Origin of the sequence: Paenibacillus sp. GXUN7292 (genome assembly GCF_050864975.1) — a bacterium.
GTDB lineage: Bacteria > Bacillota > Bacilli > Paenibacillales > Paenibacillaceae > Pristimantibacillus.
Genome location: NZ_JBOZWO010000009.1, coordinates 57,672 through 115,342 on the forward strand (window position 1 = coordinate 57,672; position 57,671 = coordinate 115,342).

The following is a 57,671-nucleotide window of genomic DNA, read 5'->3' on the forward strand; positions in this document are numbered from 1 at the left end:
TTGTGCCTATATCATTAATCTTAAGAAAGCCCGTAGTTACATGTTTTCTACCTAATTTAACTAAACTATTATAAGTATCATATTTGAACTTATCGCTAAACAATGTAATATAGCCATTTACTTCTGTATAATACTGACCCTTCAAATCAGGCTCATATGGCGTACGTAAAGACGGATCGCGCAGTCTAAGAACCATTGTCAATGCTTCGGCTCTCGTTACATAACGATGCGGATAAAAATAACCATCGGGATAACCATTCATTAGTCCAGAAATTAGTAAACTTGCTCTATATGCGCCCACTTTATCTGTAAAATTATTAAAGTCTTTTAGACCACTATTATTCCTTACAAATTCGGTATAATTCGAATCAAAACTACCTTCAAAATGATGAAACCATTCAGCTAACAAATAGCCCGCTTCCTCCCGCTTAATCTGCTTCTCAAATCGCTTATAATCCTTCGGAAACACGCTATCAAATTCCAACAGATATGGCATTTCATAAAGCATATCTATGTATGGTTTCGCCCAATACCCTGTCTTAGCCATCTGAAAATCAAACTGATTTTTACGAACAGCAGCTCTAATTTCGCTTAAAAATCCCGGCTGATGTGTAGACAAAAACTCATACCATTCTTGATCAAAAATCGTTACTCCATCTACATTTTCAGAAAAAGCTCGCAGCATCATGACAATAAACTGATCTGCTTTCACGATATCATTCGGCCGGAATGTCCCATCTGGAAAGCCGTCTACCAAGCCTTTTTCATATGCCTGTAATATACTGTCCTTCGCCCAATGCTTCTCTATATCGTTAAAAGGCAGTTCCGCTTCCTTTGCTTGACTCGAAGCCGTGTAAGGAAAAGCCGTAATAAATAGTGTCAAAGTAAGTAATGCAATCATCATTTTTTTCAAAGCATAAACCTCCCAGTAATAGAATCGCAATCATTATCCTATTACTTCTATTCTACGTATAAATACCCATTCCTCTGTCATATGTGGGATTATCAGGCTGTTGAAAAAGCTCTGCAATTGCTTAATAGTCCAGTTAACAGGACCAAAAGCGGAGCGCTTGAGAAGGTATCCAATTTGTAACGAATCTTCAATGCGCTATTTCACTTAAAATGTACTTTTTTAAATTCCTACGAATCGTAGAGGCGCTATCTGTGAACAAATGCTCATTTGGCCAGCGTTTTACAGCCAATAAGCTTGCTACGATTCGTTACATTTTCAAAGCAAGCTTTTTCGGTGTAATAAGGTTACCCGGGAGACTGTCGATTCATTGTGGATAGTTGCAACAACCAAAAGAAGTGGTGGCCCTGCGATCAAGATTGGGATTCCGACCGCTGTTGTAGTCTAATTTTTATGAATAAATAACCCCTGTAAAGGAAAAAATTAGCCTACAAAGGCGGACGCTACCGCTTCTCCATTCCCATTCTTGTTCTCCGTTTCCCCTTTCTCATTACTTATCAATAGTTGCCCACAATGCATCGACAGTTTCCTCGGATTCGATAGAGGTTTCCAAAACGAGTTTCTCAACAGCGTATACCATACTTTCTCCACCACCACTTTTTCACTCATTAAAATACTGCTGCAATCGATCAAGTATAACGACCGCTTCAGCACGAGTAACAGATCGCTCAGGTTTGAAGCTACCGTCCGGATAGCCGCTAATAATACTAAAGCGCTGCACTCGCTCAATCGCTTTACTATAATCCCGAAGAGTGACCTGCTGCTCCAAAATAGTCTCGTCCATTTTACTCTTCTTGAATTCAACTTTAGGAATTCTCCCATCGCTGCTCTCATCAGTCAGTTCCAATACAGCAGCTATCATAGCAGCTGCTTCGTCTCTCCTTAGCACGGATTCTCTCATCCTTTGATCCAAATCCAGCTCAATGCCCAGCAGACTAGCTGCATCAATAAAAGGTGTTGCCCAAACTTTCTGTTTGTCCTTATTAATAAAACTAAATTGCTGTAGGCCTAGCTCTCGGCGTAATTCCTCATCAATTACTTTCCAGCGAAAGGAACGGATCCACTGCCGCTCTCCGTGCTGCTTTTCTTCCGATAAAGTTAAGACAAGCATTTTAACAAATGCTTCTTTTGTAACTGCACGATCTGGAGCAAAATTGCCATTGCCTACACCTGATACGATACCGCTTTTTACAAACTGTGAAATCTGTTTCTCAGCCCAATGGTTCGCAATATCTGAAAATAACGGAATATGGTAGGTTACCCCTACATAAGGAGCAGCTTCTGCTTCAATAAAAAAGCTATATTTACCTGCTGAGGCGTTATTAACAACATATATAGCTTGCCAACTAACCTCATTGGCTGTCTTTACCGAATCAACTGGCTTGTTGATTTTATTGCTTGTAACTCCTTCTACTTTATAGCCGCTTGGAAATACTAATGACGATTGAAACGGTCCGTAAGAGCTTTCCAATGTAAATTGTACGGTTGCCGCAGAGACGGACAACTCTATTTCTATTAGCCTTTGTTTTTCTGTCGTGTTTTGTTTTTCTGTCGTGTTTTGTTTTTCTGCCGTGCTTTGTTTTTCTGTCGTGCTTTGTTTCTTTTTCACACTTTGATTTTCTTTCAAGTTATTCGACTTTTCGTTGTCTTCAAGCTTTGTCGCTGCCTCAGCGGAACAGCTGTTGATCTCACTCCCTGCAATAGCCATTATGAACACCATCGCTATAAGTAATCGCCTCTTCTTGTAAATATGTTGTTTCACAATGAAACTCCCCTCCCAGTATGAATTTAAAACAAAAAAGCACACCTCCCCTTGATTAAAGGAGAAAGTGTGCTTCACTTTCACTATTTGCGTATAAGCAAACATTACGATATAGACCAAATTATGTCAAGCAAATATTGGTTTGATTACGATTCACTTTGTACTGCAAGCTTCGCAGGCTTATACTTAAACAACGGCACGAGCAGCATAGTACCCGCCAGCATGAGCAATCCAGCAGTTGAATAAATGCCGACAAGCGGAAAATGAACCTTCAGTTGACCTGCAACCAATGTCATAATGACCATCATCCCCATGAACATCGGAGTCAATACGCCGTTGACACGGCCAACAAATTTTTCTTCCGTCCACTGAAGAATGAGCGTGCTTATGCCAATTTGAATACAAGGGAAACCAAGACCGCTAATAAACTGCAGCACCAATGTCAGCGGCACGCTAGTTGACCACCCTACGCCAACCATAGTGAGCGAGCTAAGCAGCATGCCTATAGCAAGCAGCTTCTGCGGTGCGACTTTTTTGGAAATCGCCATTACTACGCCACCGCCGACTAGCATCGCAACCCCGTTGACCATTAATAAAAATTGCAAATATTCCTTGGGCTGTCCAAGTCTTTCCATGACGACGAAAATACCCAGTGTTTGCACAATTCCAACTGCAATACCCGCTAGCGCGAACGTTCCTCCCAATGATTTAAGAACGGGGCTGCGCCATACATATTTTAATCCATCAGTCAGATCAGACAAAAATTTGCGATCTTTAGCGAACTCGCTTTTATCAATCTCTTTATCCTTCGGAATACGATAGAGCACGACCGCCGACAATAAGAACGCCACGCCCATAACGCCTATTGAAATTTCGATGCCAAAATGCTGATAGCTTATTACACCTAATGATGGTCCAATAACCATAAAAATAGCGACTAACGACTGGAACATCGCCATAGCAGGCTGTAATTGCTCTGGACTAATATGCTGCTTGAACAGCTTCATAGCTGATGGCTGTGAAAATTGTGATAGTATGGCAGAAATAAATGTTGCCAGATAAACCATATGCCAAGAGCCATAAGTCAACGTAATAAGAACGACGAATACGGATATAGCAGACAAAAAGTCACACCAAATCATTGTAAGTCTAGGCTTCCATCTATCTGCAAATGTACCTCCAATAAAGGAGAACACAAATATTGGTAAAAACTCTACGAATCCCATCAAACCAACGGCGAATGGATCATTGTTCGTTTTGTCCGTGACAAACATCAAAATAGCAAAGTTTCTTACCCAAATACCAATCTGCAGCAATACGTTAGAAAGCAAAATTGTTTGAAAAAATTTGTTGCGAAATAAACTGCCTGTTGAACTTGCTGTTTCAGCCTGAGCAGACATTGTTGTAACACTCCTATCCTGTCTAAAAAAGTCTTATCATTCAAGAAAAGCTCAAGCTGCTGCTGCGGCTTAATGATAACCTTTAGATTGAAACGGTTGAAGCTTCTCCATCCATTTCTCCTTCAATTTATCTACTTCTCTTTTATAATTTCGTGCTGTTTGTGCGGACTCATGGACGTCAGCGGACAACACATCTTTATAATCATAAAGCAACGGCTGGTCAAAGTGAACCGTCTCGAGGATGAGAAATGAAAATTTTTGCTCGCCAAAATCTTTCCAATCCTGCTGCAGTTGTTTGTTGATATGTGATCCAAGCGATAAAGTAAGCTGTTCTTTATTCCATGCGCTTTGCAAATTGGTGGAGCTTCCGATATAGATGCGCCCGTTTTCTTCATTTTTTATTTGATAGACGCCCATCGAGCGCTTCTGCTCCTGATATTGGGCAACAAGCTCTGCCCGTCTGGCTTTATTATTCTGTTTGGTCATTAACTTTCACTCCTAACTTTTTATCCAATATTTACTGCCGTCATCCTCACGGTCCAAAAATCCGTATTCAATTAAATAACGCCTTAAAGTAACATAATCCTGCTCCGAAAATGGCTTTAGTTTTTCGTTGACATCAGCTTCACTATAAAAAGCACCACGTTCAAAAAAGCTGGAAATATGGCGCAGAATAGCTACCTTACGCTTCTCCTTGCGCGGGAAATTCGTTAACGGCCCGTTTAAGCCGCTTGGAAAATACTGCTTCAGTACATCACCGTATTCTTCTTCTGTGAGCGCATATCGCTCATCAACTTGTGTTGCCGTACGATGAATCGGCACAAACTTTGGCGCAGATACGGTGCTGGCCTCCATCAATTCAATAATAGCCAGCAGAAGCCGGGCTTGCTTCGCTTTTTCTTTAAGCACAAAACGATGATTGCGAATAGTCGAAGCGCTGCCCTTGCCATAGCTCTTAACGATTTGAGCATCGGTTTGACCAGCAGCAAACTGCTCAATCAGCTCTTTTTGCAGTTCAGTAAGACCCGTCGCTTTTTTATCCATACCTAGCAAAGTTTGCAAAACAGACCCATGGGCTTCCTTAATATGATGCGCAACATACTTTCGCGCTTCGTAAAATTTATTGAGCTGCGGAAGCAGAAACACTTCCCCATCCTCGAAGGTTTCGCCGCAAAGCAAGCAACGATAGCAATTAGTATCCTCTTCAAAAACATAGCCTTGCTTTAATTGCTCCAAGCTCGCTGACCAGAACATTTCATCAAGCTGCATACAACACACTCCATTCCAAACATTCGAAATAAATGTTTACTAAATCAACAAACAAATCATAACATCATCTACTATATTATACACAAAACAGTTTCGAATTCAACAAAAAAGCAAACATTCTCAATAAATGTTTGCTTTTTTTCACTGGTAAGCCCCAACTATTCTATATTGCCATGCCAGTCCATTATTCTCTTTGATCCTTAGGTAGCAAAAACGACAATACACCGATTAACGGCAGGAAGCTGCATGCTATCATGACGTAGGCCATTCCTTGCGAATCCGCAATATTGCCAAGCACGACTGAGCCAAGCGCCCCCATGCCGAAGGCAAGTCCAGTTATTAGACCAGAAGCGGTACCGACCTTACCGGGCATTAACTCCTGCGCATAAACGACACTTACTGCAAAACCAGATTGCAGAATAAACCCAAGCACTGCAATAGCCGGATATACCCAGCCAAGCGGCAGATACGGAATAATAAGCGCAAATGGAGCTGCGCCCACGATGGAGATTAACATCATCTTTTTGCGGCCAATCCGATCAGCCATTATACCACCAAAAAATGTGCCGATAACACCCGCTGCCATAAACAAAAATAGCGGAACCTGGGCAGCCGATATCGTAAGCTCGTAATTCTCTTTTGCATAAAATTGATAAAAGTTTGTAATAGCGGCAGAATACCAAGAACGGGCAAACACGACAATAAACAAGATCGTTAAAGCAAACATCACAACCTGCTTGCTGTGCAGCGGTTTGCGTTCGACTGCCTTTTTCTTCATTTTGACAGCACCCTCAGCTGCCAGCTGCGCTGAGTACCATGGCACAACCTTGAATAATATCGCTATTGCTGCTGCAGCCAGCAGCATGCCCCAAGCGGCACCGCGCTGACCTAGCGGAACAAAAATAAAAATAGTCATAAGCGGGGCCAAAGCCTGTCCGAAATTTCCGCCTACCTGATAAATCGATTGCGAAAATGCTCTGCGGTTGCCGGCTGCCAAATGAACAACCCGTGATCCTTCGGGATGAAATACAGCTGAGCCTAATCCTATAAACACGACAGATAATAACAGCAGTGCGAAATTAGGAGCAAAAGCAAGCCCTGCCATACCGCCCATGCTGCACAGCATACCTATTGGCAATAGCCATGGCATTGGCCTTTTATCAGATACTAAGCCGACGAAAGGCTGCATTACGGATGAGGTCATATTAAGTGTAAAAGCAATCCAGCCAACCTGGGCATACGTTAAATTAAGCGACTCCTCAAATATAGGAAATAACGCTGCAACGACTGACTGCATGGAATCATTAAGCAAATGCACCGAGCTGATAGCAAAAAGTATCATATAAACCGTTGCTGATTTCACTGCGCTTTGCTGTGGAGCTATTTTTTGATGGGATGACATATGTGACGAGCCGCCTTTCTAATTAAAAACCTACTTGCTGAAACGAATACTTACAGGGCTAACTGCGAACATAAACAAGCCAGTAAATTGAACATAGCATATGATAACTAATCATACAATGCATTTTTTATGCTGCTCGCAACGTACGTTTTGGATTTGCATTTCAAATAAGTAATCTGTTCGGCTTCTTTTTAATATTTTACACTTCACAATAGTAAGTCCATTATGTTATAATGAAAGCGCTAACAATCAGTATTCACATTTCTAAGGGGGAATTGAGATGATGAATGTGGCATTGCAAGAACGGAATGTGTATGAGAATTTTGAGTTAGAGTCGGATATTTTGTTTTTTAAAGTCGGCGTACAGAATTTGGTCAGCTTCCATGGGAGGAATTACAATATTAAAAAGAGAATGTCTTCCGAACAATTGAAGCAGCTAACCGACAACAAGAACTTTTTCGCTATTAGCTCCAGCTGTTTTATTAACATCGGCAAGATCAAATCCATTGCGAGCGGCACAATCTACTTCGGAGCAGATATCTCAGATGCGAAGCGGATATCCGTTAACCGCAGGAAGCAATCCATGATCCAGCAGCTATTTTCCAAAAGCATGGGAATTTCTCAATAATCATTTATAGCATTCAACCGCCTTGCTTCCTGCAACGAAGCAAGGCGGTTGTTTGTTTTGGCAAGCCCTGCTATTCTAGGAAGGAAGCAATTTTACTCAACCGATTCCAGGAGGTCAACTTAATGACAGATAAAGCTATTGGACGAGCATTTGAACAGCCTTTTCATGACGAGGCTGCGGTATGGCTGCAGTGGGGCAATTTTGAAGCAGCTGTGCTGCCTAATATTGGCGCCAATTTAATTGCGTTTCGTGATACATTGAATTCCATTTCATTTTTGCGGGAGCCTGCAGCTGATCAGATGGACGATTTCCGGGCACGTCCGATTGTACATGGCATTCCACTGCTTTTTCCTCCAAACCGTTATGAAGATGGAAAATTCCCTTGGAATGGAACAACTTATAATTTCCCGATAACAGAAGAGGCAAGAAACAATCATCTGCATGGATTTTTCCATAATGCCAAGTTCGATGTGCTTGATTACGGCACAACTAAGACCGAAAGCTTTGTCGTGCTTTCCATATCCGTTCATAAAGACCATCCGATTTATACTTACCTGCCGCATACTTTTACAATCCAGCTTCGCTATTCGGTAAGTGAGCAAGGCTTGTTCCAGCATGTGCAGGTGCGTAATGAAGGCAATGACGCGCTGCCATGTCTAATCGCCTTTCATACTACGCTCAACGCGCCATTTGACTCTGCAAGCAGCAGCGATGATTACCGCTTCCAGATGACGATCGGCAATCGCTGGGAGATGAGCGAACGAATGCTGCCTTCAGGTAAATTCCAGCCGCTGCTAAAAGAAGAAGAGCTGATGAAATCCGAAGGCATCTCACCATTCTGGGCGCCGATGGATAACCACTACACCGCTGTTCCGCAAAACGGCCGCAATCAAATGGTGCTGACAGATACTCGTACAGGAATTTCTCTTGTCTATGATGTAGGCACAGCATATAAACAGTGGATGATTTACAATAACAACGCCACTCCAGGCTTCTTCTGCCCGGAGCCGCAGACAAACCTGGTCAACGCGCCTAATGTCGATATTGATGCTGATACTGCTGGTGTTGTAAGCCTGGAGCAAGGCGGCATATGGGAAGAAACTGGGCGTTTGTATGTGAAGTATGGCAAGTAAAATACGCACAAGTTGATTATGTTAACATAACAATTGGTCATTCACTTCTATGTAAAACGGTCAAGTGGGTAGTGTGCAGGTTTTTTAAGCGACCTGCATGCCACCCTGGCATTTTTATAGGTGAATATCAGCATGAACTACCCTTTTACATGCCATTTTAATGTTAATAGCACTGGCGGAATAATAGTAGAATTATTCCAATTATAATTACAATCCACACTAAGCCTTGCGATTTGTATAACCTCGTTCTCATCGACCTTCATTTTCCAAGGTCCGCTAATTACAACTTTACCTCGATTTATTAACTCAACTGCCTCTTCCCAATTGTATTCAATACCTTTATTTTTCTCTATTTCCTCTAAATACACTTCATAACGTCGTTGATCTTCTATTTCCATTTCATCGTTCCGTTCAGAATCCCATACCTCAACAAATTCAAGTCCTCCTAACTTGGAAGCCAGCACCGCATCTCTAAAATTATCTGTAGCATATATTCTTATACCAGACTCCGGAGTCTTAAACAAATTGCGTGAATTTATTGCCTCTAGCTTAAAATTCAACTTTTTAAAACCCTTGACTCTTCCTGACAGTCTCCTTTCCGGAATTGAACGATCATAATCAATAGCATCCATAACATTAAAAACATTTATAAGCGAAAGCTTGCATTTATCTTGTACAATCTCAGCATCTATAAACTGGACTTCTTCTGCAATCATCTTGCCTAATACTTCAAAACTTTTCTCACTAAACACCAAACTCCCACCACCCATATAAGGGAAATCATAGAATTTCCCTTTTTCTTCTATAGCAAGTTTTATAACATCTGTAATATTCATTGGCTCCCCAACAAAATCGGTAAAAATATCAAAAACTCTATCCCCAACCCCGTAAACACCCATAGTGTTGTTATCAGATAATACTCTCCAAACTTTCATTATAAGCACCTCATTAAATTTACGAATTATTTCCATAATTACACTACTCATCTCTTTTTACAACACCTTGTTTTCTGAATCACTCTAAATTAAAACGCAAAAAAAATCGCCCATCCAAAGGATGAGCAATTTCAATGCACTTTTTTTATTTTCCGCCTAATTCACCACATTTGCAGTATGCTTCTCACTTTCCATCGCATGAGTATAAAGATCATAATAATGCCCTTTATTTTTCAGAAGCTGCTTATGATTGCCCTGCTCTACAATTTCTCCGTGGCTCATCACAATGATCCGGTCGGAATGAACAATCGTGGATAAGCGGTGTGCGATTACAATCGTCGTTCTGCCCTGGGATGCGATATCGAGCGCTTGGGAAATAAGCTGTTCCGTCTGCGAATCAAGATTGGCGCTCGCTTCGTCAAGAATAAGAATTTTCGGCTTGAATACAAGTATTCTGGCAAAGGATATGAGCTGACGCTCACCTGCCGAAAGACCGCTGCCTCTCTCGGAAAGTATCGTATCAAATCCATTCTCCATTCTCATTATGATCGGCATAGCCCCGACAAAACGGCAAGCCTCGATAACCTCCTCGCGGGAGATCGATTCATCAAACATTCGCACATTGTCAATTATCGTTCCAGAATACAAATACGGCTCCTGCTGCACAAGACCAACGATTCGATGCAGCTCTGCCTGCGGAATATGTCTCACATCCACCTTATCAATCTCCACATTGCCTTTCTGCACATCATAGAAGCGGCAAAGCATGCTGATCAGCGAGCTTTTGCCCGCTCCAGTCGTACCGACGACGCCGATCATCTCTCCTGCTGCAATATGCAAATCGAGCGACTTAATGACTGGAATGCCATTGGCGTAGGCAAAAGAAATACTGTTAAAATCTACAGCGCCCTTCACCTCCTGAAGGGTTAACGGCTGATTGCCTTCTTTTTCATACTTGGCTGCCAGCTCATCGGTTACTTCCGGCTTAATCGCAAAAACAGACCATATCCGTGACATCGCAACCGTTGCGGATTGCAAGGTATTCCACTGTTGAGTAATCGTATTAATAGGCTGGAAAAACTGGCGAATGTACGTAATAAACGCATAAAGCACGCCGAATTCAAGCTCATGGCTAAGCACAGCTCTTCCGCCAATCCACGTAACAAGCGCAATCGTTAGATTCGACAGCAGCTCGAATGTGCGGCCAAAAATAACGTTCGTTCTAATCTCGCGCAGATTAGCGCTGAAATACGACTGATTTTTTTCAACAAACTGCTTTTCCTGCTCCTTTTGCTGGTGGAATACTTGAATAAGATTCATGCCATTTAAATTTTCCGCAACGAAAGCGACCATGCGCGACAATCTCGAGCGAGTAAGCTGATACGTCTTTCTCATATAGGAACGGAATAATATAGCGATTGTAAAAATAATCGGCAGCAGAATCAAGCAATATACAGCCAACTGCTCATCAAGCTGAAACATCATTACCAAAATAAAAATAAGCATTAATCCGTCACGAAACAGACTTAATAACACCTGATTAAAAAATTGATTCAACGCTTCGGTATCACTTGATACATTCGTGATTAAGCTGCCGCTGGAAACCTTATCAAAATAGCTCATTGAAAGCTTCGAAATATGCGAGAAAAGCTGCTTGCGAATGCCGGCAACAATATTTTGCCCTACATACTGCAGCAGGTTACTTTGCAAATAAGTAAATAAAAAGCTCGTCAGCGACAGTCCAAAATAAATAGCGCAAATGATAATGAGCTGCTTATAATCCTGTTTGCCTGCCAATAAATTGTCATCGATTGCAACCTTCATTAAATAAGGCTGCAATAAATCAGATAGGATAGCTATAACGCTGCAGAAGAAAACACCCAGCACCGCTATACGAAACGGCTTCATATACACGAGTAATGTCCGGAATGCCGGAACATACTGTGCTTTTGCGCTTTCAGCCTGTCCCTTCGTTCTTAAGCCTTCCTGCCAGTTATGTTGCTGAGGCCGCATTATAATCGCCCTCCTTCTGTATCGCGTATAACTGTGCGTATAGGCCGTCTTCCTTCAATAGCTGCTTATGAGTGCCGCGGCCTACAATTTCCCCTTCATCCATTACAATTATTTCATCCGCATGTTTAATCGCGCTTATTCGATGAGCAATAATAATCGTCGTCTTGCCCCGTCTTTCTTTTTTAATAGAATCAATTATTTTGCTTTCCGTTACGGCATCAACAGCACTGACGCTATCATCAAGAATAAGAATTGGCGCCTTCGTAATAAGTCCTCTTGCCAAGCTCGTTCTTTGCCTTTGTCCGCCAGACAGCGTAAGCCCTCTTTCTCCAAGCTTCGTCTCAAATTGATCAGGTAGCGCCACAATATTATCGTAAATCTGTGCCTGCCGGGCAGCCTCCTGCACTTCTTTTAAATCAGAGCTGCGATCAAAAAAAGCGATATTGTCACGCAGCGATGTGCTGAATAAGAAGCCGTCCTGCGGAACATAGCCTATCCCTGTACGCAGGTCTTTGAGCGATAGCTGGCGGATGTCCTCGCCGCCGATAAAGATTGTGCCTGCAGGCGCATCATAAGTGCGCAGCAGCAGCTTCATTAAAGTAGTCTTGCCGCTACCCGTTCGCCCAATAATGCCTACCGTCATGCCAGGCGTAATGTTAAGATTAATATCCTTTAGAACAGGCGCCGCTGTGCTGCGATAAGAAAAATTCAAACTGCTAATAACAATCGGCGAGCGCTGAAACTCCACCTGCTTCGGCTGCTCCAGTTCTATAATTTCCGAGGTCGTAGACAACAGCTCATTAAGGCGTTCCAACGAGGCTCGCGAGCGCTGAATCGAATTAATGACATTGCCAATTTGCTGCAAAGGGTTCATAAGCATACGGATATAAAGCGTCAACGATACAAAGTTACCGATTGAAATTTGATTATTTATTGTCAAATAACCGCCAAATGCCAGCGCTATAACTAACGAAATCGTGCCAAGAAAAGGGATTAGCGCCTGAAAAAAAGACGATACGCGAACGAGCCGCAGCTGTTCCTGCCTAATATTATCGACAGTGCCGCCGAAACGCCCGTTCATAATCGGTTCCACTGCAAACTTTTTCGTAACGCGAATGCCGCCAAATTGCTCCTCAGCTGTTTCCGTCATTTTGCCAAGCGCCTCTTGCACTCTACGGGATCGCTGCTTAATAAGAGGACCTAGCGTCGTCACAATAATCGGAATGAACAGAATAGGGACAACTGATGCCAATATTAAATAAAAAGGAATTCCGATAATCAGCATCATCGATACGGTTGACACTAATAGGATCGTCGCGTTAGCCGCCTGATTAATTCCCATCGAAATCGATTCTCTCACAGCGGTTACATCATTCATGAAATAGCTGAGCAGCTTGCCGACGCCATTTTTGGAATAAAATCGCTCGCTCAGGCTAGTGAAATGGCGAAACAGTCTACCGCGTACGATATATTCAAACTTTCTGCCGACACGCATAATGAGATACATGGCAACGCCGTTGAAAATAACATGCCCTACCCCTACCAGAAGAAGCAGTGCGCTGTATTGCAAAATCATGTCGGATGATAGCCCTTCAATGCTAAGCTTATCTGTAAATTGACCGAGCAACTTAGGAAAAAAAACATGAAAAACATTCGCCACCAAATGAAACATGATGGAAAAAGCGTAAATATACCAGGATTTCCGAAAAAAATCGGCCAAAATCCTTTGAGATTTCATATAAAAATCACTTCCTGCTACGTTAAGGTTTAGCTTTCTTCCTCTTCCAGCAGTTCATAAAGCGAGTTGCGAAGCTGATTCAAAATAAAGCGAAACTGCACAGCTTTATCCCCATCGCTAATAGCCGCCCGCTCCGCCGCCTTTAGAAGATGAAGAAGCTCCCTGCCTGCCGGTGTCAATCGGCGATTTCGTTTATGGCCTTGATGCTGCTCATGCTCATCAGCCTGAGCTTCAGCATTGCCGTCTTGCTCTACATGCGCGGCATGCTGCTTTTCCTCTCTTGCCTCAGTTTTTTCGTTTACTTCTTTAATATCAGCAGGCTGCTGTATTCCCTCGGTCGCTTCCGACTCCTGCTGATCCATCGCTTCCCGTTCCTGCTGCAAAAAGGCAGCACCATCCTCTGTAATCGAGAATACTTGCTTGCCGCTTTGCTTCGCAGAGCTTATAAAGCCTTGATCTCGAAGCATCTGAAGCGTTGGATAAATTGTGCCTGCACTCGGTTTGTACAATCCGCCGGATTGCTCCTCAAGCGCTTTCATCATTTGGTAGCCATGCATCGGCTCTTGACTAAGCAGCTCCAGTAAGGCAAACTTCACTCCTCCGCGGCTAAAATATCTTCTCCCTGAAGCGCTTCCTTCTCTTCTTGTTTCAGCATTAACAAATAAACGCTCTTCAGGCAGCCATTGCTGTTCCAGTTGAAACCCTCCTTCCACAATACGATATATCGAATTATTAATATCGTATCCGATATATCGTATTAAAATCAATAGTTTTTTTTACGATTTTTATAAGATTCTCTTGCACAAACAGTAAAAGCATGTCCATTACTTATTCCAATAGCTTTAAGGTATAATGAATACATCACAGATAGGAGGTCATTATTTTGCAGCTTAACCAAACAAATATAAAAACGCAGCAGCCCCCTTACGATCTCAATAAGCTAGGAACTATGCTCAACGAAGAAAATATTTCGTGGAGCTTTCGAAATATGAAGCACATCATGCCAAGGCAAGATATTAAAGCACCAGCAGAAAAATTCCGTTATCAAGAAAACAAGCAGCAAGTATACGATATACACTATGAAGTAGACGGGAAGCTTCTCAGTGTCGGACACTTTTTACAAAAAGTTTTTGCAACAGGATTCCTCGTCATAAAGGATGACAAGATTGTCGCAGAACAATACGTGAACGGTTATACGGAGCAATCTACTGCTCATTCCATGTCAGTTGCCAAGTCTATCGTGTCGGCTTTAGTAGGAATTGCTGTTGACGAGGGTGCCATTAATGATATCCATGATTCCGTAACCAAATATTTGCCTGAATTAATAGGCAGCGGCTATGATGGCACGACGGTTAAAAACATTTTACAAATGTCTTCTGGCGTCAAGTTCAACGAGGATTACTCAGATAAGGATGCCGAGATACATACCTTTTTAATTGATATATTTGGTGAAAAAGCACTGCCAATCCAGCACTATATTGAGGGGCTTACTAAAGAAACAAATCCTGGCGTATTTCAGTATAAAAGCGTCGACACTCAAGTGCTAGCTATGCTGATCGAACGCGCGACTGGTCGCAAGCTCTCCGCTTATTTGGAGGAAAAAATTTGGCAGCCGCTGGGCATGGAGCATGATGCTTATTGGAATACCGACCTTCATGGCACCCCTATCGCATTTGCATTTGTAAATGCAACATTACGTGACTACGCCAAAATCGGCAGACTGTACTTGAATAACGGTCAATGGAACGGTAAAAAAATCATATCTGAGCAATGGATCAAAGCTTCCATAGAGCCAGATCGAGCTGATCTTCAACCGGGTGCAGCACGCGAATTTTTCGGCTATGGATATCAATGGTGGAAGCCGCTGGGCAGCGACGGTACAGAGTTTATGGCACGAGGAATTTACGGTCAGCATATTTTCGTCAATCAGCGCGAAAATGTCATCATTGTCAAATCCGGCGTAGATCCGACCATTTTTAGCGTGCACGATTATGAAGCGGTTCTTGCTTATCGTGCGATTATTAATCAGTTGAAGTAAAATGCCGCAAACATTTCGCGAAATGTGCCAAAAGTAGTTTTAAGCCATTTTGAGGTGGCGCCCGCCAGTTCTGTATGATATTTCATATACAATTGTGTTTTTCGGAGCATTTCAGCGTATTCTATATGAAATTTCATATACATTCATCCGTTTTCAGGCGGCGCCCGCCAGTTCTTTATGAAATTTCATATACAATTGTGTTTTTCTGGGCACTTCAGCGTATTTTATATGAAATTTCATATACATTCGTCCATTTTGAGGTGGCACCCACCAGTTCTGTATGATATTTCATATACAATTGTGTTTTTCGGGACATTTCAGCGTATTCTATATGAAATTTCATATACATTCAGCCATTTTGAGGTGGCACCCACCATTTAAGTATGAAATTTCATATACAATTGTGTTTTTCTGGGCACTTCAGCATATTCTATATGAAATTTCAATATACATTCAGCCATTTCGAGGTGGCACCCACCATTTGTGTATGAAATTTCATATACAATTGTGTTTTTCGGGACATTTCAGCGTATTCTATATGAAATTTCATATACATTCATCCGTTTTCAGGCGGCGCCCGCCAGTTCTGTATGAAATTTCATATACATTCGTTCGTTTTGAGGTGGCGCCCGCCAGTTCTGTATGATATTTCATATACAATTGTGTTTTTCGGAGCATTTCAGCGTATTCTATATGAATTTTCATATACATTCATCCGTTTTCAGGCGGCGCCCGCCAGTTCTGTATGAAATTTCATATACAATTGTGTTTTTCGGGACATTTCAGCGTATTCTATATGAAATTTCATATACATTGGGCCGCCCCCGTAACAAACAAAAAGATCGCCTCCCTTGCCTGCTAACATAACAGGGGGAGCGATCTTTTTCCATTTCCAGCATGCTTCAACCTTGCAATAAATAAATGACGACCGTTACCGTAATAATACTGACAAGAGTAGATAAAAAGACGGATTGCGAAGCAAATTCCGGCTCATTATCGAACTCTACCGCTAATAATACACTGCTAAGCGAGGTCGGTACTGCCGATGAAACTATCAGCGCAGCAGCGATCACACGGTCTACTCCTATTGTAAGATCTAGCAAAAATACAATAAAAGCTGCTAATGCCGGACCTGCAACAAGACGTAAGGTAGTAGAAATGCTTACATCTATCAGCTGTGCTTTTTTAATTCTCCAATCCATATTGCCAAGCTGTACGCCTAGCGTAATAAGCGCCGTACCTATAAAGGCATTATATAAATACTCAATAGGCGTCATGATCGGCTGCGGAATCGGTACTTGGAACCCTCGCAGAGCTAAGGCAATTGGAATGACGTAAATAATCGGCATCGAAACAATCGTTTTCCATACCTGTCTCATATCTGCTTTGTGGGCATTCACATTGTATATGCCATATGTGTTTGGTATTAGAGACTGAGCCATCATAATGATTACCTGTACAGCAAGCGTCACAGGGTTTCCCGCAAATGCGAGCTGATTAAGCGGAATCCCATAGTTCGCACTATTATAAAACAATACTGAATTACGCATGGAGCTTTTCATACTCGGCCCATATCCGCGAAGACGAATCACGGCTTCTACAACGGCATACTGCAAAAACATAAACAACACTAAAAATAAAATCGTCATGCCTACCAAAGAGCCTGAGATTTCTGTTGTATATAGCAGTTGAAACATAAACGCCGGTGAAAATAAATAGAAATTCAGCTTAGATAATGTTTTAATATCAAGTTTGAATGCTTTTTGTAAAATGACCCCTAGTAGAATCATGATCCCCATAGGAAGCACATTCGTCAATAATATATGAATAAATATCGTCATGTTTTACTTTCTGTTATCCGCTCCAACAAGCAGCTTCAGTTCAACTAGCAACTGATCCAGCTTAGCATATTCATCTACGATGAAATGAATCTTTGCATTTTGCGTATCCATGCTGGCATGCACTTCTTGTACGGAGGCCATATTTTGTTCTGTCGTCGCTGCAATATGAATCATCTCATCCGCCATTACAGTATACTCATGATGCAATTGATTGGCCGAACTGCCGACCTCGCTTGATTGCTCGCGAGTAAGCTGCATATTGCGATTAATTTTGTCTGTTTGTTCCCTAACCTGTTCCGCTTCCTCGCTGCTCGTTACAATTGTAGCATGCCCCTCCTCAACCTGATGAAAAACAGCTTCGATCTGCGAACGGATACTTAGCAATATTTGCGAAATTTCATCTGCGGAATGTCGTGCGGAATCAGCAAGCTTTCTTACCTCGCCGGACACCACAGTGAAGCCGCGGCCATGCTCGCCTGCTCTGGCTGCTTCAATAGCAGCGTTAAGCGCTAACAAATTCGTCTGCTCAGAAATTTGGCTGATCGTGTCAACAATGGTGCTGACCTGTTCGTTCTGCTCATGCAGCTGCTGCATCATCTCTGATGTTCGAGCAATAATAGCACGAACCGTTTCTATTCTATGAGAAAGATGTTCCATTTGCTTACTGTTAAGATCAGTAAGCTGCTCATTCTGCTCGGCATAATAAACCATTTGCTTGGAGCTTTCACTCATTTGTTTAATGCCGGAATCGATTTGCTGCGCAGAATCGTTAATACTAAGCACGCTGCCTGTTTGCTTCTCTATAGCAGCTGTCATCTCACGGAAAGTAGAGGTCACTTCTTCAGAGATTCGGCTGGCGGCATTCATTTGCTCCTTTTGATTGCCGCTGAATTCTGATAATACCAGAATAGAAGCTTGCAGCTTGCCAAGCAATGACTCTGCCATATTGCGGGAATTTTGCGCTTCCTGCTCACGATCTGTAATCTGCTTTTGCAGCTTCTGAGTAAAGGTTGCGGAGAACGCCAGCCCCACTGTTGCAAACACTAAATAAAGGAACAAATAAACTAAAGAATCGTTCGGGAAAATCGCTTGACGCAGCATATCGTCATTAAAAATATAAGTCGTTAATAAAGCGCTGAGCACACCCGTCAGTATAATCGGTTTATAATCGGAATAAAGCGTTATAATAGCCAGATTAACGTAAACCAGAAAGTATGTGCTTACTATCGGGTTAGGATCAGCTAAAATTAACATTGAAGCGATAATGCTTAAATTGACAGGCACAATATACTTCACATATGCTGTAAGCCAGTTGCGATACGTCATTGCTGTAATGATCACATTCATTGCCCCGCCTACGACTAGCAAAGTTAATACAATGCGCAGGTTTAGCCCAATTGCAAGGTCAGTAATGACCCCTAATGCCAGCAGCCCCCATAAAATCTTAGTAAGAAGCCTGTTGCGTTTATCTAATTCTGACTGCTCTGCCTTCATCCTCAACCACCTGTCCTATTATTGTTACAACCTTCCATATAGGAATATTGTCCTAAAAATTTTATAATAGGAACTATAATTTGGCAATGATTGGACAGGGATATTTTTAAGCACCAAATAACCTCATAATAATGATTCCTGCGAAAGCGATAGAAATGCCTGCCACTTCGGCCTTTGAAAACTTTTCCTTTACTACAAAACGGGTATAAAGCAGTACAATCAGCACACTTGAAGCAGAAACAGCAGATACTAGCCCTGTTTTTCCATGATCAAAGGCTGTCAGCAGCAGCATCATGCCTACTGCATTCGTAATCCCGACACCAAGCCCGACGACAAACGTTTTGCTAATGCTCCAAGAACCCTCCTTGGCAGCAGCTATATAACTGTTGCTACCCTGGTTGCCGGCCGCCGCCAGCTGCTGCGTGCGCTGCATTTCTGCACGCCTGTCGCGCATCCACCATGCCCCAAAGCAAATGCTGCCTGTAATAAACATGAAAAACATCGTAGGAAACAGCTCTGCTGACAGAATCGTTGACCATTTGCCGGATAAATCATTGAAAGCAAACAATATCATAGCGAGCAATCCCCACTGAGCGCCTTGCAAATTGCGCAGTGTAATATCATTTGAATAACGCACTAACAATATGCCGGATACGATGATGACAAAAGAAATCCACTGCATCACTTGCGGCTGCTCGTTCCAAAAAACAAGTGCTAATATAACAACGAACACAGGCGGCAAAGCAGTAAGAATCGCAACCAATGACGCCTTTCCTTCTGCAAAGCCTTTAAACATGCTCGCATTGGCGCCGAAAGAGAACAGCCCCATCATTACACCGACCAAACATGCCGTCGTCCACTCTGACGAAAACATTAGAGCACCGGCAAGGTTAATAATAGCACCGCTTGTAAACGTCCCAAACAATAATAAATTTCGGCTAAGCGGCTGCTGGCTTGTCCAATGGTACAAAATGCCTCTAAGCCCGAAACAAAAAGCTGCTAAAATCGAAAACGTAAGCCACATATAGCATTCTCTCTCCCTTTCTCTCTATGAAAACCTGCGCTGCCGTTCCAAACAATTGCAATTAAGGCTATTAAACGTTCAAAACTTGCAGACTCTTAAATATTACAAAGAGTAAATCGTATAAATGCGCATTTCGAGCTTCATACAGCAATAAAACCACGACTGCAATACTTCTTCAAAAGAAGAAGTATTCACCATCGTGGCCACAAACATAATCACTGCTATTAATCGTGACTTACATGCTGCAAGGTAAGCAGAAATATTTGCTCGACATGATCATCATCCAAAGAATAATAGACGGTCTTGCCGACCTTTCTCCGCTTCACAAATCTCATATTGCGCAGCAGCCGCAGCTGATGCGATACGGCCGATTGCCCCATCCCAAGCACCTGAGTCAAATCATGCACGCATAGCTCACATTGCAGCAAGGCATGTACAATTCGAATACGTGTCGGATCGCCCAGCGTCTTAAATAAATCGGCAAGCTCAGTAGCAACGCTGTCTTCCACTAATTTGCTGCGCACCTCAGCGACATCGACTTCTGTGCCTGCGCAGGAATCGTCGCAAGCGCTGCTCAATAAGTCTTTTTCCATTTATCATCCCACCATTGCATGTTCATGTACATCATTATAGCATTGAACTAACTTTCCCGGCAGCATGTCCAGCCTTTATAATATAAATAAAGAACAGATCGCCGACCGGCAATATGCTATTTTATGCTAAACTTCAAATATCAATGTAACACTCAGGAGGAATCCACCAATGCTGACTTTAAAAGAAAAGCTGTACCTGCTGCAGCTTCTAAAAAAAGAAAAGCGCAAGCGCTTCTGGAGCTTTAAAAAAAACGATCCCGTTCATCAGCAGCTTACTGAAAAACTTGAGCAAATGATTCGCAATGAGCAGGTAAACAAGGCTCATCTTTAAGCAAATACTTAGCTTAGGCATTCAATAAAAGTCTAGAATATTGATCCAGCTATTAGTCTTGCTGCAGCCTAAGCTTCCTTTTCACTCAATTGCTCCCTGCAGAAAGCTTCTACCATCGCCAATTCCTCTACTTCCATATCAAGCGCAATATATTGATTGGTTGAAGCATTTAGAAACTCATACTTTGCAATCGTTATTATGCCGTCCTGTACAGCAGCAATTACACGCAAAACTACGCCAGACTCTTCATAAAGCTCGTCCTCTTCATCGATTTGCAGGTCGAGCATAAATTCATATCTTTCTCCAGCAATAATACCATAAGGGTCTTTTAATTGCTCTATACTAAATTCGGTAATTTCAAACATAAGTAATCCTCATCTCTAACTTTAATGATGTGTTGCAAAGTAATCGAAAGGGATGTTACTACGATCAAGTTTGGGATTCCGACCACTGTTGTAGTCCAATTTTTTTGATGAAATAACCCCTGTAAAGGATAAAATTGGCCTACAAAGGCGGACGCTCTCGCTTCTCCATTCCCAAATCTTGCTCTTCGTTCCCCTTTCTTTTTGCTTGCCAATCGTGCCAATAATTAATCGACACCCTCCTGAGAAGCACTATGTGGCCAAATTCGGCAGTCCAGTTTCTTTTTGACCATACAGTTTTACTCTCAACTCCCCTACTAAAGGGATTTCTTGTACTTAGATTTGCCATTTTCGATATTTTTTTAAATCTAAATGGATTTTATGTAGTTAGATTGAGCAAATCTAGCCAAAAAGCAGAAAATGCTCGAGACTAAGTACATGTTTTCCCTTTAGAGCAGCATATTTACCTAAAAAGCCTAAACTAGATGCACAAATTCCACTTAGATTAACCAAGATACCTACTCGCACCGCAATTTTACCAAGGCATGTGGTTGATCGCCGTCAAGCAGCACCGCACCAGCACTAGGATACTGTGCGATCGCATAATTTTCCACCAGGCATTTTCAAAAAAACAGTCTGGAGAGTGCGACTCTCCAGACTGCGATGCTTATAAATGAACCTACATTTGACTAAGCGTCTCAGTAAGTACAGGAACGATTTGAGATTTACGGGAAACGACGCCTTTAAGTACAGCTTGTTTGTTTTCAAGCGATACGTTGAAAGCTTTCTCCACAGCAGCAGCTTGAGCTCCCAGCGCTAGGCCAATAGAATCATTGTTCAAAATGTCAGTTACGACAAGCAAGAACAAATCCAGCTCTTTCGCCGCGATTTTCTCATTAAGCGCAGCTTCAAGCTCAGCTTGACGGCTAAGCACATCATTCGTATCCACGGCATTAACCTGAGCAATTTCTACTTTATAGCTGCTCATTGCAAATTCCTTGGCATCGATCGTAATAAGCTGTTCGATCGTTTTGTCGCTAAGGTCAGCGCCAGCTTTGAGCATCTCAAGACCGTAAACTTCAGCATTAACGCCAGCAATTGCCGCCAATTCCTTCGCAGCTGCTACATCCTGCTCTGTGCAAGTAGGTGACTTAAATAACAATGAATCGGAAATAATAGCGGAAAGCATAAGTCCTGCCATCTCTTTGCTTACAGAAACGCCGTTTTCTTTATATAGCTTGTTCAATATAGTAGCCGTGCAGCCAACAGGCTCAGCACGGAAGTATAACGGACCGCTCGTTTCAAAGTTAGCAACTCTATGATGATCAATAACTTCGATTACTCGTACTTTTTCAATGTCGGTAGCGCTTTGCTGACGCTCGTTATGGTCAACCAGAATAACTTCATTAACCTCTTCGGATACAAGCTCCACATAGCGCGGCGCTTCCACTCCAAAGTAGTTAAGCGCGTATTGCGTCTCGCCATTAACGTCTCCAAGCCGTACAGCTTCTGCATTCATGCCGAGCTTGCTCTTAAGGTCTGCATATACAAGTGCAGATGTTATCGTATCAGTATCCGGATTTTTGTGTCCAAATATAAGTACTTTTTCCATTATTCAAGTGCTCCTTACGTTTTATAAATTTAAGTACACAGCTTCTAACTGATTTTCTACCCTTCATTATAACCTCAAAATATTATTATTCCTACTAGTTCAGCCAAGAAAAACACCTTAACACTTCTTGCCCGTAACAGATTTCCTGTTTTTTTATTTTAAAATGAGTTGCGTTTGCGATATTGCAATGGCGTGCAGCCTACCCATTTTTTGAACTGCTGAATAAAATGTGACGGAATCGGCCAACCTACCCTTTCTCCAATCTCTGCTACAGACAACGATTCATCCATAAGCAAATGACAGGCTTCCTTGCTGCGCAGCGCAAGCAAATATTCTGTAACGGTATGACCAGTCTCCTCTTTGAATAGGTGTGAAATATAATATTTGGACAAATGCAGCTCACTAGCCAATCTTTCCAGCTCAAACGGCTCGGCATAATGCTTTTCAATCCATGTCAAAATCGCTTCTGTATGGGACATCACTCTAGGCATTGTGGCTTCGATAGAAATAGCTAATGTAGCCATCTCTTGCTGCAAATATTGGAGCAGCTGAATGACGAGCAGCGCGTAATGCTCCTGCTGCTTATCTCTGTCCCGCGTATGATGGTTTTCAAAAAACAAAAGATTTTCTTCAATCGGATACCGACTTGCCATGCCAAAAAATGCTTGCTGAGAAAGCTGCCCTTTCCACAAATACATCAGAACCTGCTCCAGCTGTTTGTATGGTTTAATGTATGGCAGCAGCGCGATCGGATCAAATTGAAATACGCTTCTTAAGTAAGGATCAACCGTAGTATTCATTGCACGAACATGATGCAGCTGGTAAGGCTGGAAAATAAACAAGGAACCCGGCTCCATCCGGTATACATGCTGAGGAATCGTCACTGAGCCGTTCCCTTCATGAACAATTAGAAATTCAATACCGCCGTGCGTATGGAAGTAACCTTTATAGTTAATTTCTGCTTCCGTAAAAAATTTCCCGTGAAATGGATTATCCTGAAAATTAATTGTCTCAAGCCTGTTCACAGTACCCCTCCGTCCAACCGCAATATAACTACATTTTAACACAAAAGAAATGAACTTTATTTGTGCATTTTTTGTTAAGCTTAGACTAGATTCAAATATGGCATAGGAGAGATGTACGATGTGGAAAGCAGCAATTGAAGACGCAGTTGTAAAAACACGCAACAATATTACTCGCTTCAAAGATCAATATCCTCACGTCAGTGAAAATGATGTCTATCATCTGAACCCAAATAACGAATGGACAGATGGATTTTGGACAGGTTTGCTTTGGCTATGCTATGAGTATTCGAAAGATGAAGTATTCTTGCAAGCTGCCAATAAGGCAACTGAAAGCTTCCGCGAAAGACTGGCGGCCAAGGTTGCGATTGATCACCATGATATTGGCTTCCTATATTCCTTATCCTCCAAAGCGCAATGGATGGTGCAAAAGGATGAGTCTGCGAAAGAGCTAACGATTGCTGCAGCTGATCACTTGATGGGCCGCTGGCGCGAGGAATCGCAAATTATTCAAGCTTGGGGACCAAAAGGCGACGCTGACAATGGCGGACGCATCATTATAGACTGCCTAATGAACCTGCCTCTTCTATATTGGGCTTATGAGCAAACCGGCGACCGTAAATACTATGAAGTTGCTGTTAAGCATGCAGAGAAAAGCCGCCGCTTCCTTGTTCGCGGTGATGACTCTTCCTACCATACTTTTTATTTTAACCAGGAAAATGGGAATGCAATTCGCGGCGGCACGCATCAGGGCTACCAGGACGGATCTACGTGGACTCGCGGACAGGCTTGGGGAATTTACGGCTTTGCACTTTCCTATCATTACACGAAAAATCCTTTGTTCCTGGAAACATCGCTTAGAATGGCCCGCTACTTCCTAGAGCGCTTGCCAGAGGACAATGTGGTTTATTGGGATTTTGATGTTCCTGTTACACCGGATACGAAGCGCGACAGCTCAGCATCAGCAACGACAGCATGCGGAATCTTGGAGCTGCTCAAGCATCTTCCAGCAGATCATCCTGAGCGTGCATTCCTTGAGGACGGCGTAAATCGTTCTATGAAGGGTCTTGTAGAAAAGTATTCCACAATGGGCAAGCCTGATGCTCAAGGCTTGATTGAGCGCGGTTCTTATCACGTTAGAGGCGGAATATCGCCAGACGACTATACAATCTGGGGCGATTACTACTATCTAGAAGCTCTAATGCGTCTTGAAAAAGGACATAAAGGCTACTGGTACGAGTAAAACTGGCAGGCTTCAGTAAAAAAAGGCAATCCCTAAGTCATGAACATGACGGGATTGCCTTTTCTCGTGCGATGGCAACTTGGTCTAAGATTCCGCCGCTGGGAACATGCTTTATTTGTGCTTATAGGACACTTATTCCGTTATTTGCCTCAAAACTGTATTTCGGGGATTTTCACGGACACTCATTCCGTTATTTGCCTCAAATTTGCTGTTTTCGGATTTTCACGGACATACGTTCCGCTATTGGTACAATTTCCGGCTCTTTCCTTGCATTTTTCGAGCAATAGCGGAACGTCTGTCACTATTAGCGTGCAGATAGGGCCATATGAGTACAATAGCGGAACGTCTGTCCAGGTTACGATTCTTTTATTTGCAGCAGTTTCCAAAGGACCATAGCAGTTTCTGACCTTTTGGCACTGCTTTTTGGCGCAAACTGACCGCTGCCTTTGCCCTGCATGATGCCGAGCGAAATGGCCTCAGCGACACCTTCCCTTGCCCAATCCGAAACCTCATTACTGTCTTTAAAATCTTCTAACAAATCAAAGTCCCGTTCTGAAGCAGCTTGACCTGTCATTGCAGCATAGGCACGTACGATCATAATCGCCATTTGCTCACGGCTGATCGGCGCACTCGGCATAAAGCGTTCAGGCGTAACGCCCTTTATGATGCCTGCCTCCGCTGCCGCGGCAACCGCCTCCGCATACCAAGCTCCGCTTGGCACATCTTCAAACCTGGCAGCGCCGGCAGCCTTCAAGCCAAATGCCCTTGTTAACAAAGCAGCAAATTCCGCGCGTGTAGTCAGCGTATCCGGCTTAAAGCGCTGTTCATCCACTCCATCGATTATATGCTTAGCCGCTAAAACTTGGATGGCACGGCCAGCCCAATGCCCAGGCGCAACATCCGCAAAAGAACGGTCCAGCTCCAAGACTGCGTAAATCCCTGTCTGCTTCGCTTCGTAGACCATTTTCCGCTTTTCCTTATCCAGCTTTCCTCCAACATACAGCCATTTGCGGCTTTGATCATCCCAATAATAGATGCCAAGCAATTGTTCATCAATATGATCGGTTGAATATGAAAAGGCCAGCCGCACTTCGTTGGACAATTGGCCGGGATCATCACCTGCCGGCGCTTTTACTTCATACATCTCTCCCCCAAAGGCGAGCTTGCCTGCTCTCGTCATTCCTCCTGCCAGCAGCTGCAAAGCTTTAGCATGCTCAAGCTTTATAACGACAGGTTCTTTTTCGCTTGCTCCATTAGATCCGCCAATAACTCCTGTTCCTTCTGAGCCCGACCCAGGCGGATTGCCTCCGCCGCCAGGTTCTTCTGAATCGGTCTCCCTCACTAGTGCAGCCTTTCCCCATAATCCTCGATTGGTTGCGTTGGAGCTTGTGCCGTTCCATATATATTGCCGCTTGCGGTTAACGCCATCCTCGCTGTCATCGAAGCCGAAATCAAACCTGAATGAGATGCCTTCCTCCGGCTCAATCTGTAAAGCTTCCCACGGTATCGCCGCTTCAAGCATATAGCCAGGCTCATCTTGTTTTGGTGTTACTTCCATTTGCAGCGGCTTTTGCCTGCTGGAATTGAACCAGCGCCAATACGGTTCTGCATTCTCAAGCGCTGCGCTAAAAATAATTTGGCTGTCATAAAATAGAAGCGGTCCATGTGTTGTCATATCGTTCGGTCCAAAGAACAGCTCGACGCCGTCGCCCTTCCATATATTCGCATCGCGGTAATTGTTTTTCATCGGCGTAGGATCGTCGACTTCGGCAAGCATATACAAGTTAGTCTCATCCCATGCAAAATAGAAATCTGCTGTTATCGCCTCTCCCCCGGAACCGCTTACAATATTAGCAGCTGTTAGCGTCGTTTTTTGCGCTGAAGATAAGAAGCTGCTTGCATCCCCGTTGATCGGGATAGGCGTGTCTGTGTAAGGAATATCCATCGTATAGGCGCTTGGCTCCCTCGGCGTATCGCCAAAATCATAATAGTAAGGCTCCTTTAGGCCGAGCATGACGTCATAGATTTGATAATTCGTTTTCATGACTTCTTCCAGAAATATTTTATAAGGACGATCGGCAACATTGACGAGCCCAAAATTGTATTTTTCGCCATTAAAGCCTTCATTCCAGCGGCCTGTCGCCGCTTGATCCAAATAAGAAAACCACTGCGAGCCGACTACAAACCCAAGCGAAGCCGCCCCCTCCACATAGTTACGGTAGCGCAATCCCCTTTCCTGCTGATCAGCTACCAAAATTGGCGATGTGAGGCCTTGCTCTGTCGTGCCAAAGCCCCATTCCGTAAGCATTATCGGCTTGCCGCCTGATGCCTCATGAACATGGCGCAGCATTGTCTTATCCAAATTTTTGGAATAGTGGTTTATGCTGATAACATCCATATAACGGCCTGATGCTTCTGCTAGCCAACCGCGCAGCTTAGGATTGTTCGATGGCGTCGTCAGCCAACGATCGCCTATCAAAAGATGATTGGAATCATATTTGTGAAATATTCTCGCTACTGTCCCATAAAAGCTATCCAAATAGTATTTGAAAAATGCCTCGATATCGGTCTGCGCTTGCAAAGTATCAATAAATAACGGGGCTTCCTTCATTTCTTCAAAGCTTGCAAAGTCTGCATTCCAAGCCTCATTAAGAGCTTCGATCGCGCTGTACTGCTCCTCCAGCTTTTCCACGAAGTGTCCTTTTACAGCAGCCTCGCTTGCTTTCAGCTTCGGCACTTTGGCTATAAATTCATGGTAATGGTATTCATTGCCGAGAAAATACCCGATAATCAGCTTATTGTCTTTGTTCTGTGGAAGCAGGGCGCCGAAAGCTTCATCAAGCTTATCCTCTGCTCCTTCGGCAAATATATCGAAGATTTTAAGGCCAGGTATTTTTGCCCATTCCATGCTGCTTAGCGGCAGAAATGCAACATACGGCGCGCTGAATTCATTGGCTGAAGTTGTTTGCGACCAGCCTCCGACACTGTTGAAGCCCCATTTTCCCAGCCTTGACCAGCTATCCTCGAAAAACTTGCGTGACGTATGCGGCTCGCCGTATTTCTTAATCCGATTTGCCAAATAGTAAGAGAAATAGTCCTTGGCATTTAAAAACGCAGACTTGTATTCACTATTATAAGACGGCAGCCATTCAAACACTTCTTCCCTTCCTGTAACTAGCGTATAGGAATCATTTGGCTGCAGGCCGTTGACCGCCATACTGAAAAATGCATTCCCTTCGGGAGTTGCCATAATGGTGCGCGATCCGGATTGCTGAATGCTGTAAAAGCCTGTAGCATCCAGCCCATACTGCTCCTTGCTGTTCTTCAAACCTCCGTATGGATCCCAATCAGGTGCAGTGAGACTGCCGTAATAAGCAGCGTCAGCTGCCACATCATCTAAAAGCTGCTGTTCATTCGTAATTTTTTCTGGAAAATCAGATGTGATGACTTGGCCAAATCGATCGACAGCAAGATTGCCTTGAGCGTAATACGTATAGCTTTTTACGGCGCTTGGTTCCATGCCTTCTTTTTGGGCGTAGGCTTCCAAAACCGTCTGCTCTGTAAGCGACAGCGGGCCTGAATACAGCAAATATTCCGAATCCGCAGCTGTTTTATAATAGATTTGCGCCCCTTCGGTAGCGCTCGTTAATGTTACGGTAAGCGGAGTGCTGCCAATAATACCGTCTGGCGGATCAGCTGTAACGGAAGCTGTATTCGTATTCAGCATTACTTTTGAAATTTGCGGCGTCCAAGCTTTCTCCGTACCTTTTACTTCGATTTTCAAATAATGCGTTCCAGCAGGAAGCTCGAAGCTTTCGTATAGAAACTGCTGCCAATTGGAAACTGGCTGGCCAACGGCAGATACGTTTGGAGTCAGCTCCGTGTATGAAATACCGTCAGCGGATACTAAAAATCCGTGCTGCTCCATTGACAGGCTCGTTAGAAAAAAGCTGCTGACCGCGAAGCTTTTAAGCTCATAAGGAGTATGATAAACCAAATAGCCCGGATCAATCGTATTGCGCGTCATTCGAGCTGTATCGCCGCCGAAATAGTGGGCATCCGCTGTTTCAATACGGGCGTTTTTACGATCAAAGACGAGACTGAAATTATCTAAATAATCCGTCATGCCTTCTACAGCCGCTGCCGCTGCCATTCTCACGTTAGGAATCGGGACGATTGCCGCAGCCAGCAATGACCATACACATAGCATTGCAGCTAATGTACGCATTTTCATCATTTAGCCTCCCTTGATTTTTCATTTTCGCTAAGCCGCCTTATACAGGCGGCCTGTCTATTACATGAATTATTTGCCCATTTGCTGCTTTAACACATCATAAATATCCTTGGCTAGAAAGGCGTTGGCGCTGTCATTTTTGTACCAGTTTTCAAACCAGTCCTCCACTTTCTTACCGTCGCCTTTATTCCAGGTATCCATTGCATCCTTCATCGCCTGCTCTGGCGTATACCCCTTGCCGCCAACAACAGCCTTCACCCAAATATCATCGATCGGCTTCGTTAAATTAGAAGAGATTAAATCGAGATCCTTAGGCAGCTGAGGCATATGCTCAGGGTGAGTAATTTCAACATAGGGCTTGCTCGTATCCAAATAAATTTGCTGTGCAGCTTTATACATTTCGAGCCCTTCCGCATGAATGGGATTGGATGCAGGATCAAAATCAACCTCTATCTTGCCGCACTTATCATCCGGCAGAAAGGATGTCATCATTTGCAAATCGATTGACCAGGAAACTTCATTTTTAGACTTTTCCAAATCGGCAGATTGCGGACAGCCATTGGCATTCAAGTTCCAGTGCTCGCCTTCATTGCCGTATTTAAGCGTTCTGGCCGTTTCCGGCTTCACAAGAAAATCGATATAATCCATTACGGCCTCCGGATGCTTTGCTTGCGCGTTGACAAACGCTGTAGCTTGAACAGGATTAGTGAAAGCCGGGTTGAATTTGCCTGCTGGGCTTTCCGGATAAGCGATCGGCACAACCTTGGCGTTCGGATCATTTTTCTTCAAGCTCGCGAGCTCATTGTTAACGAAGCTGATCCAGTTGATTTGAAGCGGATAAATGCCCAGCTTGCCGTTAATAAAATCCTGCTTCGCCTTTGCCCCATTATTGTCATTCAAATAATCGCGGTCAACGATGCCTTCTTCAAACAGCTTTTTCTTGAATTCTGACATTGCTTTGAAATTTTCCCAATTCCGCGTTAGCTTCCCGTCCTCAACTACCCATCGTGTCGCTTGAAATATTTGGTCGATTACAAAACCGGACTGAAAGCTGAGCGCGATTCCATAAGTATCCTTCTGTCCATTATCGTCCGGGTCCTGCTCGGCAAACGCCTTCGCTACCTCGTAAAGCTCCTCTGTCGTTGCCGGCACTTTCAAATTCAGCTTCTCCAGCCAATCCTGGCGAATAAGCAAAGTATGAATAGGAGCAACCTCATTCAAACGGGCAAATTCATATAGCTTGCCGTCTGCTTTAAGCCCAACCTTTTTAAGTACCGGATATTCCTCCAGCAGCTTCTTGTATTCGGTGCTGCTGCTTTCAATAAGCCCGTCAATCGGCATCATTTGCTTCTGCTCATAGATTGGATTTTTAATATGCGGCGCTACTTCAAAAATAACATCCGGCGCACTGGATGATGCGAACAGGACATTCAGCTTCTCTCGTGATTCCCAGCGTGGCACCGCGACAAACTTCACATTGTGCGGACCGTTTTCGTTAATCCATTTTGTCCAGCGGTTTTCCTCCACTGTCCCTTCCGTTTTAGGCACATTACCCCGATCATACACGGTAACTGAAATATTTTGCTTCTCCTTTGGCTTCTCCGTTGCCTGACTGTCGTCAGTTGATTTGGGCTGGGTTGAACTAGTGCTGCCAGGCTCAGTATTACTTGGGGTATTATTGCTGTTAGACGAACAAGCAGCAAGCAGCACTCCCATTACCAACAACGCGCAAACAGCAGAAAGCTTCCATTTTTTCATTAGTGTCATTCAGAATACCCCTTTACAGATATGAATTTTCTATCCTTTAATAGAGCCGATCATAACGCCCTTGACAAAGTATTTTTGAAGAAACGGATATACCGCCAGCATCGGAATAATAAGAACCATAACGCTGGCAGCCTTTAGCCCTTCCGGCGTAATACTAGCTGCATCGTCCGGTGAAATATTGACCATTTCCTGCAGCACCGACTGCTGACGAATCATTTGCTGAACAAGTACCGTCAAATTGTATTTATCCGTTTCATTCATATAAATAATGACGTTCATAAAGGCATTCCATAAGCCTACACCGTTGAAAAGCGTGATTGTTGCCAGTACAGGCATAGACAGCGGCAATATAATTTGCAGCATAATTCTCCACTCACCGCAGCCGTCAATCCTGGCAGCATCGTCGATTTCGTCGGGGATATTGACAAAAAAGGTGCGCATGACCAGCACATTGTACGTGCTTACAAGTGCCGGAAGCCAGATAGCCCAATACGTATTAATGACATGCAGCTCCTTGAGCACCAAATAGGTCGGTATTGTCCCGCCTGAAAACATCATGGTAAACACCATGGCCAGCATAAAAAATTTACGGCCTATAAAATATTTTCGGGATACCGGATAGGCGGTTAGTATCGTGCATGCTACCGACAGCAACGTGCCGATAACCGTAATAATCAAGCTGTTATAAAACGCATCGACGATTCTTGTGCCACTCCATAGAGCAGCATAGGATTCCAATGTCCAGCCAACCGGCCACAGCGATATGCGTCCTGATGCTACAGCATGTGTATCGCTAAGCGACAGCGCCATAAGATGGACGACCGGCAGCAGGCAGCTGAGCGCAACTAACAGCAAAAAAATATAGTTGATCGCGTAAAAAATCTTTTCTCCTGTTGTTGATTTCATAAAGCTCCTCCTGACGTTACCATAGTCCCTGATTGTATTTACGAGCGATGGTATTAGCTAGGATGACTAGCATAAATCCGACCAGGCTTTCAAATAATCCCATGGCTGTCGTCAAGCTGAACTGGCCTCGCTGAATTCCGACAGTGTAGATATACGTGCTGATTACGTCAGCTACCTCGGATACAGCGCTATTTTGCAGCATATACACCTGATCAAAGCCGACATCCATTACCTTGCCGACATTGAGTATAAGCAGCAGAATCACAGTTGGCGCAATGCCAGGAAGCGTAATATGCCAAATTTGCCGCCATTTGCTCGCTCCATCCATACTTGCCGCTTCATACAGGTTAAGGTCGATGGCCGTAAGCGCCGCCAAATACAAAATGGCGCTAAACCCCATTTCCTTCCATACGCCAGATCCGATAAAAATAAATATCCATGATAGCTTTTCGTACAAAAACGGGTATGGCTTGCCAAATAAAGCGGTTATCCATTTGTTAATCGTCCCTGAATCTAGAGCAAATAAAGATACGATAATGCCCCCAATAATAACCCAGGACAAAAAGTGCGGCAGATACACGATCGTCTGCACGGTGCGTTTAAACCATGACTTTCTCACTTCGTTAAGGAGTATCGCCAGCACGATTGGCACCGGGAAACCAATCAATAGGCTTAACACGCTTAAAACTAGCGTATTACGAATAATGTTGAGCGTTTGTGCCTGATTGAACAGCAGCTTGAAATTGTCCCAGCCTGTCCATGGACTTCCGAATACGCCGTCTGTCCAGTTATAATCCTTGAATGCAATCATAAGCCCGCCCATTGGTGCATATTTGATTACGATAAAAAACAATATGGCCGGCGTGAACATGATAAAAAGCGGGATATTTTGTTTCCAAAGCTGCTTTTTCCATGCACTGCGCGTCTTCGAAGCCGTTCCTGCTCCGCCGGCTCTCCCCAATTCCTTCTGTTCCGCCGTAGTCATCGTCCCCTCCTGTCTTTTCTACTGCTCCTAGCAACGCAGCAGTAACTGTTGGTTGTGCTTACATGATTAATAGTAGAGTTTTCTTGCCATGGGCGCCTTGAATATCTAGCCACAAATCTATAGATTTTTGACATACAGTGGAAAGGAGTGATCTTGCGCAGAATACAGCTGGGAGCAAGAAAAAGGCTGAATCTATTGATGCAGCCTGCGGAATTCGGTTGGAGACACATTTTGTGTCCGATTAAATACATTGGTAAAGTAATTTGGATCGTTGAAACCAACTGCCGAAGCGATCTCAAACATTTTCATGTCAGTATTACATAGCAGGAGCTTCGCTTTTTCCATGCGTACCTTCGTCAAATAATTCGTATAGGTTTCGCCGGTTTCCTTCTTGAAAAGCTTGCTGAAATAAGTGACGCTCATATGAAACATCTCGGCTACAGTGCTTAATCCACACGTTTCCATATAGTTGTGTTCGATATAATTCAACGTTTTGTCAATGACATTATTGTTCATATTCGCTTGCCATGTCTGGAAGCAGGCTATGAACTGCTTCGCCAGCTCCTCAGCCCATTGCAGCAGCTGATCTGATGTGCTTGCAGCCTGAAGCCTGTTCATTTGCAGTCCCATATCAAGCTGCCCGTTTTCCTCGGTGAGAAATCCTTTGTAAGTTTGCTGCAGCGCTTTTGCAAATATAAGCGCATCCACTTTTGCGCTTTCCACTGGTTTCTTCGCAAGCTTTGAAAGGATATCCTGCAGCTGGCTTTTAATTTCTCCGATATTGCCAAACATAATGCCTGTAGCTAAGCGGGTATGCATCTCTTTTATTTTCGCCTGATTAATAGTATGCGGGGCGCTTGACAGCTCCACTGGAGCGCTAACGGGAAGCTGGTAGGCTACTTCCTTCATTGCTCCCCCCTGATAGATCGTTACTGCAAGACCAAGGTACTGGCCGACAGCTGCAAATATAGCTTCACTCAGCGCCTGCGGCTCATCGTTGACCGTTTCGAGCAGCAGGGCAAATTGATCAAACTCCAGCGAGATCAAGCGGTAATGCGAACAAGACTGCTCGCTTAGCTCCGACACGATATTAAACAGGGCAAATTGAAGCAGCTCCAGATCATTTTCCTTATACTGCCGTGCTTCTGGAAAATAATCATTTACCTGCAGCATAAAAATTTGATAGCTTCCATAAGCTTCCCTCACTCTGGCAACAAGCTGCTCATCACAAGGCAGCCGCAGCAAAATCGAACGCAGCACATGCTCCTCCATCGCATGCCGCTCAGTCAAGTGGCGCGCCTTGGCGAGCGCCGCTTCCCGGAAATGGTCATAGGCTCTTTGCAGCACTTCTTTGAGCACCTGCTCGTTGCAAGGCTTCAGCAAAAAATCAATGGCTCCAAATTTCAAAGCAGACTGAGCATATTTAAAGTCCTCGTAGCCCGTCAATATGATGACAGCAATCTCTTTTTTATGTTTATAAATATATTCAGCCAATCCTATGCCATCCAGCAGCGGCATGCGTATATCCGTTAATATCAAATCAGGCCGAAGCTCGTCCAGCATCTCAATAGCATGCTGCCCATTTTCTGCTTCGCCGACAACGGTCCAGCCAAGAGAATTCTGCTCCAGCATTTTCATCAGCCCTTTGCGAAACAACATTTGATCTTCTACGATTAGCAGCTTTCCAATCATTGTTACTCCTCCTTATGCTGTTTCCACTGAGGCAAGCGGCTCATAAGGCAGTCTTATCGTTACAGTTGTTCCGCTCCCTTGCGTGCTGCTTACTTCAACTCGATACGGCTGTCCATATAGCAAATCTATGCGGCGTATTACACTGCGCAAGCCTGTCGACTTTCTCTCCTTATAATCGTGATAATCATCTGCGGCAAAAATACGGTCGAGCTGTTCCTTTGACATACCGGACCCGTTGTCCGCTATTTCGATGACTACATCATGCTCCCGTCTAACCGCCCGTATGATAAGCCGCTTATCACTTGCAAGCTCACGAAATGCATGCACAAAAGCATTTTCTACGACGGGCTGGAGCAGCAGGCGAGGCACAACGCAATCCAGTCCTTCCTCGATAATCAGCTCCGCCTGAAAATGATTTTCTACAAACGCAGCCTGCAAGTCCAAATAATGCTGAATTTGGTGCAGCTCTTCGCGCAAGGTAGTTTTCTTATCAACCCGCTCTAGTGAATATTTGAGCAGATCAGATAACGCTGAAACCAAATTAGCAGATTCTAAATCATTTTGTATGTATAATTTCCAATACAGCCCGTTAAGCGTATTGTACAAAAAATGCGGGTTGAGCTGCGCTTGAATCGCTCTTAGCTCCGCATCCTTTTCACTTAGCTGCCGAATATAAACCTCTTTGATCAGCGATTGGACATTGCTCGCCATTGCATTAAAGCTTTCGCCCAGAAAAGCTAGTTCATCCTTTGAACGCGGCTTTACGCGCACATCAAAATTGCCTTCGCGCATAGCCCTCATCGCCTTTACCATCTCCTTAACAGGCCGCAGCATACGATGGCTGAACAGCACAATCAGCACGCCGCTCATCACAATCGCTGCCAGCCCGGAAACTAAACTGATGTTAAGCAGCACCTTGCTTTTGCTCTGGAAGGACTCTAGCGACGCCCGGCTGATAAGTGTAAACTGATTAGCAGTTGAGTGATTAACCGCGTATAAAAATCCCCCCTTCTCCTCTTTGCGGACAAACACGCTGCTGGACAATACCGGCATATCCGGCAAGAGCGATTCGTCATCGTCGGAATAAAGCAGCTGATTTCTTTGCTCGAATAAATAGACCTGAGAATCGGTCCCTTTCGTCAAATCATATAAAGTTTTAGCAAACAATCTTTCGTCAATTACCATAACCAGCAAACCGTATCTTTCCAGTGACCGGTTATTTTTCATCCAACGGGAAGCAATAATAAAGTCTGTCTTTTCATTCTCGTTAAAAGGCGAGACGATTTCCCTTTTCAGCCAGATCAACTGGCCGTTTGACTGCTCCACATTGCGCAGCACATCTTCAAATATTGCAGGCTCAAGCTGTCCGATTTTCTCATTCATATGACCAAAATAGTAATTAACGCCGTTCAAATCATAAAAATAAACGGACTGAATATAAGGCTCGTCCAGTTTAATTTGGCGGAGAAGGCTCTGCAGCTCTTCATGCTCTAGATAATTATCGAAAAGGTTGTCACGCTTTGTCATTAAATTCGTAACGACCTTCTCTATAACACTATTAAACACAATGCTGTTGGAAATACGGTAGATTTCCTGTATACGCAAGTCCAGTGTAGACATAGCCTGCTCATTAGCTTTGCCGTACTGCTCGCTAACCTCTTCCTCAAATAGCTGAAGATGCGTTCGATAAGATAAAAAACCTGTAATCGAGCATGAAAACAATATAATGCAGGATAAGCCAATAATAAATTTGGCATTCATGCTTATTTTCAAAACGCGCTCCCCCTCGCTACGTTTTTAAACAAGTAGAATATAGCATGTCATTTCATGTTTCTCAATTGTAAATTGAATATCAAGGGCTCCGCCGTCCTTTGGAAAGGCGAGTTTACCGGCGAATTATAAGAACAAGTTTATAGAAAAAAACTTATAAATTTTTATAATTCAAAACAAAAAAAACCGCCTCCTAAGGAGTACGGCTTTTCTTTAGTCGAATACGATATGCATCAGCCTTTCACAGCAGAATTCGAGATACCCTGAATAATGAACCTTTGCCCGAATAAAAACACAATGATCATTGGAATAATGCCTGCTGAGGCTGCCGCCATCATTCCGTTATAGTCGACTGTATTTTCCAAAATAAAGCTTTGCAATCCGAGCGGCACGGTATACAGCTTCTCATCAATTAAAAACACCAAAGCATTCTCGTAATCGTTCCAATGCCAAGAGAAATCGATAATAGCCAATGTAGCAAGTGCTGGCTTAGCTAGCGGCAAAACGATTTGAAAGAAAATTCTCAAATGTCCCGCACCGTCGATAAAGGCGGATTCTGAAATTTCATAAGGAACAGACATGAAAAACTGCCTCATCATAAACACACCGAAGATCGTAAACATGCCTGGCAAAATAAGCGCCAAATGCGTATTATAGATGCCTGCCCACTCAAACATAATAAATTTTGGAATAAACAAAACCTGAGGCGGCACCATCATCATCGATAGATAGAGAACAAATAATACATTTCTTCCTTTGAATTGAATACGAGCAAACCCATATGCAGCAAATGCGGATAAAAAAACTGCTCCTGCCGTACTGATAATCGATATTTTCAAGGAATTTAAATAATAGGTTAAAAAGCTTTTGTCGCCCGACCATACTTTTATATGATGATCCATAACCGGCTTATCTGGAATCCACTTAATCGGAAACTGAAACACTTCACTTGGCGTTTTAAAGGACGTGCTGATCATCCACAAAAAGGGAACGACCATCACGATGCCGCATGCGAGTACAAGTAATGTAATCATAAATTGCTTGAGATTAAAGAGCTCTTTTCTTTTCTCCCATTTTGTCAGCGATGCCTTCATCCTGCTTCCCCCTCTTTAGTAATGAACCCAACGTTTCTGTCCTGCCCATTGCACCAGCGTAATCAATAGGATGATTAGGAACAGAGCCCAGGAAATCGTTGAAGCATAGCCCATTTCATAGTAGCGGAAAGCATTTTGATACACATACAAGGACAAAATCGTCGTACTGCTGCCCGGGCCGCCTTGTGTAATGGCTTGAATAATTCCAAACGTTTTGACAGTCATTATCATTCCTGTTACAAGCAATAAAAAGGTCGTTGGGCTGACGAGCGGCCAAATGACCTTGCGCAGCAATTGAAACGGCCGCGCTCCATCGATTTTGGCCGCCTCGAGCAGCTCAGGAGATACCTCCTGCAATGCCGCCAAATAAATAATCATGTTGTAGCCGAGCATAAACCAAATCCAGATAATATCAATCGCAATCATGGAAGTATCCGTAGTTGACAGCCATCCTGGCGGCTTGGCAATCCCGATCATTTTAAGTGCGGCATTAATGGGGCCTTGCGTCGGCTGGAACAGAAGCATCCATACAAACGCAACGGCTACGCCGCTTGTAATATACGGCAAAAAGTATAAAGCCCTTAGCAGCTTTTTAAGATACAGCTTTTGATTCAGCACAACGGCCACGACAAAAGCCAGCGCGATGGACACCGGCACAGACAATAAGAAAATGGCCGTATTTTTTAAGGAAATATAAAACACTTCATCGTTAAGCATACGTTTAATATTGGCAAGGCCGATAAACTCTACATTCGGATTCATAAATTTGTAATTTGTGAACATTAAATAAAAGGAGTATATCGCTGGCAATACAAAAAATACGAATATCCCTAGCATATTCGGCCCGATAAACAAATAGCCAAGCTTGCTTTGCCGTTTCATCCAGTTGTTCATTCAACCGCCTTCTTTCTCTTTATGTCACTCTAAAGATAACAAGGACTGGCGCACAAATTAAGGAACAAAACCACCTGATTGATATAACAATTATTCGCAATTGCGGAACTAGGAAAGAAATGTTCTATTGTGCCAAGTAAGCGTGACGATTTGCTGGACAGACATGCCAAATTTACTATTGCGCCGTATGCGTGACGGTTTGCTGGACAGACGATCCAAATGTACTATTGCGCCGTATGCGTGACTGCTAGCTGGACAGACGATCCAAATGTACTATTGCGCCGTATGCGTGACGGTTAGCTGGACAGACGATCCGCTATTGTGCTTAAATTGCTTCATTTGCGCGATAAAAGTGACACTCGTTCCGCTATTGCTCCAAAAACACTAAGAAAAGGGCAGTAAATGAGCGAATAGCGGAACCTGTGACCGCGAAACTTCAAAAATTGCATTATTTGGGCGAATAACGGAACGTGTGTCCGCGAAATAAAAAAAGGGCAATCCCCGTCATGTTCATGACATGGGATCGCCCTGGTAGCGCTGCTTATTTTTTCAAAAACTCATTATGGCGCTTCACCATATTCGCAACTGTATCTGCTACGCTTTGATTGCCTAGGAAATACTTCTCATACTCCTGTCTGCGCATGTCCTTCATCTCTTGTGGAATGCTGCTGACGAACGTAACGGTCGGATCTTCAAACAAAACATAATTCAGTGAAGGAACATCATAAGTAGCTTCATTGCCGCCGAGCAAGCTCTTCAGCGCTACCTCCTGATCGACTTCCTTGGAAGCCGGCAGTCTTCCGCCCGCAGCAAGCGGCGTCATTCCTCCATCGGTATACCATTTCAAAAATTCCCAAGCTGCTTCTTTATGTTTCGTCTTGGCGTTAATCGAAACAATATCACCAAGGCCCCCGACGATATGGAAATCTTCCGGATTATCCATCATTCTTGGAACTGGCGCAAAAGCGATTTCAAAATCACGCGGGAAGTCTGTAAAATTGTTTGAGCTGCGGATCAGCCATTCTCCAATATTGAGCATAGCCGCTTCACCGCTTAGGAATACATTTTCAACCGGCATTTTGGAAGTAATTTGTTCACCTAATGGAGGAGTCGATTTATCTTCGCTCATCATGCCGTTCATTAGCTCCAGCCACTCCACGATTTTAGGATCATCCATATTCGAAGCGCCGTCCGCTTTGACATAGCCTGTTTTATCCAGAATAGAATCCATAGGGCCAGGGAATGTTTCTAGATGCTGAATAAAGCCATAACGATTATCCTTCGTCAAAATTTTGGCATACTCACGCAGCTCCTGCCAAGTCCATTCCTTCGGCACTTCAAGTCCCGCTTCATCAAGCATATCTTTATTCAAGGCGACAAAGTTTACGCTTTTTTTAGTTGGAATGCCATAAAACTTTCCGTCTATCTTCCACGATTCTGAATCCGGTCCTATTTTTTCAACGATCGGATAATCTGTGAATTCGCTTAAATCAAGCACGGCTCCGGATTCAACTCGCTTCGTCAACCTTGTTAGATCGTAGCCAACGAATAAATCAACATTTTGTCCTGTCAAAAGCGCTGTATCCAGCTTCAAGTTCCCTTCGTCATCATTTACGAAACGGATATACTCGACTTGAATATCAGGATTCTCCGCATTCCAATTATCGACTGCCGCTTGAGGACCTGATTCCGGCGGAACGCCTCCCCACATCGTCAGCTTGATTGGTGCATCCTTCGAGCCTCCGCTGCCTCCGTTATTCCCCGGATTGTTAGAAGCAGCTCCCCCTCCGCCTTCATTTCCTTTACTGGAGCAGCCTGCAAGCAAGCCAATAGCAAGCATGCATACGAGCAATACTGTAAGCCATTTTCTGTTGTTCAAAGTGCCGACCTCCTCTTGAATTGTTGCTTTCGTTATATTTGCCATCGCTGACATGTTTAGCTTAACAATCAGAAGTCCAACACTGAATAAACAAATCTGTCAAATTGATAGAACAATTATTAGCAAATTTGAGCTTTGTCATAGACATAGTTTTGTTCAATCATTTTCCGGTCGCCGTTATTCATGCTGCTTGCGATACTGGCTGGGCGTCTCATTGGTGAAGCGCTTAAATATTTTAATAAAATAATTATCATTAACGAAGCCTACCTTCGCTCCGATTTCAGAAATGGCTAATTTTGAGTTCTTCAAATACCAGATCGCTTTCTCCACTCTGACCTGATGCAAATAATGAATAAGCGTCTGCCCCGTTTTCTTTTTAAATAAGGAGCTGACGTAGTTCTCTCCCATAACGACATACTGCGATAAAAACTTTACAGATAAATCCTCGGCATAATGCTCTTCAATATACGCAATAATCTTGTTTACTTCCGGATGAGTTATTTTTTCTTCTTCTAATTTGATTCCAACGGCCGGATGCTTTGCCAAATCTTCCGAAGCTGGATTGTTTTTGCTTGGAGCATTAGTCCCAGTCCCTTGAACAGATGCTGTCTCAGCCAGCTCTTTATTTAATTCCTCTCTAATTTTGCCCAGCGTTTCACGCAAGTCTTTTACATTCATAGACAGCTTCAAAATATAGTTGGAGGCGCCGTATTCCATCGCTTGCCGCAAGTATTCAAACTCACTCATGCAAGTGAGCATAACAAACTTCGTCTTGTAGCCAGCCTCTCGCGTTTTTTTGAGCAGCTCGATTCCGTCCATTTGCGGCATAATAATATCTGCCAGTACGAGATCGGGCTTCATATCATGAATAAGCTGCAGAGCTTCAACGCCATTGCCTGCCTCCCCCGCTACCTCAAACCCCATGCTGTTCCAATCGATCAGCTCCTTCACCGATTCCCTAACGAACACTTCGTCTTCAACAAGAATGACTCTCCACATCACACTTCCCCCATTTCTTGTTGTTTTCCATTTAACATTTCATACGGCATAGACAGCAGCAGCGGAATTTCTATGCGGGCATGCGTACCTTTTCCTGCTTCAGCATCTTTTAATATGAGGTGACCTTTTTCTTTAAACAGAAGCTCCAGACGCTCCTTCAGATTGGAGATGCCAATGCCACGCCGTGTTCTTCCGGGGCGTTGTTCCGCTGCTTCTTTTAAACCAATGCCATTATCAATAATATCGATTCGCAAGCGGTCCTTCTCTGCTTTAGATATTTTGATCTTAATTTTGATGTTATCTCCATTAGCTCCAATGCCATGGCGGATTGAATTTTCAACCAGCGGCTGAATACTGAACTTTGGCACTAGTGCAAATTGCGTGTCCTCCTCGCCCTCATATTCCACCTCAAGATTATATTTAAAACGGATTTGTTGAATATGGACATAAGCTTGTACGAGCTCCAGCTCATCCTTCAAATGAATCATATCAATCTCCGAATTTAGGCTCATTTCCAGCAGCTTTCCGAGTGCCACACACATTTCCTCTATGTCTTCATTTTGGCTTCGGATGGCGCTCCATTTCATCGTATTTAACGTATTCAACAGAAAATGAGGATTCATCTGAGACAGCAGCATTCTAAAATGCACTGCTTCCTTTTGCCGTTCTTCCTCTTTCAGCTTTTGGATTAAAGTATTCATATCGTCCAGCATCGTATTGAAGGTTCGGGTCAGCTCAAGAATTTCACCAGAGTATTTATCCTGCGGCAATCGGATCCGCAAGCTCTTATGAACCGCATCGCGCATCTTTTTTTGCAAATGATATAATGGACGGGTAATGGTAGAAGAAATGATAAACGTCATCATAATGAACAATGCCATAAAGGCCGCAAACGTTAAAAAATATTGGCTCTTCATCATCTCTATTTCACTGAACAATATTTCGGACGGCGTCCGATTTACCATATACCAATCAAGCGTCGGAATATAACTGTAATTAACTAGCGCTGCAGAAGTTTTATCAATAAAATAGCCCTTTTCTCCACCCTCAATAATCCGCAGCATAGCTTCCTCTGATAGACTGAGCTCAGTTGATGACTGAGCTACCATTTTCCCATCGCCAGTAACCATAAAATAGCTCTGATCCCGTGATGAGCGATGTATAACAGACTTGAACCAGTAGTTGTAATCAATGCTAATCCGGGCAATGCCGTAAGGCTTCATATTATTTTTTTTATCCTTGAAAGCCATGTACATCGATAAAAGCTGCTTGCTGGAGGAAATATCGTTCGAAACATAGTTTTCATCATTCGTAATCCATTTGGCATAGCTATCGCTATTCAACACGGTGCTGAACCAATCCTTGCTTTTATAGTCATCATATTTCAAAGCCCGTCGAGGCTGAAATGACGTATAAATATTGCCTTTCAAATCAAGCACGGTGTAATAAACAAATGGATTAAGCAAAAACAAGCTGTTGTTAATGGAGGTAAACTTTTCTTCCATTTCCCGTTTATTACCCAGGATAGATCCTTCTTCAGGCTGAAGCAGAATCGATTTGACTTTCAAATCCTGCTCCAGCATAATCCAGGTTTTAAAGGCGATACTCATTACGTCCTCGAGCGATTGAATAATTTGCTCCAGCTGATCATGGCTTTTCTCGCTGATTTTTTGCTGGATAACGAGTTCAACCCGCTGATAATTATAAAAATGCAGCACACTAAATGGAATTAAAATGAGAATAAAAAAAGACATAAATAAACGATACTTTAGCTTTTGCGGAAACAGCCTTTTCCAAATTGCCCCCACGAATTGCGTCCCCTCTCCGCTATATGTCATACTCATCATTTCTGTGATTTTATTATAGCATCAGTCCGCATGCACAGAACGGTTCTGGGCATTTTGTATAGTTATGCTGCATTAGTAACTTCTGACAACAAAGATTTGTTCTATCAAGAAAGAACAACACAGTCGTCCTTCTCAGACGTACGGTTTCTTCGAGAATTATAAGAACTAGTTTATAGTAAAAACATATAAAGTCTTATAATTTAAGGATAAACGACTCCGCCGTCTTTTGGACAAGGCGCGTTTACTGGTGAATTATAAGAACTAGTTTATAGTGAAAACTTATAAATTCTTATAATATCAAGGATCGCAAAAAAAAGAATGCCTAACAGCTGCTGCAGCCGTTAAGCATTCTTCTTATTTTATAATGAAATGATTAGCCTTTCAGCTTTTTCAAGAAATCTACGGCAAGCTGAATATCAGCCTCCGGATTCGTGCCTACCTCGCGCTCAATCGTTAGGTAGCCTTTATATCCGATATCTTGAAGCGCCTGCAAATAGGCCTTCCAATCTACGCTGCCCTCGCCAAGCGGAACTTCACGGAAAGCAGCGCCGGATTCAGCCATTTGAGCAATAACATCATGATCCATGCCTTTTTCAAAGCCAAGGAAGCCATATACTTCACGAGGATCAACCGGGCGAAGCTGAATGCCGTCTTTGGCATGCGTATGCACGATGTAATCCTTCAGATTGTGTACGCCTTGCACCGGATCATCGCCTGTAACCATGACCATATTAGCAGGGTCAAAGTTGACGGAAACACCTTTGGAGCTTAGCGTATCCAGGAAGCTCTTCAAATGTGCAGAGGTTTCCGGACCTGTCTCAATTGCAAAATAGGCGTCCATTTCGCTTGCGAATGTGCTCAGCTCGTCACAAGCTTTGTGCATTGCTTCGTAAATCGCAGAGTTTTTGTCGTCTGGCACAATACCGATATGAGTCGTAACAATGTTCGTCCCCATATCCATTGCAAGCTCCATAATGCGCTTGGATTCATCGATTTTTTGACGATTAGCCGATGCATCCTGGAAACCATGGCCACCCAAGTCCCCAACGATTGCGGAAATTTCAAGACCTAGCGATTCAATATAGTCACGGTATTCTTTTCTCGCCGCAGCATTTAGCGCTTGTGGAGAAAATTCACCTTTAACTGCATAAATTTGTACGCCATCGGCGCCAGCTGCTTTTGCTTTCTTCAAGCCCTCACGCACGCCTACCTGATAGCTGTCTACAATGACACCAATTTTATTTTCCATTGCCATTTGTTATACGCCTCCTCGGTATTATAGTGAGTTCCAAACCTGCTTCACATAGTTAAAGCCAAGCTTCGTTGCATTTTTGCACTCTTCCATGCCTTCAAACTCGATGGACAAGTAGCCGTCGTATCCGCTGCCTTTTACGATGCTGAGCACCTGGCGCATGTCGATATCGCCATGGCCGACGATTGTGCCTCTTAGCCAGTTGCCGTTCGTCGTATTGAACCAACCATCGCCTGGCTGTCTGTCTGCAGGACGGTAGAAGAAGTCCTTGATATGAACCATAGAAGCGATAGAAATATTGTTTTTAACTGCTTGAATTGAAGGCTCATCCGCACATAGGAAGTTGCCGACATCTAATGTTGTTCTGAAGTTTTCACGATCTACCGCATGAACTAGTGCTTGCACGCGGTCGCTGTGTTGAATGAAAAAGCCATGGTTTTCCACGCTTGTAATAATGCCGTATTGCTTCGCATGATCAGCAATTTCGCGGCAAGCATCAGCAAGGCGCGGCAGCTGCCTAAGGAAGTTGGAGATCGAAAGATCCTTCGAGGAAGCAACATCATGACGCATGCGCTTAACGCCAAGCGCTGCTGCTGCGTCCACTTCCTTCTTCACACGCTCGATTTCTTTGCGGTAATCTTCATCGTTCAAATCCGCAAAGTTTGCGCCAATCGCATAGTTGGACAATTCGATACCGCTTTTCGCAGCTTGATTTTTAATCGTATCGATCATTTCCGGCTGCTCGACAAGATTGTAGCCAATCGGAACGATTTCAACATGATCTGCGCCAATCTCAGCGACATAAGCAATAATGTCGGTTACTGACATTTCGCCTGCGGCATATGCTTTATATAAACTATAAGTGCTTACTCCTAATTTCATAGTCTTACCTCCGCGCCTTTAGCTGCTGATTCATAAATTGCACATAGAATCTTCATCATTTCTACACCGTCAGCAACTGGGCTGATTGGCTGCTTATTATTTGTTACACAATCAATAAAATGATTGATTTCATTTTGGAACGCGCTCACAAACTCGAATTTATCGCTGTCTGTTTGCGGAACAATATTTAGAATAGTGTCGTTTTTCTCGGAAACAATAACGAGATTAGGATCGATTTCAAAGCCGCCCTTTTCACCGTAAAGCTTGATCGATGCTTCATCCTTTTTGGCATGCAGCGTAAAGCTCACATCAACCATAATAGAAGCGCCATTTTCAAAGCGAATCATAGCATTTGCCAAATCTTCAACCGTATTCTTCGTAGCATCATAATCCGCTGCCTTGTAGTGGGACAGGTTTTTGATGTTTGCACGGTTGCCAAGCTTTTTGTAAGTATTTGCGCTAACCGATACTACTTTTGGACGGCCCATCATGTACCAGCAAAGGTCAATGGCATGAACGCCGATATCAATAAGCGGTCCTCCGCCTGAGCGCTCAATATCTGAGAACCAGCCGCCTGGGTTGCCGAAGCGGCGAAGATTAGAAGCCTTGGCATAATACAGCTCGCCAAATTCACCTTTATCAACCATATCGCGCAGCATCTGCGCATTGGAATCGTAACGGCGAACATAACCAACCTGCAACAGCTTTCCTGTTTCCTCCACAGCTTTTTGAACCGCAAGCGCTTCCTCTACTGTGCGGCAGAGCGGCTTCTCAACAAGCACATGCTTGCCTGCACGAAGTGCTGCAATACTAATTTCAGCATGGGTGTTGTTCCATGTACAAATACTAACTGCTTCTACCTCAGAATCAGCAAGCAGTTCATTATAGTCTGTATAAACCTTCGTTGCGCCGTACTTTTCTGCAACCTGTTTTGCACGCTCTTCATTCAAGTCACAAACAGCATAAATTGTTGCACCATCATGCTTGTGATACGAGTCCAGATGCATTTGTGAAATCGAGCCTACACCAATAACGCCAACCTGTACTTTTTTCATACCCCAGTCACCTCAATTAGTATACTTCATACAAATAGTGTATTATCTTCTCACTACGTATTATAATGTAATGGAAACAAGTTGCCATGAATCGGTGTGCGTTTTATTTGTACTTTTGTGCTATTCAGGAGGAGGTTCCTGCAATATGAAAAAAATCGAATCGCTGCGCGAGACGATGAATATGCCCAATCCCAATTTTCCTATAAAGGTGCATCGCATTAACTATGAGCAGTATGGAAAAGTCGTGTTTCCGCATCACTGGCATGAGCACATCGAAATTCTGTATGTCGTAGAAGGCGTTGCTAATTTCGAGTGCGGCTCCAAGCCGATTATTGCCAAAGCGGGCGATATTGTTGTCGTGAACAGCAATGAGCTTCACTATGGCGTAAGCTTATCCAACAAGCTGTCCTATTACGCGCTAATTGCAGATTTATCACTGCTGCAAAGCCAATTCGTAGACGCGGCTGAGAGCAAATTCATTACGCCGATTTCGCAAAATCGGCTGCTGCTGCACAATTATATTAAAGATGACAGCGCTGCTCAGCGATGTATGATGGTTATCGTCGAAGAGCTGTCGCAGCAGCAATTCGGCTATGAGCTTGCCATTAAAGCCGAGCTTTATCGTCTGCTGACGATTTTGCTGCGCAATCACGTTGCAACAGAGCTGTCACAGGACGAATATGTACAGCGCATGAAAAATATAGAGCGGTTTGACCCCGTCTTTCAATATATAGAGGAGCACTATTCCGAGGAGCTTTCCGTAGATTTGCTGGCGGATATGACCGGGCTTAGCCGTTTTCACTTCAGCCGCCTGTTCAAGGAGATCAGCGGAAGAACGATAACCGAATATATAACGGCCATTCGGCTTGACAAGGCCGACTACCTGCTGCGCCATAGCAGCCTGTCAATAACCGATATAGCAGCTAGATCCGGCTTCAACGATATTTATTACTTCAGCCGCACGTTCAAGAAGCACAAGCAAGCCTCTCCTTCTGCGCTGAGGAATCGTGCGCTGAAGTAAACATATCCCTTGCTCTTAAATACAAGATTATTTCAAATGATCCACTAACGCTTGCTGCAGGGTGCCTTTTGTAATTGCTTTATGTTCGAAGGACAAGCCCGACCGAATCATCATTTTCACGATCTCCGGCCGGAGCCCAGTTACGATTGGCTGACCACCCAACATAGTAATCCCATCTAAGACGTTGATAAGCTTTCTAACGATATCGGGCTCCATCTCCATTACACCAGACAAATCAATGATTAACGTTTCGATTCGCTCATTGCCGATTTGCGTAATGACTTTGTCCTCAATCGTGTCGGCGCGGGCCTCGTCGATCGTGCCGATCAAGGGCAGAATAGAAGTTGATGGCGTCAACGGAATAATCGGAACGGAAAGATCCGTTACCATTTCTCGCTGAGCCAGTATCAGATCATCTTTAAAATGCGAGTAGCTGATGAATAGTTGATTAAGGAATTGATCCATTAACTGATTGATGTTTTTTTCCAGGTTAAAATAATGCTCCTTGCTGGCGTTTTGGTTGTGCTGTCGATCATAATTATACAAAAAGTCCCACATGACACGTCGAACTGCCTGGATCCATTCCAATTTGAAGGCGAGAGTTAACGAATGCTTCGCCCATGTAATTCCTTCCTGCTTTGCAAAAGCAATTACTTCATACTCTTTTCCTTCAATAACGAATAGCACCAGCTTATGAGCGTTATCCAACAAGTTAATATTCCCGATGGCAAGAATTTCTTCGATTTTATCCCGGACGCTGACCGCTTCCATCAACAAGCGTCGTTCGAAAACTTCTCGGTTTACTATGAAAAAATCTGTCAAGTTCGTCGTTTGTTCCAACTCCAGACAAATTACCTCTTTCCATTTCATATTCTTTGTTTCTTTCGGAAAAGTAATTGTAAATTTGGTTCCCGCGTTTTCCATGCTCTGCACTTCGACCGAACCGTTATGCTGATAAATCACCGAGTATACGAGAGTCAGCCCCATCCCGGTACCATTTGCTTTCGTCGTAAAAAATGGAGTACCCAGCATACGAAGCTTTTCATGCGGGATGCCTACACCATCGTCCTGGATACAAACTGTCACTTCATCCTCAGTTGACAAGTGCTCAATATGGATCGAACCTTTTTCAGGGATAGCCTCGAAAGCGTTTTTCAACAAATTGAAAAACACCTTTTTTAATTGATTCTTTTTACCCAAAATGTATGTGCCTGGTTCTTGCAAATTGGTATGAACAGAAACCCGATAAAATTGATCCTGGAACAGCTGTGTCAACGATTCCAGCTCGACTGTCAAGTCAATCGATACGTAAGGCTCTTCCTCTAAATCAGGCTTAGACACATGAAGTAAGTTTTGCAAAATATCAATTGCATTCTCTAGCTCTGATTCAGCAATTTCTATGTAATCCCTTTCATTTCTTTCTTTTAACAACTGTAGAAATCCTTTGACGGCAGTCAGCGGGTTTTTAACCTCATGGGCGATACCCGCGGCTATTTGTCCGACAGAAGCCAAATGGCTTAGATGGAAGTCGTTTCTTGTTTTATCTGTAGATCCTTTCTCCTGCATCCTGAACAGCCTCCGATTTACAATTGTCCTATTCGATTAAATTTACTTATCATACTTACTAAGCTTACCACTGTACACAAGCAGAAGCTCTAACCAAACTTAAATTTCCTTGCATTTAAGTCGAGTTGACTTGCTTCGTCGCAGTTGTACTGACAATAATGAACTTCTAAGGGTTGCCACAAACGCTATTCATGAAATTATGATGGTTATAATTTTCTAACGGTTGCAATTGCGCTTAATTTCCCAAAAAACACTGATTTTGCTCAGGAAAGGGTGCAATAACGCTCGTGACAACCCTTACATTTTCAAATGAGCTGAAATAAACGAAATAGCCTCTCCAGCAACCGTTAAGCAGTTAAGGCAGTTGATTTTAAAGTGCGCTTTCCCTTTTATGCCGATTTTGCTCTGCGAAAGTTAAGCTATAAACTCCTATAATTCAAACAAAACCCGCTAAATAATTAGCGGGTCAGAATAATAACACTATGACATGGAATAAATATGTGTTGCAGGGAATGCCCTTCTGCCGCTGTTAACTATTGTAGAACTTCTCCAGCTCGGCTACGATATCAGCCAATACGCCATCAACAAGCGTTTGACGCTGAGGCTTATCGAATAGCGCTGTAATTTGCTCTGGGAAGGATTGCTCAATGCCGCAAAGCTCAATCGCTTCATTGAATTTCGCTGGATGAGCCGTAGCAAGAGAAATAGTGATTTCCTTTGCAGGAGCGCATTTCTCAGCTGCAGCTACGCCGCAAGCAGAGTGCGGATCAAGCAAATATTCGCTTTCCTTGTTATGGTGAGTAATTGTAGCCAGACACTCGTTTCCGCCTACGCCATGCGATTTGAATTCTGCCTGCACCTTGGCAAGTGCCTCTTGCGAAATTTCGATTTTGCCCTCAGCCTTGAATTGCTCCATAAGCCCGGCAATCGTCTCTGGATTTTCGTCAAGCACATAGTACAAATAGCGCTCAAAGTTGCTCGCAACTTGAATATCCATCGATGGCGAGTATGTCGCGCGGAATTCGCCCGGCATATAGATGCCCTCATGAATAAAGCGCTCAAGTATATTGTTTTCGTTAGTAGCTAAAATCAGCTGATTAACCGGCAATCCCATGCGCTTCGCCAAATAGCCTGCAAAAATATCACCGAAGTTGCCTGTAGGCACGCTGAAGTTAACTTTAACAGCACCAGCTTGCTCCGCCACGCGGAAATACGCATAGAAGTAATAAACCGTCTGTGCCATAATGCGTACAAAGTTGATTGAGTTAATAGCTGCCAAATGATTTTTTGCTTTGAAATCAAGATCAGCAAACAGCTCCTTGATCATGCGCTGGCAATCGTCGAAGTTTCCTTCTACTGAAAGATTCAGCACATTGTCATCCATAACAGTTGTCATTTGCAGCTCCTGCACGCGGCTTACTTTGCCGTTCGGATGCAATATACAAATTTTAATGCCTTCCTTGCCGCGAACGCCCTCAATGGCCGAAGCGCCTGTATCGCCCGAAGTTGCGCCAAGAATATGAATCTTCTCGCCCTTCTTCGATGCTACATAGCTGTATAATTGCCCCATAAATTGCAATGCAATATCCTTGAACGCAAACGTTGGGCCGTGGAATAGCTCTAGCAAATAAAGCTCGTCATTTAATTTATGAACAGGTGTAACTTCAGGTGTACGGAAGGTTGAATAGCTGTCTTTAATGAGCTGCTTCAAATCCTCCTGGGGAATTTCTCCGTTCGTGTATAATTCAAAGATGGCAAGCACTAGCTCTTGATAGCTTAATTTTTGCCAATCTTTCAATTGCTCAGCTGAAACTGCCGGAATTTCTTTTGGAATAAGAAGACCGCCATCATTTGCAAGCCCCATCATAAAAGCATCAATAAATCCGATATTGCCAACCTTGCCTCTTGTACTAATGTACTCCATTTAAAGTTCCTCCTACAGACCGCTCAAAGTCAATATTTCGCAAAAATGCTGTTGTATGCATTTTATCATCGTTTGCCTGAAAAATCGAATAAAACTGTGCATTAATAATAAAAAACCAGCGCGATTAAAGCCCGCAACAGTCTTTTGTCATTAGATGCTCTTTAAATGATCCATCAGTCATCGGGCTGATCATGGAATTATTTCACAATCTACCGCAAATAGTAATTGGAGCGGTACATCCAAATGTTTCACAAATTCCGCTATTTCAAAGCAATAATCGAATATACAAACATAGAATCTCCATCTGTTCAATTGTAAAAAAACACCTATATGACTTAGTTCAGAAGTAGCAGGTTTAAGTAAGTATGCAACAAAATTTGTCCCATACCCGTTTGAGATAATGTGGACCACAACTTAGACATAAAGGAGCATGAGAAACATATGAAAAAAAGAATAATTGCATTTATGCTAGTAATCGCAATGGGACTTGCCTTGACAGCCTGTGCTGGCAACGACAAAAAGGATCCTGAAGCTACGCCTCCAACTGAGCAAGGCGCAAGTGACAACTCCGGCAATGGTGCTGGCAACCAATCAAATGACAATGATGGAGATAAAGATAAAGAACCTGACAATGACAATGAACAGCAGCCTTCCGATAATGATGGCAATGGCGCGGCTAACATTACAACTGAAAGCACACCTGCCGAGATGGTGGACGCTATTTTAAGCATAGTTGAACAGCCATCTCTTATAGCGATGGATGCGCAAATGGTAAAAGATATGTATCATTTGGACCCGGCGATTGCTGAACAGCTAGCAATCAAGATGCCTATGATGAATGTGAAAACGAATGAAATTGCTATTTTCAAAGCAAAGGACGATGCGTCCAAGGCTGCAATTGAAGAAGGCATGAAAAAGCGTGCCGCCGATGTTCAGAAGCAGTTCGAAACATACTTGCCGGATCAATATGAAAATGCGAAAAATTATAAAATTGTAACAAACGATAAATACATGCTATTCGTTATTTCTGAGTCGGCCGATCAAATTGTTGAAACCTTCAACAGCTTCTTTGAAGCAAAATAAAACGACCTTCTACTAACTAGAGAAAGATGGAGGCCACATGGTCTTTAGCAGCCTATTATTTTTGTTTCTGTTTTTGCCAGCCGTATTGCTGGTATACTATGTCTCTCCCAAGCGCTTGAAAAATCTGGTGCTGCTGCTTGCAAGCCTTGTATTTTATGCTTGGGGAGAGCCTGTCTATATTCTGCTGATGCTATTTGCTACGATCGGCGATTATGTATTCGGATTGCTTCTGAGCAGTCCAAAGCATAGCCCTTTGCGCAGAAAGCTTATCGTCGCTGCATCAATAGCAATTAATCTGGGCGTGCTTGGCTTTTTCAAGTACGCCGATTTTTTAATCAGTAATTTGAACAGCCTGCTGGGAACTTCCATGCCTCTGCTTGATTTGCCGCTGCCGATCGGCATATCCTTCTATACATTCCAATCGATTTCCTACATTATCGATGTGTACCGCAGAGATGCAGAGGCTCAGCGCAATTGGCTTGATTTTGCTGCTTATATTTCACTCTTTCCGCAGCTTGTTGCCGGGCCAATCGTACAGTACACAACGATTGCGAAGCAATTGTGCGATCGCACAATCGGGCATTCCATGTTTGCAGAAGGCGTACGCAGATTTATTATCGGACTTGCCAAAAAAGTGCTGCTCGCCAACAATATCGGCCTGTTATGGGATCAAATATCTTCACAGCCCACTGGCAGTTTGACGGTGCTTATGGCCTGGCTCGGTATAATCGCTTTTGCATTCCAGATATATTTCGACTTCAGCGGCTATTCGGACATGGCTATCGGACTTGGGCTAATGTTAGGTTTTCGTTTCAATGAAAACTTCAATTATCCTTATATATCGCAAAGCATTACGGAGTTTTGGCGGCGCTGGCATATTTCGCTCGGAACATGGTTTCGCGACTATGTTTATATCCCGCTGGGAGGCAACAGAAATGGCCTGCTCAAGCAGCTGCGCAACATTGCCATCGTCTGGATGCTGACTGGAATTTGGCATGGCGCAAGCTGGAACTTTTTGTTATGGGGCGTTTATTTCGGCATTATCCTTATATTTGAAAAATGGTTTATACTGCGGTTTTTGCAAGCATCGCCAGCTTGGATAAGGCATAGCTACGCTTTGCTGCTCATCTTATTCGGATGGGTGCTGTTCGCGTTAGAATCACTGCCTGATATCGCTGCATATTTTACAGCGATGTTTGGCGGCAACAGCATGCCATTATGGAACGATGCCGCACTGTATGAATGGTATACAAACGCCATCTTGCTGCTGCTGCTCATCGCAGCGTCTATCCCAATCAGCAAAGCAAAGCTGCTCGTTAATCGGGCAAGCTCAGCTTCCGTTCAAGCAGCTGGACTTATTTGGCACTTGTTATTGCTGTTAGCTTCAATTGCTTATTTGGTTGATGCTTCATTCAATCCGTTTCTATACTTCAGGTTTTAGGCAAGGAGGCTCCAGACATGTCATCAACAAATAGAACGATCAGCAAGCTGTACACATGGAGCTTCATTTCTATTCTAAGCGCCTTATGTCTCCTGTTCATGCTGCTGCCCAAAAGCTTTTTCTCCGAGCTGGAAAATCGCAGCCTGCAGGCGGTGCCGCAATTTACATGGAAAAAGCTGTTTGACGGTTCGTTCACAAAGGATGCTGAAACCTATGTAACCGACCATTTTCCATTTCGCGACCAATGGGTGCAAAGCAAATCTGTTATGGAGCAGATCAGGCTGCAGTCAGAAAACAACGGTATCTACCGCGGCAAGGACGGCTATCTATTCGAGAAGCTGGAGGAGCCAGATTACGGCAAACTGACGCAATACACCGATGCTGTCAATCAATTTGCAAGCCGGTATCCAAGCCAAAATATAACGTTTTTGCTAGCCCCGACCTCTATCGGTCTTTACTCTGACAAGCTGCCTTTACTTGCGCAATCCTATTCTCAGCAGCTGATTCATCAATTTATCGGACAACAGGTTGAGCATAGCTTAAGCTGGCTTGACGGCTTCACCTTTCTGGAGCCAATGAAAAATAGCGACAAGCCGCTTTATTATAAAACAGATCATCACTGGACGACCTACGGCGCCTATTTGGCCTATAAAGCTTATGCGGAGCAAATGGGCTGGAAGCCGCTTGAGGAGGACCAGTTCCAAATCAATACGGTAACCAACAGCTTTCTTGGAAGCTTTCATACGAGAAGCTTGTTCAGCGGAGTAAAGCCTGATTCTATTCAAATCTATGAACCTAAACAAACGATAAACAAAGAGCTGTACATCGCAGATACAGATACGACGAGCAGCTCCTTGTATGATCCTTCCTATTTGGATAAAAAAGATAAATACTCCTACTTTCAAGGCGGAGTTCATGCGCTTATGCAAATCAGATCCGATCTTGCGGAGCAGCAGACTGATCTTGACAAGCTGCTCATTGTGAAAGACTCCTATGCTCACAGCATGCTGCCATTTCTGACCGATCATGTGCGCGAGCTGCATGTGATCGATATCCGCTATTACAACGGCAGCATTAGCGGCTATATGCAAGAGCACCAAATTAATGATGCTCTGCTTTTATTCAATAGCACTACATTTGCATCGGAGCAAAATATCTTAAAGCTGAAATATCAAGGATAAACGGCTCCGCCGTCCTTTAGACAGGCGTGTTTTTAAAAAATCCATCCTATTTCAGCTTTACCTCTACACGTACGTCAATTTCAAACGTGCGGTTCCAGGGCAGCTGTACGAAGGTTAACTCTGCGTCAATCCATTCCCTGCAGCCGGCTGCTGCGGAGGCTTGCTGTGCCTCGAGCAGCCGCTGCTTCACAGCTGCAAACAGATCATTCATACGCAGAACTGCTTGTTCATTGACAACCTCGTAATCCGACTCCAAGTTCCATGGGCTAACCGACGTATGTTTCGTTACCCAATCGTTTACCTGATCCCTTACCTTCGCTTGATATCCCCATTCATCCATTAGCCGTGACATTAAAAAAGAATAATGTGCATGATCAGCTTCTTTACTATTTTCGCCGTCATCCTTATCATTAAGCGTTCGTGCTACAGCATGGGCTATACAAGTTCCCAGCGCATTGCCGGCTGTATTCCATCCCGCATAACCGCTCAATTGGGTAAATAGCCGCTCATCCAATAAATATTGGATAAGCTCTATATCCGCTGTATTAGGCAGCCCGACATCTGCTATTGCAACCCTGCGTCCTGCTGACAAATCATACTTTACCTTCTCTACCAGATCCGTCAGCATATGGCGTGAATCAAAGAAGGCTGTTCTAAGCCCGCTGGCAGGCATGCTTGCGTGGTTCATTGGAGCGCTCACAGATAAAATAAAATCAGCCTCATTCGGCGTCTCCACCACTATAGCCCCCGCCGCCCATAAATGCAGCTTTACGCTCTCATTAATTGGTCTGTCCTCATACGGAGCAACAGCAAGCTTAGCAGACTCGGACGTAAATTGCGGATACACCTTAATCCGCTTTTGCTGCAGGTTCTGCAGCAATCTTGCAAGCAGCGTCTGCGCGGCTTCATCCGCCCCAGGGTATATCATCGTCTTAGCCTGAACGCTGCGTTCATAAATATAACGCTGCAGCTCATACTGCTCCGATACATGCAGGCCTACAGGACTGGCATCCTCTTGTGTTATCGTTAAAAAATCAATCGCCCCGGACGCTGCCCAGTCAATCAGAAGCTTATGAATATGCATGTTTCGCTCGCGAGCTTTAAAAAAATCGGACAGCACTTCCTCAGGAATCTGCTCCTTAACCCGCTTGAATGGCTCTTCCAGCCCTGTTTCCTTAAGCCGATTAATGCGATCATGCAGCTGACAGTATTCAAAAACCAGCTGTAAATACTGAGCAAATTGCGCATTTTTGCCTGTAATGCCGATACGCATCAGCACGCTTGAAACATAAATGGGCTTTGCAGGATAGCGCGTTTTGATGTCACGCAGCACATCCAGTGTCCGCAGCGCATCTTCCAATGTTCTATCGTGCGTACGTGAAGCGATCAATCCTCCGTAGGCAAGCTGATCCGCCGATACAACAATCCCATCTGCCTCCTCGGCTGCAGAACGAAGCCAACTGCTAACCGCCTCGCAGCTTCCGGGCTCCGTAAATTTACCAAGCAGCTCGATCTGCGGCGTAACTAGCTTTGCACCGGCAATATTGGCGATTAACTGAGGAAACTGCTGGCAGCATGGGCGGCTGTCCAGCGGAAGAAGCGCTATTTTCCACATTTGAGTCACTCTCCTGTTTAACCTGCTAGTCTATCAAGCTCTTGCCGCATTTTTTTCGTTGCTTCGTATATCGATTGCGCCTCCGTACCGGTTACAATTGCTCCGATCATTACGCCTTGAACGCCGGCCGTTTGCAGCGCTGCCAAATCATGCACCTCAATTTTGCGCTGGCTTGGCACAACTACCGGCTTGCCTGCCAGCTCTGTCAAATGACGATAGTTTAGCAAATCATGAATGGACAAGGATGTTCCGTATTCCTCGCCCGGTATGATGGAAGCTTCCAGAACCTCAATAGGCATACTTCTGAAGGAAGCTATCAATTGATCGGTATAATTGTTATCTACCGCCAGCATTCTGTTCAACCTGCGCTCAGAGCATAGCCATCCGGGAGCATGCTTTGTGTATAAGGATATGAAGTCAAAGCCCGCTTCAGCCAGCCGGTCCACTTCCTCTTTAGTCACTTTATGCAGCGCGTCTCCTACAACAGCTCCTAACGGGCCGCTAAATGAATTAACCATTTGCCCTATGAGCTCCTTATAATGATCCACAGATAAAAAATGATTGCCGCTTGCCCGATGATCAACATTGAAATGAATTTTAATCGAATCTGCCCCGCCTTCAACTGCCGCTTGGAATACTTCATAATTATTAGACGGTAAGCTTACGATCAGTGACATTTCCTTCTTTTGCAGCATTTGTACTAACTTAGTCATAGTGTCTTCCCTTCCTGTTCATTTATTTAAAACATTTCATTAGCAATAGCTGTCTCTATGATAGTAAAGCTATGCCAACTCTTACAACTGTATATCATCCGGCCAATGAATCTCAACGCCATACTGCTGAATTATCGCTTGAAAAGCTTGCAGATGCTGCTTGTTCTCTCTAACCTCTCGGGGCGTAATCCGATTTTTGACCGCATAAGCAGCCAAGCAGCCTGCCGCCTCGCCTATATTCCATTCTGTTGGATGCAGACGATAGCAGCCATTTGCTATTTGTGTCGTACCGATATTTTTGCAGGCAGGCAGCAAATTTTTCACGCGTACTGGCAGCATGGCGCCAAGCGGCAGCTCATACGGATAAGTAGGAATATAGAAGCTGCGATACGTCCTCGTCGTATGATGCAGATCCAGATGATAGCTGCCGACGCCGACACTGTCCTCATAACGCTTGATTCCGAGCTCTTTTCGCTCCTCTATACTGACATCCGTTTCTGTAATTGTATACATCGCTTTAATCCGTCGCGACTCGCGGATGTACGGATACTTGGCCAATCCGTCTTCCGTGCCAAGCACATCTTTACGCAGCCTTAGACCGGGATACCCTTTGCCGCCGTCTGGACGGGGCGCTTCTGTTTGCAGCCAGTATACGAGCGACAAGCTCAGCTGCTTGGCTCCATGCAAATGCTTTTCTCTTTCCTCCTGAGACACCTCATAGATCGGACCTAGGAAATAATCATTTTGCGCCCAATTAATAAGTGTTATATCACTTTCATACAGCCCTGCAAACAAATCCTTATCTATAATTCTTCGATATGTCCATAAAGGCATTTCCTCGCCTTCCTCAGGCATAAAAGTAAACTTTCTTATTTGATCTGATTTATTAATATCCTGCACAAACCAGCTCAACAGCGGATAGGTCGAAAAGCTCGGCATATATTGGCGCCAAAAATCATATTGCTCCGGCTTTTCAATAATATTATCCGCGCCCTCCTTATAATCGAGCGCAAATACATAAGTAAATGCTTGCATGTCGAGCGGATCGGCAGCTTCGACAG

The 57,671-nt window shown here is 43.7% G+C and carries 45 protein-coding genes (2 of these 45 cut by a window edge); 9 read left to right on the forward strand and 36 right to left on the reverse strand.

The window, feature by feature from the left end; genetic code table 11:
• The 6 genes from ACRRU2_RS10140 to ACRRU2_RS10165 form a co-directional block, all read right to left on the reverse strand.
• Positions 1–904: the 5' portion of an S-layer homology domain-containing protein gene (locus tag ACRRU2_RS10140; RefSeq protein ID WP_432501406.1), read on the reverse strand. 344 nt of this gene lie to the left of the window's left edge; the window shows 904 of its 1,248 coding nt (coding positions 1–904); its start codon is at positions 902–904; the stop codon falls past the left edge of the window.
• Positions 905–1,571: 667 nt separating this feature from the next.
• Positions 1,572–2,732, reverse strand: coding sequence for an S-layer homology domain-containing protein (locus ACRRU2_RS10145; protein ID WP_432501275.1), 1,161 nt, complete (start codon positions 2,730–2,732; stop codon positions 1,572–1,574).
• A 146-nt stretch (positions 2,733–2,878) separates the two neighbouring features.
• On the reverse strand, positions 2,879–4,132 hold the full coding sequence (locus tag ACRRU2_RS10150) for an MFS transporter (protein ID WP_432501277.1): 1,254 nt from the start codon (positions 4,130–4,132) through the stop codon (positions 2,879–2,881).
• Positions 4,133–4,201: 69 nt separating this feature from the next.
• Positions 4,202–4,618, reverse strand: a complete 417-nt coding sequence (locus tag ACRRU2_RS10155) for a GIY-YIG nuclease family protein (RefSeq protein ID WP_331699660.1) — start codon at positions 4,616–4,618, stop codon at positions 4,202–4,204.
• Positions 4,619–4,630: 12 nt separating this feature from the next.
• Complete coding sequence (locus ACRRU2_RS10160) at positions 4,631–5,401, reverse strand: DUF2087 domain-containing protein (RefSeq protein ID WP_432501279.1); 771 nt, start codon at positions 5,399–5,401, stop codon at positions 4,631–4,633.
• Between the two features lie 184 nt (positions 5,402–5,585).
• Positions 5,586–6,803 carry an MFS transporter gene (locus ACRRU2_RS10165; RefSeq protein WP_331699662.1) on the reverse strand — a complete coding sequence of 406 codons (1,218 nt, stop codon included), beginning with the start codon at positions 6,801–6,803 and terminating at the stop codon, positions 5,586–5,588.
• Positions 6,804–7,083: 280 nt separating this feature from the next.
• Here ACRRU2_RS10165 and ACRRU2_RS10170 point away from each other — a divergent pair, with 280 nt between their 5' ends.
• A complete protein-coding gene (locus ACRRU2_RS10170) occupies positions 7,084–7,431 on the forward strand; it encodes a LytTR family transcriptional regulator DNA-binding domain-containing protein (protein WP_331699663.1) in 348 nt (115 codons plus the stop codon).
• 122 nt (positions 7,432–7,553) lie between these two features.
• Entirely contained in the window at positions 7,554–8,564 is a 1,011-nt protein-coding gene (locus ACRRU2_RS10175; protein ID WP_432501282.1) for an aldose 1-epimerase, read from the forward strand.
• Positions 8,565–8,701: 137 nt separating this feature from the next.
• On the opposite strand, the gene ACRRU2_RS10180 is transcribed toward ACRRU2_RS10175, so the two are convergent.
• The 4 genes from ACRRU2_RS10180 to ACRRU2_RS10195 form a co-directional block, all read right to left on the reverse strand.
• On the reverse strand, positions 8,702–9,499 hold the full coding sequence (locus ACRRU2_RS10180; protein WP_432501284.1) for an imm11 family protein: 798 nt from the start codon (positions 9,497–9,499) through the stop codon (positions 8,702–8,704).
• A gap of 156 nt (positions 9,500–9,655) precedes the next feature.
• Positions 9,656–11,512, reverse strand: a complete 1,857-nt coding sequence (locus ACRRU2_RS10185; RefSeq protein WP_432501286.1) for an ABC transporter ATP-binding protein — start codon at positions 11,510–11,512, stop codon at positions 9,656–9,658.
• Positions 11,493–13,250, reverse strand: a complete 1,758-nt coding sequence (locus tag ACRRU2_RS10190) for an ABC transporter ATP-binding protein (protein ID WP_432501289.1) — start codon at positions 13,248–13,250, stop codon at positions 11,493–11,495. Before ACRRU2_RS10190 ends, ACRRU2_RS10185 begins: the two co-directional genes overlap by 20 nt.
• Before the next feature lie 29 nt (positions 13,251–13,279).
• Positions 13,280–14,017 (reverse strand): PadR family transcriptional regulator, encoded by a 738-nt coding sequence (locus ACRRU2_RS10195; RefSeq protein WP_432501291.1) that lies wholly within the window; start codon positions 14,015–14,017, stop codon positions 13,280–13,282.
• A 116-nt stretch (positions 14,018–14,133) separates the two neighbouring features.
• Between ACRRU2_RS10195 and ACRRU2_RS10200 the strand changes: the two genes are divergently transcribed.
• Entirely contained in the window at positions 14,134–15,288 is a 1,155-nt protein-coding gene (locus tag ACRRU2_RS10200; protein WP_432501293.1) for a serine hydrolase domain-containing protein, read from the forward strand.
• 902 nt (positions 15,289–16,190) lie between these two features.
• On the opposite strand, the gene ACRRU2_RS10205 is transcribed toward ACRRU2_RS10200, so the two are convergent.
• The 4 genes from ACRRU2_RS10205 to ACRRU2_RS10220 form a co-directional block, all read right to left on the reverse strand.
• The gene (locus ACRRU2_RS10205; protein WP_331699670.1) at positions 16,191–17,129 is read right to left on the reverse strand and encodes an AEC family transporter; all 939 of its coding nucleotides are present in this window, start codon (positions 17,127–17,129) and stop codon (positions 16,191–16,193) included.
• A 3-nt stretch (positions 17,130–17,132) separates the two neighbouring features.
• Positions 17,133–18,623 carry a methyl-accepting chemotaxis protein gene (locus ACRRU2_RS10210; RefSeq protein WP_432501296.1) on the reverse strand — a complete coding sequence of 497 codons (1,491 nt, stop codon included), beginning with the start codon at positions 18,621–18,623 and terminating at the stop codon, positions 17,133–17,135.
• Between the two features lie 106 nt (positions 18,624–18,729).
• Positions 18,730–19,647: an EamA family transporter gene (locus tag ACRRU2_RS10215; RefSeq protein WP_432501298.1), complete on the reverse strand. Its 918-nt coding sequence runs from the start codon at positions 19,645–19,647 to the stop codon at positions 18,730–18,732.
• A gap of 224 nt (positions 19,648–19,871) precedes the next feature.
• Complete coding sequence (locus tag ACRRU2_RS10220) at positions 19,872–20,240, reverse strand: ArsR/SmtB family transcription factor (protein ID WP_331699674.1); 369 nt, start codon at positions 20,238–20,240, stop codon at positions 19,872–19,874.
• Between the two features lie 169 nt (positions 20,241–20,409).
• On the opposite strand from ACRRU2_RS10220, the gene ACRRU2_RS10225 reads away from it, so the two are divergent.
• The gene (locus tag ACRRU2_RS10225; protein WP_432501300.1) at positions 20,410–20,571 is read left to right on the forward strand and encodes a hypothetical protein; all 162 of its coding nucleotides are present in this window, start codon (positions 20,410–20,412) and stop codon (positions 20,569–20,571) included.
• A 68-nt stretch (positions 20,572–20,639) separates the two neighbouring features.
• On the opposite strand, the gene ACRRU2_RS10230 is transcribed toward ACRRU2_RS10225, so the two are convergent.
• From ACRRU2_RS10230 to ACRRU2_RS10240, 3 genes are all read right to left on the reverse strand, one after another.
• Positions 20,640–20,936 (reverse strand): DUF6509 family protein, encoded by a 297-nt coding sequence (locus ACRRU2_RS10230; RefSeq protein ID WP_432501302.1) that lies wholly within the window; start codon positions 20,934–20,936, stop codon positions 20,640–20,642.
• A gap of 676 nt (positions 20,937–21,612) precedes the next feature.
• Positions 21,613–22,545: a manganese-dependent inorganic pyrophosphatase gene (locus ACRRU2_RS10235; RefSeq protein WP_432501304.1), complete on the reverse strand. Its 933-nt coding sequence runs from the start codon at positions 22,543–22,545 to the stop codon at positions 21,613–21,615.
• A gap of 158 nt (positions 22,546–22,703) precedes the next feature.
• Positions 22,704–23,570: an AraC family transcriptional regulator gene (locus ACRRU2_RS10240; protein WP_331699679.1), complete on the reverse strand. Its 867-nt coding sequence runs from the start codon at positions 23,568–23,570 to the stop codon at positions 22,704–22,706.
• A 118-nt stretch (positions 23,571–23,688) separates the two neighbouring features.
• On the opposite strand from ACRRU2_RS10240, the gene ACRRU2_RS10245 reads away from it, so the two are divergent.
• Entirely contained in the window at positions 23,689–24,810 is a 1,122-nt protein-coding gene (locus tag ACRRU2_RS10245; RefSeq protein ID WP_331699680.1) for a glycoside hydrolase family 88 protein, read from the forward strand.
• A 355-nt stretch (positions 24,811–25,165) separates the two neighbouring features.
• Here the strand turns inward: ACRRU2_RS10245 and ACRRU2_RS10250 are convergent, their stop codons facing one another.
• The 14 genes from ACRRU2_RS10250 to ACRRU2_RS10315 form a co-directional block, all read right to left on the reverse strand.
• A complete protein-coding gene (locus tag ACRRU2_RS10250; protein ID WP_432501307.1) occupies positions 25,166–29,047 on the reverse strand; it encodes an S-layer homology domain-containing protein in 3,882 nt (1,293 codons plus the stop codon).
• A 66-nt stretch (positions 29,048–29,113) separates the two neighbouring features.
• Positions 29,114–30,811, reverse strand: coding sequence for an ABC transporter substrate-binding protein (locus tag ACRRU2_RS10255; protein ID WP_432501309.1), 1,698 nt, complete (start codon positions 30,809–30,811; stop codon positions 29,114–29,116).
• A gap of 30 nt (positions 30,812–30,841) precedes the next feature.
• Positions 30,842–31,717 carry a carbohydrate ABC transporter permease gene (locus ACRRU2_RS10260; protein ID WP_331699683.1) on the reverse strand — a complete coding sequence of 292 codons (876 nt, stop codon included), beginning with the start codon at positions 31,715–31,717 and terminating at the stop codon, positions 30,842–30,844.
• 16 nt (positions 31,718–31,733) lie between these two features.
• The gene (locus tag ACRRU2_RS10265; protein ID WP_331699765.1) at positions 31,734–32,588 is read right to left on the reverse strand and encodes an ABC transporter permease; all 855 of its coding nucleotides are present in this window, start codon (positions 32,586–32,588) and stop codon (positions 31,734–31,736) included.
• Positions 32,589–32,894: 306 nt separating this feature from the next.
• On the reverse strand, positions 32,895–34,394 hold the full coding sequence (locus ACRRU2_RS10270; protein ID WP_432501311.1) for a response regulator transcription factor: 1,500 nt from the start codon (positions 34,392–34,394) through the stop codon (positions 32,895–32,897).
• A 12-nt stretch (positions 34,395–34,406) separates the two neighbouring features.
• Positions 34,407–36,167 carry a cache domain-containing sensor histidine kinase gene (locus ACRRU2_RS10275; RefSeq protein WP_432501313.1) on the reverse strand — a complete coding sequence of 587 codons (1,761 nt, stop codon included), beginning with the start codon at positions 36,165–36,167 and terminating at the stop codon, positions 34,407–34,409.
• Positions 36,168–36,397: 230 nt separating this feature from the next.
• On the reverse strand, positions 36,398–37,198 hold the full coding sequence (locus ACRRU2_RS10280; RefSeq protein ID WP_432501408.1) for a carbohydrate ABC transporter permease: 801 nt from the start codon (positions 37,196–37,198) through the stop codon (positions 36,398–36,400).
• Between the two features lie 75 nt (positions 37,199–37,273).
• The gene (locus tag ACRRU2_RS10285) at positions 37,274–38,152 is read right to left on the reverse strand and encodes a carbohydrate ABC transporter permease (protein ID WP_331699686.1); all 879 of its coding nucleotides are present in this window, start codon (positions 38,150–38,152) and stop codon (positions 37,274–37,276) included.
• 541 nt (positions 38,153–38,693) lie between these two features.
• Complete coding sequence (locus ACRRU2_RS10290; RefSeq protein WP_331699687.1) at positions 38,694–40,031, reverse strand: ABC transporter substrate-binding protein; 1,338 nt, start codon at positions 40,029–40,031, stop codon at positions 38,694–38,696.
• A 177-nt stretch (positions 40,032–40,208) separates the two neighbouring features.
• Entirely contained in the window at positions 40,209–41,030 is an 822-nt protein-coding gene (locus ACRRU2_RS10295; RefSeq protein ID WP_432501317.1) for a response regulator transcription factor, read from the reverse strand.
• Complete coding sequence (locus tag ACRRU2_RS10300) at positions 41,030–42,838, reverse strand: sensor histidine kinase (RefSeq protein ID WP_432501319.1); 1,809 nt, start codon at positions 42,836–42,838, stop codon at positions 41,030–41,032. Before ACRRU2_RS10300 ends, ACRRU2_RS10295 begins: the two co-directional genes overlap by 1 nt.
• A gap of 412 nt (positions 42,839–43,250) precedes the next feature.
• Positions 43,251–44,132: a sugar phosphate isomerase/epimerase family protein gene (locus tag ACRRU2_RS10305; protein ID WP_432501321.1), complete on the reverse strand. Its 882-nt coding sequence runs from the start codon at positions 44,130–44,132 to the stop codon at positions 43,251–43,253.
• A 21-nt stretch (positions 44,133–44,153) separates the two neighbouring features.
• Positions 44,154–45,011, reverse strand: a complete 858-nt coding sequence (locus tag ACRRU2_RS10310) for a sugar phosphate isomerase/epimerase family protein (protein WP_331699691.1) — start codon at positions 45,009–45,011, stop codon at positions 44,154–44,156.
• Entirely contained in the window at positions 45,008–46,066 is a 1,059-nt protein-coding gene (locus ACRRU2_RS10315) for a Gfo/Idh/MocA family protein (RefSeq protein ID WP_331699692.1), read from the reverse strand. The genes ACRRU2_RS10310 and ACRRU2_RS10315 overlap by 4 nt, the downstream gene beginning before the upstream one ends.
• Positions 46,067–46,211: 145 nt before the next feature.
• Between ACRRU2_RS10315 and ACRRU2_RS10320 the strand changes: the two genes are divergently transcribed.
• On the forward strand, positions 46,212–47,087 hold the full coding sequence (locus ACRRU2_RS10320; protein ID WP_331699693.1) for an AraC family transcriptional regulator: 876 nt from the start codon (positions 46,212–46,214) through the stop codon (positions 47,085–47,087).
• 27 nt (positions 47,088–47,114) lie between these two features.
• Here the strand turns inward: ACRRU2_RS10320 and ACRRU2_RS10325 are convergent, their stop codons facing one another.
• Positions 47,115–48,653 carry an ATP-binding protein gene (locus ACRRU2_RS10325; protein ID WP_432501325.1) on the reverse strand — a complete coding sequence of 513 codons (1,539 nt, stop codon included), beginning with the start codon at positions 48,651–48,653 and terminating at the stop codon, positions 47,115–47,117.
• A 529-nt stretch (positions 48,654–49,182) separates the two neighbouring features.
• Positions 49,183–50,577, reverse strand: a complete 1,395-nt coding sequence (gene thrC / locus ACRRU2_RS10330; RefSeq protein WP_432501327.1) for a threonine synthase — start codon at positions 50,575–50,577, stop codon at positions 49,183–49,185.
• Positions 50,578–51,018: 441 nt separating this feature from the next.
• On the opposite strand from thrC, the gene ACRRU2_RS10335 reads away from it, so the two are divergent.
• The 3 genes from ACRRU2_RS10335 to ACRRU2_RS10345 are packed head-to-tail and all read left to right on the forward strand — an operon-like array spanning position 51,019 to position 54,282.
• Entirely contained in the window at positions 51,019–51,660 is a 642-nt protein-coding gene (locus ACRRU2_RS10335; protein ID WP_432501329.1) for a DUF4358 domain-containing protein, read from the forward strand.
• A 37-nt stretch (positions 51,661–51,697) separates the two neighbouring features.
• Complete coding sequence (locus ACRRU2_RS10340) at positions 51,698–53,101, forward strand: MBOAT family O-acyltransferase (protein WP_432501331.1); 1,404 nt, start codon at positions 51,698–51,700, stop codon at positions 53,099–53,101.
• A gap of 17 nt (positions 53,102–53,118) precedes the next feature.
• Positions 53,119–54,282, forward strand: coding sequence for a DHHW family protein (locus ACRRU2_RS10345; RefSeq protein ID WP_432501333.1), 1,164 nt, complete (start codon positions 53,119–53,121; stop codon positions 54,280–54,282).
• Positions 54,283–54,328: 46 nt separating this feature from the next.
• Here the strand turns inward: ACRRU2_RS10345 and ACRRU2_RS10350 are convergent, their stop codons facing one another.
• From ACRRU2_RS10350 to ACRRU2_RS10360, 3 genes are all read right to left on the reverse strand, one after another.
• Complete coding sequence (locus tag ACRRU2_RS10350; protein WP_432501335.1) at positions 54,329–55,897, reverse strand: DUF4127 family protein; 1,569 nt, start codon at positions 55,895–55,897, stop codon at positions 54,329–54,331.
• A gap of 17 nt (positions 55,898–55,914) precedes the next feature.
• Positions 55,915–56,610 carry a hypothetical protein gene (locus tag ACRRU2_RS10355; protein WP_432501338.1) on the reverse strand — a complete coding sequence of 232 codons (696 nt, stop codon included), beginning with the start codon at positions 56,608–56,610 and terminating at the stop codon, positions 55,915–55,917.
• Positions 56,611–56,691: 81 nt separating this feature from the next.
• A protein-coding gene (locus tag ACRRU2_RS10360) for an FAD-dependent oxidoreductase (protein WP_432501341.1) crosses the window boundary here: on the reverse strand, positions 56,692–57,671 show its 3' portion. The gene runs 598 nt beyond the window's last position; 980 of the gene's 1,578 nt are visible here — the last part of the coding sequence; its start codon lies beyond the right edge, outside the window; its stop codon occupies positions 56,692–56,694.

Coding starts and splice junctions, on each gene's coding strand:
- ACRRU2_RS10190 (WP_432501289.1), bottom strand. CDS start 13,250: ATGAAATCTCAAAGGATTTTGGCCGATTTTTTTCGGAAATCCTGGTAT.
- ACRRU2_RS10235 (WP_432501304.1), bottom strand. CDS start 22,545: ATGGAAAAAGTACTTATATTTGGACACAAAAATCCGGATACTGATACG.
- ACRRU2_RS10225 (WP_432501300.1), top strand. CDS start 20,410: ATGCTGACTTTAAAAGAAAAGCTGTACCTGCTGCAGCTTCTAAAAAAA.
- ACRRU2_RS10320 (WP_331699693.1), top strand. CDS start 46,212: ATGAAAAAAATCGAATCGCTGCGCGAGACGATGAATATGCCCAATCCC.
- ACRRU2_RS10350 (WP_432501335.1), bottom strand. CDS start 55,897: ATGTGGAAAATAGCGCTTCTTCCGCTGGACAGCCGCCCATGCTGCCAG.
- ACRRU2_RS10170 (WP_331699663.1), top strand. CDS start 7,084: ATGATGAATGTGGCATTGCAAGAACGGAATGTGTATGAGAATTTTGAG.
- ACRRU2_RS10270 (WP_432501311.1), bottom strand. CDS start 34,394: ATGATTGGAAAGCTGCTAATCGTAGAAGATCAAATGTTGTTTCGCAAA.
- ACRRU2_RS10340 (WP_432501331.1), top strand. CDS start 51,698: ATGGTCTTTAGCAGCCTATTATTTTTGTTTCTGTTTTTGCCAGCCGTA.
- ACRRU2_RS10175 (WP_432501282.1), top strand. CDS start 7,554: ATGACAGATAAAGCTATTGGACGAGCATTTGAACAGCCTTTTCATGAC.
- ACRRU2_RS10165 (WP_331699662.1), bottom strand. CDS start 6,803: ATGTCATCCCATCAAAAAATAGCTCCACAGCAAAGCGCAGTGAAATCA.
- ACRRU2_RS10315 (WP_331699692.1), bottom strand. CDS start 46,066: ATGAAAAAAGTACAGGTTGGCGTTATTGGTGTAGGCTCGATTTCACAA.
- ACRRU2_RS10185 (WP_432501286.1), bottom strand. CDS start 11,512: ATGCGGCCTCAGCAACATAACTGGCAGGAAGGCTTAAGAACGAAGGGA.
- ACRRU2_RS10250 (WP_432501307.1), bottom strand. CDS start 29,047: ATGATGAAAATGCGTACATTAGCTGCAATGCTATGTGTATGGTCATTG.
- ACRRU2_RS10230 (WP_432501302.1), bottom strand. CDS start 20,936: ATGTTTGAAATTACCGAATTTAGTATAGAGCAATTAAAAGACCCTTAT.
- ACRRU2_RS10180 (WP_432501284.1), bottom strand. CDS start 9,499: ATGAAAGTTTGGAGAGTATTATCTGATAACAACACTATGGGTGTTTAC.
- ACRRU2_RS10215 (WP_432501298.1), bottom strand. CDS start 19,647: ATGTGGCTTACGTTTTCGATTTTAGCAGCTTTTTGTTTCGGGCTTAGA.
- ACRRU2_RS10220 (WP_331699674.1), bottom strand. CDS start 20,240: ATGGAAAAAGACTTATTGAGCAGCGCTTGCGACGATTCCTGCGCAGGC.
- ACRRU2_RS10285 (WP_331699686.1), bottom strand. CDS start 38,152: ATGAACAACTGGATGAAACGGCAAAGCAAGCTTGGCTATTTGTTTATC.
- ACRRU2_RS10150 (WP_432501277.1), bottom strand. CDS start 4,132: ATGTCTGCTCAGGCTGAAACAGCAAGTTCAACAGGCAGTTTATTTCGC.
- ACRRU2_RS10255 (WP_432501309.1), bottom strand. CDS start 30,811: ATGACACTAATGAAAAAATGGAAGCTTTCTGCTGTTTGCGCGTTGTTG.
- ACRRU2_RS10295 (WP_432501317.1), bottom strand. CDS start 41,030: ATGTGGAGAGTCATTCTTGTTGAAGACGAAGTGTTCGTTAGGGAATCG.
- ACRRU2_RS10265 (WP_331699765.1), bottom strand. CDS start 32,588: ATGTTCACGCCGGCCATATTGTTTTTTATCGTAATCAAATATGCACCA.
- ACRRU2_RS10305 (WP_432501321.1), bottom strand. CDS start 44,132: ATGGCAATGGAAAATAAAATTGGTGTCATTGTAGACAGCTATCAGGTA.
- ACRRU2_RS10205 (WP_331699670.1), bottom strand. CDS start 17,129: ATGACGATATTTATTCATATATTATTGACGAATGTGCTTCCTATGGGG.
- ACRRU2_RS10345 (WP_432501333.1), top strand. CDS start 53,119: ATGTCATCAACAAATAGAACGATCAGCAAGCTGTACACATGGAGCTTC.
- ACRRU2_RS10335 (WP_432501329.1), top strand. CDS start 51,019: ATGAAAAAAAGAATAATTGCATTTATGCTAGTAATCGCAATGGGACTT.
- ACRRU2_RS10280 (WP_432501408.1), bottom strand. CDS start 37,198: ATGATTACATTACTTGTACTCGCATGCGGCATCGTGATGGTCGTTCCC.
- ACRRU2_RS10355 (WP_432501338.1), bottom strand. CDS start 56,610: ATGACTAAGTTAGTACAAATGCTGCAAAAGAAGGAAATGTCACTGATC.
- thrC (WP_432501327.1), bottom strand. CDS start 50,577: ATGGAGTACATTAGTACAAGAGGCAAGGTTGGCAATATCGGATTTATT.
- ACRRU2_RS10325 (WP_432501325.1), bottom strand. CDS start 48,653: ATGCAGGAGAAAGGATCTACAGATAAAACAAGAAACGACTTCCATCTA.
- ACRRU2_RS10260 (WP_331699683.1), bottom strand. CDS start 31,717: ATGAAATCAACAACAGGAGAAAAGATTTTTTACGCGATCAACTATATT.
- ACRRU2_RS10310 (WP_331699691.1), bottom strand. CDS start 45,011: ATGAAATTAGGAGTAAGCACTTATAGTTTATATAAAGCATATGCCGCA.
- ACRRU2_RS10245 (WP_331699680.1), top strand. CDS start 23,689: ATGTGGAAAGCAGCAATTGAAGACGCAGTTGTAAAAACACGCAACAAT.
- ACRRU2_RS10210 (WP_432501296.1), bottom strand. CDS start 18,623: ATGAAGGCAGAGCAGTCAGAATTAGATAAACGCAACAGGCTTCTTACT.
- ACRRU2_RS10160 (WP_432501279.1), bottom strand. CDS start 5,401: ATGCAGCTTGATGAAATGTTCTGGTCAGCGAGCTTGGAGCAATTAAAG.
- ACRRU2_RS10155 (WP_331699660.1), bottom strand. CDS start 4,618: ATGACCAAACAGAATAATAAAGCCAGACGGGCAGAGCTTGTTGCCCAA.